Origin of the sequence: Stenotrophomonas maltophilia, from assembly GCF_002799245.1 — a bacterium.
Classification (GTDB): domain Bacteria; phylum Pseudomonadota; class Gammaproteobacteria; order Xanthomonadales; family Xanthomonadaceae; genus Stenotrophomonas; species Stenotrophomonas maltophilia_S.
This window is the reverse complement of record NZ_NEQV01000006.1, coordinates 227,773-284,968: the sequence shown is the minus strand read 5'-3', so window position 1 is coordinate 284,968 and position 57,196 is coordinate 227,773. Positions and strand designations below refer to the sequence as shown.

The following is a 57,196-nucleotide window of genomic DNA, read 5'->3' as shown; positions in this document are numbered from 1 at the left end:
CTCCCTGGTGAAATTAGCGCTGTGGAACCACCCGATCCCATCCCGAACTCGGAAGTGAAACGCAGCTGCGCCGATGGTAGTGTGGCTCAAGCCATGCGAGAGTAGGTCATCGCCAGGGTTTACACCCAAAACCCCGCTGCTCACGCAGCGGGGTTTTTCTTTGTGCGCAGGAAATGCGGGTTCGGTAGTCGCCAACCTTGGTTGGCGACTACCCAGGGCACGCGGACCAGCGCGGGTAGTGCCGGCCGCTGGCCGGCAACCCATGGCCCTGCATCACCCTGGCAGGTCCACGCCGTGCGTGGAAGCGCTCCGTAAGCAACCAGGGCGCCAACCAAGGTTGGCGACTACCGGGGACGGATGGATCAGCACGGGTAGGGCCGGCCGTTGGCGGGCAACCCATGGCCCTGCATCGTCCCGGCAGGTTCACGCCGTGCGTGGGAGCGCTCCGTAAGCGGTCAAGGCGCCAACCAAGGTTGGCGACTACCGAGGGCCGACGGACCAACAGTGGGTCCGCGCGATGCCAACCAAGGTTGGCAGCTACCGACAGCAAGCCTGCGCAACAAAAAACGGCGCCCTGTGGGCGCCGTCTTCATCAGTTCGCGCCGCAGGCTCCGATCAGGCGGCTCGCGAGACCGCGTGCGGGTCCTGCTGGCGGAACACCGACACCGCCTCGGTGAGCGTACCTGCCTGCGATTGCAGCTCGCGTGCTGCGGCGGTCGCTTCCTCCACCAACGCGGCATTCTGCTGCGTGGCCTGGTCCATCTGCACCACGGTCTGGTTGATCTGCTCGATGCCGATCGACTGCTCCTGCGAAGCCGCCGAGATCTCGTGCATCAGGTGGCTGACATTCTCAACGCCGACAACAATGCCCTGCATCCGCTGGCCTGCCTCGGCCACCCGCTGGGCGCCTTCGCCGACCTGGCGCCCGGCTTCGTCGATCAGTTTCTTGATCTCCTGCGCGGCGGAGGCCGAACGCTGTGCCAGCACGCGTACCTCGCTGGCCACCACGGCGAAACCACGGCCCTGCTCACCGGCCCGTGCGGCTTCCACCGCCGCATTGAGCGCGAGGATATTGGTCTGGAAAGCGATGCCGTCGATGACGCCGGTGATGTCGCCGATCCGCTTTGAGGCCCCTTCAATCGCCTGCATGGTGTCGACGACCCGCTGCATGACGATATTGCCGTCGCTGGCGGCGGTCTGCGTGGTGACCGCCAGCCGGCTAGCCTGGCGTGCATGGGCGGCGTTCTGGCGCACGGTGGCGGTCAGCTCTTCCATCGAGGCGGCCGTTTCCTGCAGGTGAGCCGCCTGGCGTTCGCTGCGCTCGGACAGCGCGCCATTGCCTGCAGCGATCTCGCTGGCCGCGGTACTGATCGAGGACGCACACTGCTGGATGCGGCCGACCATGCGCGCCAGTTGGCCGGCGGTGGCGTTGGCATCGCGCTGGATCGCGGCGAAGGCGCCGTGATACTCGCCGTGCATGCGCCGATCGAGATCGCCATTGGCCAGCGCCGAGAGCATCTGCCGCACTTCGTCGACGGTACTGCCCAGCGTATCCAGCAGCTGGTTGATGCCACCGGTCAGGCCATCGAGGAAGCTGGCGCCTTCGGTCGCCTGCAGGCGCTGCGCGAGGTCGCCGGCGGCGGCGGCGGCGACGATGCCGGCGACTGCGTTCTCCAGCGCCAGCTCATGGGTACGGTCATGCCATTCCACGGCGAAGCCCAGCCGCAGGCCCTCTGCGTCGAACACCGGAGTAACCACCTGCGCGAAGTGCACCGGGCCGATCTGCACCTTGCCGTTGTGGGTGACCTGCAGGCCATTGAGGATGGCGCGGATGCGGTCCGGATTGGCGTGGAAGCGATGGATGCTGCTGCCGACCAGACGCTCGGCGTCGAAATCGGGGAAGGCCTGGCGCAGCGTTGCCTGCTGGTTGCGCAGCAGGGCCACCACCGAGCGGTTCACGTAGCGGATCACGTGATCGTTGTCGGCGATCATCATTGCAGTGCGCGAGGCATCCAGTGCCTGGCGGATCTGCGCGTTCTCGGCATGTGCTTCCGCTTCGCGTCCCCGCTGGGCCTGCACATGGCGTGCGGTATCGGCCAGCGCATGGGCTAGCGAACCCGGTGCGTAGGCGGTGGTGTCGGCATGTGCGCCAAGATCGGCGCCGGTGGCGATGTCGCGCGCCAGCGCGGCCAACCGGCGGGGGCCGTGGCCGAGTGCCTCGGTCTGCTGGCGCAGCCGCAGTGCGACCTGGCCAAGCAACAGGGCCAGGCACGCGAGCATCCCGGCCTGCAGCAGCGTTGGCCACACGGCAGCGCCCACCTGCAGCGGTGCCAGCAGCACGAGCATGCCGACGCCACCCGCCAGCCACACCGGCAGGCGATCACGGTGACCCAGCAGCACGCCGAGCAGCACGGCAATCGGCAATGCCGGCGACAGGCCGCTGATTGCGCACAACACGGCCAACTGCAGCGACAACAGGATTGCCAGGCCGTTGCGGGCGACGCCGCGGCCGGCCAGCGGACCTGCCAGCCACATCGCAGGCAGCACCACGGCGGCAACCAGCCCAGCGGCCACCGCCTGAGGGCTGCGCAGGGCCAGCACCAGGCCTGCGATGGCCAGCGCCGCGCTGCCGATCAGCAGACGGCGGTCAGCGCCGCGGGCGATCTGCTGCAGGTGCGACGGGCGGGCGGAATCGGGGGGACGGGCGTATGCAATGGACATCGGAGACTCCTGGATCAGCAGACGACAACGGCCACGCCGCAGCGCACGCAGCAAGGCGTGACCTGGGCATGTGCCGGGAATTCGAGGGATGCGGCGCGATCAGCGACGCGGAGACGGGACACCGTGGCCACATCCTGTGGGTGACGGTGCAGCAGAGCAGGCATGCGGACTTCCTTGCAGAACCAGACACACGCCGCAGGCCCGACCGGGCCCGCGTGCAGCGGGCGCAGGGGCCCGCAACTGGTGTATCGGCCGCAGGCGCGCAGAGTGAAGCGCGCGGACGCCTGCGCTCAGCCGGCGTTGTCGTTGCTGAAGAAGCGCAGGATCACCTCGGCAATGCGTGCCGGGTCTTCCATATGCAGGTGGTGGTTGCCGGGAAACACTGCCAGCCGTCCATCACGCAGGTGCTGCAGGCGATCGCTGCGCATCGGCTCGGGATAGTAGGACTGCGCCGGCGTGGCATAGATCACCTGCGTCGGGCAGGCGATGGCCTGCAGCAGGTTGTCGATCTGGCCCTCGCTGAGGCGGATCGCGGTGGGCAGCATCAGGCGCGGATCACTGCACCAGCGATAGCCACCTTCGACCGGCTCCACGCCGCGCTCGACCAGCAGCCGTGCGCAGTGTTCGCTGAGCTGGTTGGTCATCATCCGCGCGCGGATCGGCGCGGCCAGGTCGGGGAATACGCGAAGCTGCTTGCGCGCCAACGCGCGTGTGGCGTTCACATGCTCGCGCAGGCGATGCGCGGTTTCTTCCTCGGGCCCACGCAGGCCGCCGAGTGCTTCGATCGCCACCAGCCGTTCGACGCGGTCGCTGACCGAGGCGGTGAGGCTGGCGATGCCGGCCCCCATCGAATGGCCGAGCAGGCTGAAGCGGTCCCAGCCCAGTGCGTCGGCGACGTCGAGTACGTGGCAGATCGCGGCCGCCGTGGTGTAGCTGGCACCGGCCGGCAGATGCGCACTGTGGCCATGGCCGGGCAGGTCGATCGCCACCAGCTGCAGCGACGACAGGTGTGGGGCCAGTGGCATGAAGCTGGCGGCGTTGTCGAGCCAGCCATGCAGGGCCAGCACGCGCGGGCCCTCGCCGTGGTTGCGCAGACCGGCCACGCGCGTGCCGCCGACCTCGAGTTCAAAGGGCTGCAGGCTCATGCCAGCGAGGCCACGGCCAGTCGCGCCAGGGCGCGTGCGTGCTCCGGTTCGGCGTTGAGACAGGGGATGTAACGCATCTTAGCGCCGCGTTCGGCCAGCGTTTCGGTGAAGCCCATCGCGACCTCCTCCAGCGTCTCCAGGCAATCGGTGGCGAAGCCGGGGCAGACCACATCGATCTGCTTCACGCCGGACTCGGCCAGCGCCCACAGGCTGGGTTCGGCATACGGCTGCAGCCAGCGCTCGCGGCCGAAGCGCGACTGGTAACCCATCTGCCAGTCGTCCTTGCCCAGGCCGAGCGCCTTGGCGATGGCCTGCGCACTGGCTTCGCAGCGCTGCGGGTACGGATCGCCGGCATCGGCCAGGCGCTGCGGGATGCCGTGGAAGGAGAACATCAGTGTCTGGCCGCGACCGTGCTGTTCCCAGTAGCGGCGGATCGAGCCGGCAACGGCGTCGACCCAGCCCGGGTCGATCGAGTAGTCGCGCACCAGGCTGACGGTCACGCCCGGGTTGCGGCGCTGCCAGGCGTCGACGCGGTCTTCGACCGAGGCGGTGGTGGTGGTCGAGTACTGCGGGTACAGCGGCAGCACCACGATGCGGCGTGCCCCTTCGGCGGCCAGGCGGTCGAGCTCGCGGGTCAGCGCGGGTTCGCCATAGCGCATCGCATGGCGAACCTTCAGGGTCGGCAGCAGGGTCTGCATCGCCTCTGCCAGCTGCCGGGTATGCACCATCAGCGGTGAGCCGTCTGGCAGCCACACCTGGGCGTACTTGGCTGCCGAACGGCTGCTGCGCAGCGGCAAGATCAGCCCGCGCAGCAGCGGCTGCCACAACAGCGCCGGGATCGAGACCACGCGGGGGTCGGACAGGAATTCGGCCAGATAACGGCGTACGGCGGGGGCCGTCGGCGTCTCGGGCGTGCCTAGGTTGACCGCCAGCACGGCGGTATCGGGTGCGTCGAGCATGGTGCGTATTGTCGCCGATCCGGTGCCGCGCCGGGATGCAGGGTTCGGATTGCAGGCATAGGGCGCATCAATGTGAGCAGGGAACGCTCATTGGCGATTCATGACAACACCACTAATTTCAGTCACTTGCTATATCTTCCTATGGACTGACTTCTGGAGCCTGCCATGCGTCGCCCGATCCAAGCCCTGCTGATCGCCGCCAGCCTGCTGTCCAGCCAGGCCATGGCCGGACCGCAGGAAGACCAGCGCGCCCGCAATGCCGTGCGCGTGCTGGCTGAAATCCAGGAAATTCCTGAACAGGGAATTCCGGACAAATTGCTCGACGAAGGCCGCGCGGTCATCGTCATTCCCGACACGATCAAGGCCGGCCTGGTCATTGGTGGTCGCCGCGGCCACGGCCTGATGTCGGTGCGCATGCCCAACGGCGCCTGGTCCAGCCCGGTATTCGTCAAGCTGACCGGTGGCAGCATCGGCTTCCAGGCCGGCGTTCAGTCTTCGGATGTGGTGCTGGTGTTCCGCAACGACCGCAGCCTGGACAACCTGGTCAACGGCAAGTTCACGCTCGGCGCCGATGCGGGCGTTGCCGCCGGTCCGGTCGGCCGCAATGCCGCCGCCGCCACCGACGGCCAGCTGAAGGCCGAGATCTGGTCGTGGTCGCGCGCCCGCGGCCTGTTCGCCGGCGTCGCCCTCGATGGCGCGGTGCTGCAGATCGACGATGCCGCCAACCTTGACGCCTACGGCAGCAACACCACGCCGCGCATGATCTTCGAAGGTCGCGCCGTGGGTACGCCGTCGATGGATGTGGTCGCCTTCCGTGATCGCCTGGAAGAGGCCACCTACGCCGCCCGCAACAACCGCAATGGCAACGGTGGCAGTGCACCGCGTCCGGCGGCGGCCCCGGCGGTTGCTCCGGCGCCTGTTCAGGCAGCACCGGCGGCCCCGGCCGAAGCCACCACCGCACCGCTGCAGAACGTGCCGCAGAACCCGCCGCCGCAGCAGCAGGGCTTCCAGCCGGTCAACGACGGCGAAATCCGCACGGAAACGCTGGGCGGGAACTGACTTTCGTCACGCGCGCCGGCTAACAGCCGGTGCGCTATGCTCGACAGCCTGATCACTAACGTAACGAGCGTCTTTATGGGCAGTTTCAGCATCTGGCATTGGTTGGTCGTGCTGGCAATCGTTCTGCTGGTGTTCGGCACCAAGCGCCTGACCAGTGGCGCCAAGGACCTCGGCTCGGCGGTCAAGGAATTCAAGAAGGGCATGCGCGACGACGACAAGCCGAACGCGCAGCTGGGCGACGAGTCGCGCAGCCAGGACGCCTCGCGCACCGCGCAGGACGAGCACGACCGCACCCCTCGCTGATCCGGAGCGGTCGCGGTGTTTGATATCGGCTTCAGCGAACTGCTGGTGATCGCGGTGGTCGCCTTGGTGGTGCTCGGTCCAGAGCGCCTGCCCAAGGCGGCCCGCTTCGCCGGCCTGTGGGTGCGTCGTGCCCGCAATCAGTGGGACTCGGTGAAACAGGAACTGGAACGCGAACTGCAGGCCGAGGAGATCAAGCGGCAGATGCAGGACGTGCGCCAGGGCATGCAGGACACCGAGAACCAGCTGCGCGCCAGCGGCGAAGCGATCCGTCGCGAAGCGCAGGAGGCGCAGCAGCAGGGCGATACGCTGGCGCAGGAGGTACGCGCACCGGCGCCTGCGGATCTTCCGCCGCATATGAGCGACCTGCCCCATGCCGATGCACCGGTACAGGAGAGCGTTGCTCCCCAGCCGACGCCGGCGACAACCCCTGAAGCCGGTGCGCCGCCGCCGCAGAGCACGGAGCGCCAGCCATGAGTGAACAGGATTTCGGCGAAAGCTCGCTGGTCGAGCATCTGGTGGAACTGCGCGGGCGACTGGTGCGCGCGTTGCTGGGCCTGGGTGTAGCGCTGCTGGCGCTGCTGCCGTTCACCCAGAAGCTGTACAACGCCCTGGCCGAACCGCTGGTCTCGCAGCTGCCCAACGGGCAGACGATGATCGCGACCAATCCTGCCGGTGCCTTCTTCGCGCCGTTGAAGCTGACCTTCTTCGTTGCCTTGTTCGTGGCGGTGCCGTGGCTGCTGTACCAGCTGTGGGCCTTCGTCGCGCCGGGCCTGTATGCGCGTGAGAAGCGCCTGGCGGTGCCGTTGCTGGTGTCGTCGGTGCTGCTGTTCTACACCGGCTGCGCCTTCGCCTACTTCCTGGTGCTGCCGGCGGTGTTTCATTTCCTGACCACCTTCAGCCCGGACGTGATTGCGATCACGCCGGATGCGAATGCCTACCTGGATTTCGTGCTGGCGATCTTCTTCGCCTTCGGCGGCAGTTTCGAACTGCCGGTGGCGATGGTGATCCTGGTGCTGCTGGGCTGGGTGACGCCGCAGCAGTTCAAGGAAGGCCGTGGTTACGCGATCGTCGGCATCTTCGTGCTGGCGGCGGTGCTGACCCCACCGGACGTGGTCTCGCAGCTGATGCTGGCGATCCCGATGTGCCTGCTGTACGAGCTGGGCATCCACGCCGCCCGCTGGCTGGTGCCGTCGTCAGTAGTAAAGAAGCCCGCCGCCTGAAAAAAGGGGACGGAGGGGATTAAGTCGTTTGTGCCACTGTGCCGCTAACGACTTAATCCCCTCCGTCCCCTTTTTCTGTCAGGCGTGGAAGATGTCGCTCGAGGTCGGGGTGGTCGGGATCGGCGGCACTGCGCGGCTGCCGCGATGCACGAACATCTGCTTCCAGGCGGCGTAGACGGCGCCGACATACAGCGGCATCAGCACCGTGGTCAGCACCAGCTGGGCGATGAAGGCCGCGGCCAGCGGGCCACCCATCAGCATCGCGATCTGGATCACGATCACGAACAGGATGTACATGCAGAACGCGGCGATCAGGCCCAGTGCGGCGAACACGATCATGGCGCCGATGTTCTCGATGCAGCCCTGCAGGCTCAGGCGCAGCGCGTGCATGCCGCTCTGCTTGTCGAACACCACCAGCGCCGGCTGGGTGAACATCGCCAGCGACAGCGCGACCGCACTGAGGAACACCAGCAGCATCCACAGCGCGATGCGCTTGGCCGGCAGGTTGGCGACCAGCGCCGCCGCGTCGTCCGGCTTGATCTGCTGGCCACTGCGGCTGATCTCTTCCATCTTGGTCATGACCTCGCTGAAGGCGGTGAAGCCCTCGCGGCCGATCATCAGGAACAGCAGCGCGCCCAGCAGCAGCACCGCGAGCACCTGGATCGCCAGCGGCACCAGCAGGTGGCTGACGCGGTGGTCGCGGATCGGCTGCAGCAGGTGCGAGGCCAGGCCCGGGCGGCCTTCGTCGATCTCGCCCACGGCATACAGCATGCCGCCGAACATGATCGGCGAGATGGCCAGGGTCATCAGCTGCACGGCCATGCCGGCGGCGCCGGGAATCAGCGTCGACAACAGCGTGACCACCCAGCTCACCAGCAGCCAGACCAGGCCGATCCGGGCCAGCTGCAGCGGCGCACGCCGGTACAGGGAGAACGTATCCAGCAACCACTGGGCGCCCGCCGAAGCCGGCAGCTTGCGAATCTCTTTCATGGACATCCGGGAAGGACAGGAGGGGCCGGGCGGCTGCCCGTGCCGCCGATTATCCCTGTTTTGCCGCCGGCTGGGCTGAAGACAACCGCGCCTGGCGGACGAAGCGCCGCAACAGCTGGCGGGCCAGCGGCGCGGCGCTGACCGCGCGCTCGATGCTGCGGGCGCAGCCGCCGTGGCGGCCGATGCAGTCGGCGCGGGCGCGGACGTAGCCACGCATGTGGTGGGTGGCGAACTCCGGATGGAACTGCACGCCCCAGGCCTGGCGGCCCCAGCGGAAGGCGTGGCAGCCGTCCAGCGGCGAACGGGCCAGTACCTCGGCCCCGTCGGGCGCGCGCAGCACGGTCTGCAGATGGGTGGCGTGGGCGGCGAAATGCTGCGGCAGGCCCTGGAACAGCGGGTCCTGCGCGGCCTGCGGCTGCAGCTCCAGTTCGATCGTGCCGGACTCGCGCCCGGCCGGGTTGTAGGCCACCTCACCGCCCAGCGCATGGGCCAGCAGCTGGTGGCCGTAGCAGATGCCGAACACCGGCACGCCATCGTGGGCGACCTGGCGCAGCCATGCCGCGCTGCGTTCGCTCCATTCGGCGTGGTCGGTGACGAAGGCGGCCGAGCCGGTCACCAGCACTCCGGCGTAGTCGCCCGCGTCGGGCAGGAGGCCGCCGTGCTCGACGTCCACCACCACCGTTTCGTGTTCTTCCAGCCCGGCGGCAACCCGGATCCAGTGCGGGAAGCGCCCGTAGCGGCGCAGTGATGGCACCGGGCGACCGGTTTCAAGGATCAGGAAGGGCGCTGGGTTCATCCGGGGGCGGCAGGACTGACAGGACTTCCTCGATTGTAGTCAGCCCCTGCGCCACCTTTTCAAGCCCGGCCTGGCGCAGGGTTCGCAATCCTTCAGCACGTGCGGCACGGGTGAAGCCGGCCAGATCCATGTCGGCGCGGATCTGCCCGCGCAGCCGCGAGCCCAATGGCAGCAACTCATACAGGCCGATGCGGCCGAAGAATCCGGTGCGCCGGCACTCCAGGCAACCGACCGGCCGACAGGGCGTGGCGGCATCTGGATATGCAGCCTGGCTATCAGCCAGCACCGCCCAATCGGCCGCGCCGAGGCTGTGCGGCTGCTTGCAGTGCGGGCACAGCGTGCGCACCAGGCGCTGGGCGAGGATGCCGTTGAGGGTGCTGGCCAGCAGGTAATGCGGTACGCCCAGGTCGAGCAGGCGGGTGACCGCCGACGGCGCGTCGTTGGTATGCAGGGTGGACAGCACCAGGTGCCCGGTCAGCGAGGCCTGCACCGCCATCTGCGCGGTTTCCAGATCGCGGATCTCACCGATCATGATGATGTCCGGGTCCTGCCGCAGCAGGGTGCGCACGCCGCTGGCGAAGTCCAGGTCGATATTGGTCTGCACCTGCATCTGGTTGAACTCGGGCGCGATCATCTCGATCGGGTCCTCCACCGTGCACACGTTCACGTCCGGCGTCGCCAGTCGCTTCAGCGTCGAATACAGGGTGGTGGTCTTGCCAGAGCCGGTCGGGCCGGTAACCAGCACGATGCCGTGCGGGCGTTCGACCAGCGCATTCCAGCCGGCGGCCTCCTGCGGGCTGAAACCGAGCTGGTCGATGCTCTTGAAGGCGGCATCGGGGTCGAAGATGCGCATCACGCACTTCTCGCCGAAGGCGGTGGGCATGGTCGACAGGCGCATCTCGACTTCGCGGCCGCCCGGCGAGCGGGTCTTGATGCGGCCGTCCTGCGGGCGCCGGCGTTCGGCCAGGTCCATGCGGCCAAGCACCTTGATGCGGCTGACCACGGCGGTCATCACCGCCGGTGGCACCTCGAACACCTTGTGCAGCACGCCGTCGATGCGGAAGCGCATGCGCCCCATCTCGCGGCGGGGTTCCAGGTGGATGTCCGAGGCGCGCTGTTCGTAGGCGTACTGCAGCAGCCAATCGACGATGTGCACGATGTGCTGATCATCGGCATTGACGTCGCCGGTGCGGCCCAGCTCGACCAGCTGTTCGAAGCTGGGCAGGGTGGTGCTGGCTTCGCCGCGGACGTCGCCGCGCGCGCCACGCACCGAGCGGGTCACCCCGTAGAACTCCATGGTGTAGCGGTGCAGGTCCAGCGGATTGACCACCGCCAGCTCGATGCTGCGGCGGGTCAGGTGTTGCAGGTCGCGGCGCCACTCCTGCACCAGCGGCTCGCTGGTGGCCACCAGCACCCGTTCGGCATCCACCGCCAGCGGCAGGAAGCGGTGGCGACGGGCATAGGCGTGGGAGACCAGCGCGGTGACGGCAGCGACGTCGACCCGGGTCGGATCGATGCGCAGGTAGCGGCTGCCGGTACGCCGCGCCAACCACTCGGTCAGGCGTTCCAGGGTCAGTTCGCCCCCGTCGCGGGCGGCCAGCTTGAGGTTGGACAGCAGCACCAGCGGGTGCACTTCACTGGCATTGCGCGCGCCCTGTGCGGAAAACCGCATGCGCTCGCCTTCATGCTCGGCGACCAGGCCGTCGGCCAGCAGCGCCGCACCCACCTGTTCGAAATGCAGGCGGCCCCACGGCAGCGGGACCCCGCCTGGCTCGCCGGGCGTGCCCACCGGCAGCCGATGTTCCATCTGCCTGCTCCTCGCGGGTACGGAATGCCCCGCAGGTCGGCCGTTATACTAGCGCACCCCCTTGCCGGCCAAGACTCGTACGCATGTCCGCGACCCCGACCGTTCCGATCACTTTCCAGGGCCTGATCCAGACCCTGAACCAGTTCTGGGCCCAGCAGGGCTGCGTGCTCATCCAGCCGCTCGACCTGGAGGTGGGCGCCGGTACCTTCCATCCGGCCACCTTCCTGCGTGCGATCGGTCCGGAAAGCTGGAACGCGGCCTACGTGCAGCCCTCGCGCCGCCCGACCGATGGCCGCTACGGCGAAAACCCGAACCGCCTGCAGCGCTACTACCAGTACCAGGTAGCGATGAAGCCGGCGCCGGACAACATCCAGCAGCTGTACCTGGACTCGCTGAAGGCACTGGGCATTGATCCGCTGGTGCACGACCTGCGCTTCGTCGAGGACAACTGGGAATCGCCGACGCTGGGCGCCTGGGGCCTGGGCTGGGAAGTCTGGCTCAACGGCATGGAAGTGACCCAGTTCACCTACTTCCAGCAGGCCGGTGGCCTGGAGTGCCGCCCGGTGCTGGGCGAGATCACCTATGGTCTCGAGCGCCTGTGCATGTACCTGCAGAACTGCGACAACGTCTATGACCTGGTCTGGACCTATGGCCCGGACGGCCAGCCGGTGACCTATGGCGACGTCTACCACCAGAACGAGGTGGAGCAGAGCACCTACAACTTCGAATACGCCGACGTGGAAGAAATGTTCCACCGCTTCGACGCCTGCGAGCGTGAAGCGCAGAAGCTGGTGGAAGTGAACCTGCCGCTGCCGGCCTACGAGCAGGTGATGAAGGCCAGCCACACCTTCAACCTGCTCGATGCGCGCCGCGCGATCAGCGTGACCGAGCGCCAGCGCTACATCCTGCGCGTGCGCGCGCTGGCCCAGGCAGTGGCCAAGGCGTACTACGAGCAGCGCGAGAAGCTGGGCTTCCCGGGTGCGAAGAAGGCCTGAGCGCCCTCCGCACCGACCCGCTTTTCATCAACTACCCGGGGCGCCGGACGCGTTGCGCGCTGCGCCCCCACCACAGGATCGAACCGATGAGCCAATTGTCCCCCCTGCTGATCGAACTGGGCACCGAGGAACTGCCGGTCAAGGCGCTGCCGGGCCTGGCCCAGGCGTTCTTCGACGGTGTTGTCGAAGGCCTGCGCAAGCGCGGCGTCGCCCTGGACCTGGGCGATGCGCGCCCGCTGTCGACCCCGCGCCGCCTGGCCGTGCTGCTGCCGGGCGTCGGCCTGGAGCAGCCCGAACAGCACAGCGAAGTGCTGGGCCCGTACCTGAACATCGCGCTGGACGCCGAAGGCCAGCCGACCAAGGCCCTGCAGGGCTTCGCCGCCAAGGCCGGGATCGACTGGACCACGCTGGAGAAGACCACCGACAACAAGGGTGAGCGTTTCGTGCACCGCGCGGTGACGCCGGGCGCGAGCATCGCCAGCCTGCTGCCGGAGATCCTGCGCGAGGCGATTGCGGCGATGCCGATTCCCAAGCCGATGCGCTGGGGTGACCACGCCTGGGGCTTTGCCCGCCCGGCGCACTGGCTGGTGCTGCTGCACGGCGCCAATGTGGTCGAGGCCGAGCTGTTCGGCCTGCAGGCCGGCCGTGTCAGCCGCGGCCATCGTTTCCACTACGACCAGGCTGTGTCGCTGGCACAGCCGCAGGACTACGTTGAAGCCCTGCGCGCCGCGTTCGTGCTGGTCGACCCGAGCGAGCGCCGCGCCCGCATCGTCACCGAGGTCGAGGCCGCTGCGGCCAAGGCTGCCGGCAGCGCCCGCATCACCGAGGACAACCTGGAGCAGGTGGTCAACCTGGTTGAGTGGCCGTCGGCGGTGCTGTGCAGCTTCGAGCGGGCGTTCCTGGCGGTACCGCAGGAAGCGCTGATCGAGACGATGGAAATCAACCAGAAGTTCTTCCCGGTGCTGGATGACAGCGGCAAGCTGACCGAGAAGTTCATCGGCATCGCCAACATCGAATCGAAGGACGTGGCCGAAGTGGCCAAGGGCTACGAGCGCGTGATCCGCCCGCGCTTCGCCGATGCCAAGTTCTTCTTCGACGAAGACCTGAAGCAGGGCCTGGCGTCGATGGGCGAGGGCCTGAAGACGGTGACCTACCAGGCCAAGCTGGGCAGCGTGGCCGACAAGGTGGCACGCGTGGTGGCACTGGCCGAGGTGATCGCGCCGCAGGTCGGTGCGGACCCGGCGCTGGCCAGGCGCGCCGCGCAGCTGGCCAAGAACGACCTGCAGTCGCGCATGGTCAACGAGTTCCCGGAACTGCAGGGCATCGCCGGCCGCCATTACGCCGTGACCGGTGGCGAACCGGAAGAGGTGGCGCTGGCCATCGACGAGGCCTACCAGCCGCGCTTCGGTGGTGACGACATCGCGCTGTCGCCGCTGGGCAAGGTGCTGGCGATCGCCGAGCGCGTGGACACGCTGGCCGGTGGTTTCGCCGCTGGCCTGAAGCCGACCGGCAACAAGGACCCGTTCGCCCTGCGCCGCAATGCGCTGGGCCTGGCCCGCACGATCATCGAAAGCGGCTTCGAGCTGGACCTGCGCGCGCTGCTGGCCAGCGCCAACGCCGGCCTGGCCACGCGCAATGTGCAGGCCGATGTGGCCGAGCTGTACGACTTCATCCTCGACCGCCTGAAGGGCTACTACAGCGACAAGGGCGTGCCGGCCACGCACTTCAACGCCGTGGCCGAGCTGAAACCGGCCTCGCTGCATGACTTCGACCGTCGCCTGGATGCGATCGGCACCTTCGCCGCGCTGCCGGAAGCCGAAGCACTGGCTGCGGCCAACAAGCGCATCCGCAACATCCTGCGCAAGGCCGAAGGCGACATTCCGGGCCAGATCGACCCGGCGCTGCTGCAGGAGGATGCCGAACGCGCGCTGGCCGAAGCGGTCACCGCGGCCATCGATGACACCGGCGCCAGCCTGCACCAGAAGGACTACGTGGCCGTGCTGGCACGCCTGGCGCGCCTGCGTCCGCAGGTCGATGCGTTCTTCGACGGGGTGATGGTCAATGCGGAGGATCCGGCGCTGCGTGGCAACCGCCTTGCGCTGCTGACGATGCTGGGCGAGCGCCTGGGCAAGGTGGCGGCGATCGAGCATCTGTCGAGCTGATGCCGGTATCGGTCGTGCCGGCCAGCGGCCGGCACCACCGGGTCAGCGCCGGCGGATGTCCATCGGGGTCATTGCCGGCATCGCGCACGATGCCGGCATCCTCGCCTGCGATCACGATGATCGCCACAAGGGCGCGTATTTTGACCGCAACTTAACAACCGATCCCCAATGACGTGATGCATTTCGCATCGTCACCTCCGGTCGGTATGCTGTGCCGCATGCAGCCAAAGAAATACGCCCTGCCGCTGATGGTCCTGTCGCTGGCCGCCACCACCGTGGCCCACGCGCGCGGCACCATCGACAAGGTGGACATCAAGGGATTGGACAAGGGCGACGACGCCGCAATCATCGAGAACATCCAGGAATCGCTGTCGCTGTACGACACGATCGGCAAGGAACAGGGCGAATCGCGCCTGGAATACCTGCTGTCACAGGCCGAGCGGCAGACCCGCCAGGCACTGGAACCGTTCGGGTACTACAACCCGGTGATCAAGGTCGAGGCGCCGCGCGAGGATGAACACGTGCGCGTCCTGATCCATGTCGACAAGGGCAGCCCGGTGACCGTGCGCCGCGAGCACATCGACATCACCGGCCCTGCGATGTACGACCAGTATCTTCAGGACGACCTGGCGGCCTTCAAGCCGCGCAAGGGCCAGCGCTTCGAGCACACCCAGTACGAAGCCAGCAAGATCACCATCACCCGGCGCCTGGCCGAGCGTGGCTACTTCGATGCCGACTACACCCAGCGCCAGGTGCAGATCACCCGCGCCGACAATGCCGCCGACATCGATCTGACCTGGGACAGCGGCCGCCGCTACAACATGGGCCCGGTGCGCTTCGAGCAGGACTATTTCGTCGACAAGCTGTTCGATCCGCTGGTGTACTGGGACCAGGGCAGCTACTACCACGAAGGCAAGCTGGACCGCCTGCGGCAGTCGTTGACCAAGCTGGACTACTTCAGCGTGATCGACATCCAGCCGCGCCCGGACGAGGCCGACGAGAACGGCGATGTGCCGGTGGACGTGAAGCTGACCCGAGCCAAGCGCACCATCTACACCGCCGGCCTGAGCTACGGCAGCGAGAGCGGCCCGGGTGTGCGCGGCGGCATCGAGCGGCGGTTCCTGAACAACCGCGGCCACAAGATGAACACGCAGCTGGACTATGCGCAGAAGCGCAAGAGCCTGGTCACCAGCTACCGCATCCCGGCCTTCAACTGGCTCGATGGCTGGTACACCTTCGCCGCCAGCGCGTACGACGAACAGACCGACTACATCGACCTGCGCAACTTCAAGCTGATTGCCAGCCGCAGCGGTGAGATCAACGAGCACTGGACCGCGATCGCCTCGGTCAACGCGCTGCGCGAGCGCTGGCGCTATGCCTCCGGCACTGAATTCACCGACGCCGTCTACAACACCTCGACGCTGGTGTACCCGCAGATGGTTGCCGACTACGTCAACGTCGACGACGAGTTGTTCCCGCGCAAGGGCATCAGCGGCACCGCAACGATGCGTGCCGGCGTCGAAGGCGCCGGCTCGGACACCAGCTTCGTGCAGGCCAATGCCGTGTTGCGCTGGTACATCCCGGTGGGTCAGAGCAATCGCCTGATCCTGCGCGGCGAAGGTGGTACCACCTGGACCAGCGACCTGGTGGCGATGCCACCGAGCCTGCGCTACTTCGCCGGCGGCGACCGCAGCATTCGTGGCTACGCCTATCGTGAGGTCGGCCCGCGGACGCCTGCGCCGGACAAGTACGCACTGGGCGCCAAGAACCTGGTGATCGGCTCAGCCGAGTACGAGCACTACTTCAATGGCGGCCCCTGGGGCGCGGCGGTGTTCGTCGATACCGGCAGTGCCTTCGACAACACCATCGACCTGCATACCGGCGTCGGCTTCGGCGTGCGCTGGAAATCGCCGGTGGGCCCGGTGCGCATCGACGTGGCGCACGGCCTGAACAACCCGGATTCGCAGTTCCAGCTGTACCTGAACATTGGAGCGGACCTGTGAGCACGCCCGCACCGACCCCCAACACGCCGCCGCCGCGCGTGCGCTTCTATCGCCGTCGCCGATTCTGGGCGTGGTCCGGCATCGGCGTGATCGGGCTGGTGCTGCTGGCCCTGCTGGCCCTGCTGGCGGTGTACTGGCTGCTGCAGACCGTGGCCGGCCGCGATGTGCTGCTGGCACAGGTGGTGGCGCGCCTGCCGGTGGGCGCCAGCTTCACCTGGGACAAAGTGGAAGGCCCGGTGGCCGGTCCGCTGACCCTGTACAACGTCGACTTCCGCTATGACGACATCCATTTCCACGCCGAGCGTGCGCACCTGGAGCCGGACCTGCGCCCGCTGCTGGGCCGCAAGCTGCTGCTGGACAAGCTTGAGCTGACCAACGCGACGTTGAACCTGGCCAAGAGTGACGAGCCGTTCAAGCTGCCGTCATGGCCGGATTCACTGCCGCAGATCGAGATGCCGCTGGCGATCCAGGCCGATGCCATCGCCATCGACGGCTTCCGCATCAGCCAGGCCAACGAACCGGTGATCGACATCAGCCGCGTGCGTGGCGGCATCGAGATCGCCAATGGCGAATTCCAGGCGCACAAGCTGGTCGTGGACAGCGACATGGGCAATTTCACTGCCCAGGGCCGCTATATTCCGGGCAAGGACTACGACACCGACGTGACGGTGACGGCGGTGCTGCCGGCACCGCGTGGGCGCACGGCCGCCACGCTGGGCCTGGTCGCCCGTGGTGACCTTTCGCACATGGAAGTGGCGGTGGCCGGGCGTGCACCGAAGCCGCTGCACGCCATGCTGGTGTTCGACGGCCGCACCGACCCCAGCTGGAGCGCCAGCGTGCGCAGCGACGAGCTGGATCTGGCGCTGCTGTCACCGGCACTGGCCAGCTCGGCAATCGCTCCGCTGGCGCTGGATTTCACCGCCGCTGGCAAGGGCGGCAACGCCAACCTGCGTGGCAAGGTGAAGCAGGGCGATCAGGAACTGGAACTGGCACCGTCGGTGGTGTCACTGCAGGACCAGGTACTGAAAGTCTCGCCGCTGCTGCTGAAGGGCCTCGGTGGCGAAGCCCGCCTGGAGGGCACCGCCGATTTCAGCCAGGAAGACCAGCAGAAGCTCAACTTCTCGGTGGTCGCGCGTGATCTGACCTATGTGCCGGCGCCCGATCCGAACACCGCCGGCAGCGCACCGGTGCCGGTGACTTTGAAGGAAGCACGCTTCGGCCTGGCCGGTACCCTGAAGGCCTGGGCGGCGATCGGCCGCGCCGAGGTCGAGCGCGACGCGCAGAAGGCGCAGCTGCACTTCGACGTGCGCGGCAACGACCAGGCGGCGTCGATCCACCAGCTGCAGGCGCAGACGCCGGGTGGCCAGCTGCAGGTGGAAGGCCAGGTGGCCTGGGCGCCGCAGCTGGACTGGGACGCCAAGGCCACACTGAAGGACTTCGACCCCGGCTATTTCGTGCCGGGCTGGAACGGCCGCCTGTCCGGCAACCTGGCGTCCAAGGGCCGTCAGGTGCCGCCGCCGGCCAATGCCGCACCGGGCACTGCCGGTACGCTGGAAGCCACGGTGGACCTGCCATCGCTGAAGGGCATGCTGCGCCAGCGCAATCTCGACGCACAGGGCAAGTTCGCGCTGCAGGGCGCGCAGGGCCAGGGTGACCTGAAGCTGTCGCTGGGCAGCAGCCGGGTGACCGCTTCGGGCAAGGTCGGTGATCGCCTCGACATCGATGCGCGCTTCGAGCCGCTGCAGTTGAGCGACCTGCTGCCGGGCGCCGACGGCGGCCTGCGCGGCCAGGTGCAGGTGAAGGGTCCGCGCGACGCGCCGGACATCACCGCCGACCTGGTCGGCAACAACCTCAACTGGGATGGCTACGGTGCCGAGAGCGTGAGCATCAAGGGCAACCTGCCCTGGCGCGGCGACAGCGGCACGCTGGCGGTGCAGGGCCAGCAGGTCAACGCCGGCATGCTGCTGGAACGCTTGAATGTGGATGCACAGGGCAGCGTGTCCAATCTGCGCCTGTCTGCGCAGACCCGCAACGAGATGGGCGCGGTCGAGCTGCAGGGCAGCGTGCGCCAGCAGGGCGCACAGTGGCGTGGCGAGCTGGCATCGCTGCGCATCGCGCCGGTGAAGGGCGATGCCTGGTCGCTGCGTGCACCGGCCGCGTTCGCGATCAACGGCAGCACCTACACCCTGTCCGAAGCCTGCCTGGCCGCCGCCAGCAGCGGCGCGCTGTGCGCACAGGCCAACTGGCCGCGCGAGGGCCTGGTGGTGCGCAGTGACGCGCTGCCGCTGGCGCTGGTGCAGCCGTGGCTGCCTCCGCAGTCCGGCCGCCGCATCTACCTGCGCGGCGATGTCAGCCTGGACGCGCAGATCCGCCCGCGTGGCAACGCCTGGGAAGGCCATGTGGAAGTGCGCTCGAAGGAAGGCGGCGTACGCCTGGGCGAAAGCCGCAACACGGTGGGCGATGCCACCCGCGGTGAGCTGGTGCGCTATGACCAGTTCTCGCTGAAGCTCGACATGACCCCGGCCAGCATCAAGGGCTACCTGGGCATGGGCTTCCAGGGCAACGGCTTCGTCGACGCGAAGATGCAGACCGGCTGGGAAGCCAGTGCGCCACTGAACGGCGAGCTCTACCTCAACATGTCGCGGCTGTACTGGCTGGAGCTTTTCTCGCCGGACATCGTGCGCCCGACCGGCCTGATCGAAGGCCACGTCAGCCTGCGCGGCACACGTGGCCAGCCGTCGCTGGGTGGCGACGCGCAGCTGAGCAACTTCAAGGGCGAATTCCCGGCGCTGGGCCTGACCTTCGACCAGGGCAAGGGCAGCTTCGTGGCCCAGCCCGATGGTTCGGCCAAGATCACCGCGCAGGCCAACTCCGGCCAGGGCACGCTGTACGTGGATGGTGGCCTGTCCTGGTTCGGCGACGCACAGCCGCTGCAGCTGAAGATCCACGGCGAGAACGTGCTGCTGTCCAACACCAGCGAGCTGCGCATCGTCGCCAATCCCAATCTCGACTTCACCCTGGCCAAGGCAGCGATGGAGCTGCGCGGCACCGTGCACGTGCCCGAGGCCGACATCGACCTCGAGCGCCTGGACCGCGGCACCTCGGTGTCCGAAGACGTGGTGGTGCTCGACCCTGCCGATCCGGAAGAGTCGCGCACCTCGCCGCTGGACATGGACCTGACGGTCAGCCTCGGTGACAAGGTGAAGATGACCGGTTTCGGCCTGAAGGGCGCACTGACCGGCAAGATGCAGGTCTGGGCCAAGCCCGGCCGCGAGATGACCGCCAATGGCGGGCTGGAAGTGAGCGGCCGCTACAAGGCGTACGGACAGGACCTCACCATCACCCGTGGCAACCTCACCTGGAACTACAACGCGGTGTCCGACCCGCGCATCAACATCCGTGCCGAGCGCCGGATCGGTGATGTCACCGCCGGCATCGACGTGACCGGGCGTGCGCAGCAGCCCCGTGCGGACGTGTGGTCCGATCCGGCGATGTCGCAGTCCGAAGCACTGGCCTACCTGGTGCTCGGCCGCAGCCTGACCGGTGCCAGCAGCGACCAGACCCAGCAGGTCAATGCAGCTTCGGCGGCACTGTCGGCCGGCAGCGGCCTGCTTGCCTCGCAGCTGGGTGCCAAGCTGGGCCTGGACGATGCCGGCGTGAGCCAGTCGCGCGCGCTGGGTGGCTCGGTGATCGGCGTCGGCAAGTACATCTCGCCCAAGCTGTACGTTGGTTACGGCGTATCGCTGGTCGGTGCCGGTTCGGTGATCACGCTGAAGTACCTGCTGCGCCGCGGCTTCGACGTGGAAGTGGAGTCGAGCACGGTGGAAAACCGTGGTTCGATCAACTGGAGAAGGGAGAAGTAGGCGGCGCCTCGTGCTCGCCGGGCATGGCGTGCAGGCGCCGAGGCGATGCATGGGGAGCCGCGGGGGGCTATGCCCTCCGTTGACCCTGCCTTGTCGCAATTAACGCCTGCGGCCGGTATGGGCCGGGTATGCCCGACAGGCGTTCGGCGATCGATCGCGGCGGCGATCCGCGATGTTCTGTGCATTCAGTCCTGAAAAAACCGTGGCGGACATCCGGAAAATTCGGGCATTCCGCGATGGATTGATCGTCAGTATCGAATTGATCGGATCAATCTATTTCTTTGATGGCGGCGGAGGTCACATGGTTGAGTCTCACTTGTGACGAAGGATGACGATGCGTACTGCATGGTGTTTGATCACGGCGGCGCTGCTGGCCGTGCATGCCCCCCCTGTTCCCGCCCAGTCAACATTGACCCAGGACAATGGCGCGCCGGTAGGCGACAACCAGAATTCGCAGACGGCCGGCGCGCAGGGGCCGACGCTGCTGCAGGATGTGCAGCTGGTGCAGAAACTGCAGCGTTTTGACCGTGAACGGATTCCCGAGCGCGTGGTGCACGCACGTGGCACCGGCGCCCGCGGCGAATTCACCGCGACCGCGGACATTTCCGGGCTCAGCCGTGCCCGTGTTTTCAGCATGGGGGAAACAACGCCTGTCTTCGTCCGCTTCTCCTCCGTGGTCCATGGCACCCATTCACCGGAAACACTTCGTGACCCGCGCGGGTTCGCGACCAAGTTCTATACGCAGGAAGGAAACTGGGATCTGGTGGGCAACAATTTCCCGACGTTCTTCATCCGCGATGCGATGAAGTTCCCGGACATGGTGCACGCCTTCAAGCCGGATCCGCGCAGCAATCTTGGCAACGACGCGCGCCATTTTGATTTCTTCTCGCATGTACCTGAGGCTACCCGTACGCTGACCCTGCTGTATTCCAATGAGGGCACGCCGGCCACCTATCGACACATGAACGGCAGTAGCGTGCATGCCTACAAACTGGTCAACGCCGCAGGCGACGTGCACTACGTCAAGTTCGCCTGGAAGAGCCGTCAGGGCACCAGGAATCTCGATGCCACACAGGCAATGGAGATCCAGCGCAGCGACTTCAGCCACATGACCCGTGACCTGGTGGCGGCGATCGAGCGCGGTGAATATCCGCGCTGGGATCTGTACATCCAGGTACTGGCGCCGGAGCAGCTGGCCAGCTTCGATTTTGATCCACTGGACGCCACCAAGATCTGGCCTGATGTCCCCGAGCGCAAGATCGGCGAGATGGTGCTGACGCAGAATGTGGGCAATTTCTTCCAGGAGACCGAGCAGGTTGCCATGGCGCCCTCCAACCTGGTGCCCGGCATCGAGCCGTCCGAGGACAGGTTGCTGCAGGGGCGGTTGTTCTCCTATGCCGATACCCAGCTGCACCGGATCGGCAGCAACGGCGCCAGCCTGCCGGTCAACCGCCCGCGTGTGGCGGTGAACAACGGCAATCAGGATGGGGCGATGAACCCCGGACAGAGCACCAGCATGGTCAATTACGAGCCCAGTCGTCTGGCGCCGCGCCAGTCGCCGCCGCATGCGCGCCGAAGCACGCTGGCGCTGTCGGGCAGCACCCAGCAGCTACCGATAGCGCGCCAGCAGAATTTCCGCCAGGCCGGTGAGCTGTACCGCTCTTACAGCCGCAAGGAACGTGCCGATCTGGCCCGCAACTTCGGCAGTGCATTGGCCAATGCGGACGATGTGAGCAAGCACCTCATCCTGTCCTATCTGTACAAAGCCGACCCGGAATACGGCGGCGCCGTGGCCCGCATTGCCGGCGGCAACCTGCAGCGGGTCAGTGCTCTGGCGCAGTCGTTGACGGACTGAGCGAGGTCGACAGGGCAGCAACGGCCGATGGACCCCCAACCATCGGCCGTTGCCCCATCCGGCCCCAGCGGCTATGGTCCCGGGCTGTTCTGTCGTACCGGATTGCCTCATGTCACCACGCAAAGCCCTTCCCACCGCCCTGGCCCTGGGCCTGACCCTTGCCGCCGGTGCCCACGCCGATGAAGGCATGTGGATGCCGACGCAGCTGCCGGAACTGGCCAAGCCGCTGCAGGCCGCAGGATTCAAGGGCAATCCGGCCGACCTGGCCAACGTCACCGCGCCGCCGCTGAGCGCCGTGGTGCGTGCCGGTGGCGGCACCGGCTCGTTCGTGTCCGCCGACGGCCTGCTGCTGACCAACCACCATGTGGCGATGGGCGTGATCCAGTACAACAGCTCGCCCGAGCACGACCTGATCAATGGCGGCTTCATCGCCAGGGACCGTGCCGACGAGCGTCCGGCCAACCCGGACTTCCGCGTGCTGGTCACCGTCGGCTTCGACAAGGTGACCGACCAGGTGCTGGCGCAGGCCCGTGGCAAGACCGGCCGTGCCTACTTCGATGCCGTGGATGCGGCCAGCAAGCAGATCGTGGCCGAGTGCGAGAAGGACGGCAGCGTGCGCTGCTCGGTGGCCAACATGTACTACGGCACCGACTTCTACCGCATCGCACAGCTGGAACTGAGCGACGTGCGCCTGGTGTACGCGCCGCCGCGCGCGATCGGCAATTACGGCGATGAGATCGACAACTTCATGTGGCCGCGCCACACCGGTGACTTCACTCTGCTGCGCGCCTATGTGGGCAAGGACGGCAAGCCGGCTGCCTACAGCAAGGACAACGTCCCCTACCAGGCACCGGCACACCTGCAGATGTCGGTGGAAGGCCCGAAGGAAGGCGACTACGCGATGCTGGCCGGCTACCCGGGCATCACCTACCGCCACCGCACCGCGGCCGAGTTCGCCGGCCAGATCGATAGCGTGCTGCCGCGCCGCGTGTCGGTGTTCCAGCAGATGATCGATACCATCGAGGCCGCCAGCGCCAAGGACGCGCAGGCGCGCACCCGCTACGCCTCGCAGCTGCAGTCGTTGAAGAACAACCGCAAGCGCGCCGCCGGCGAGCTGGAAGGCCTGCTGCGCAGCGATGCCAAGGCCCAGCGTGCCGCCGACGAGACGGCCATGCTGGCCGCCACCGACCGCAGGTACCAGGGCGACATCAAGGCGCTGCTGGCCAACCTGTCGCAGGGTGCGGCGGTGGGCGAGCGTGACCTGCTGCTGGAGCAGATGGCCGCACAGAGCCAGCTGCTGCGCTCGGCGCTGCTGCTGGAACGCCTGCGCATCGAATCGGCCAAGCCGGACGCGCAGCGCGAGAGCGGCTACCAGCAGCGCGACCAGGCGATGATCGAAGGCGTGCTCAAGCAGGTCCAGCGCCGCTACGCACCGGAGGTCGAGAAGGCCCTGCTGACCACCCTGCTGACGCGCTACCAGCAGCTGCCGGACGCGCAGCGCGTGGCCGAGTTCGATGCGGCCTTCGGCCGTACCCCGGAACAGCTGGCAAAGGCGCTGGATACCCTGTATGCCGGTACCCAGCTGGGTGACGAGGCGCAGCGCCTGTCGCGCTTTGCTGCTGCCCGCGAAGGCAAGGCCCTGGCCGCCGATCCGCTGATCGCCGTGGCCGGCCCGCTGGTGGCCGCGCAGCTGCGCATCGAGAACGAAAGCAAGACCCGCGAAGGCGAGCAGCTGCGCCTGCGCCCGGCGTACATGCAGGCGCTGTTCGCCTGGCGTGCCAAGCAGGGCCGCGCGGTATACCCGGATGCCAACCGCACCCTGCGCATCAGCTACGGCAAGGTAGAGGCGCTGCACCCGCGCGATGGCGTGACCTACTCGCCGGTGACCACCGTGGCCGGCATCGTCGAGAAGAACACCAACGCCTATCCGTTCGATGCCCCCAAGCCATTGCTGGCAGCGATCGCCAAGGGTGACTTCGGCAGCACCGCCGACCCGGCGCTGAAGACCCAGACGGTCAACTTCCTGACCAACCTGGATACCACCGGCGGCAACTCCGGCTCGCCGGTGCTCAACGCCAAGGGTGAACTGATCGGCCTGAACTTCGACAGCAACTGGGAGTCGGTCAGCGCCAGCTGGTGGTTCGACCCGCGCTACAAGCGCGCCGTGCACGTGGACATGCGCTACCTGCGCTGGCTGCTGGCCAAGGTCTACCCGGCGCCCGAGCTGCTGAAGGAAATGGGCGTGCCGGCAGAATAAGGCCGGTTCCTGGCAGGTACCCACCGCTTCCTGGTGGGTGCCGATTCCTCTGGTGGGTGCCCACCGTTGGTGGGCACGAACACGACCCAGGGTCATGACCTACCATCACGACCAACGGTCGTGATCTACTGGCCCCTGTCCTGACGGAAACGCACGCGTGGTCTCCAGCTGGATCCTGCTGCTGGTCTCGGTTGCCTATGCCGCGCTGCTGTTCGGCGTGGCGTGGTGGGGTGACCGCCGGCCGATGTATCCCGACCGGCCGTGGCTGCGGCCGGTGGTCTACAGCCTGGCGTTGGCGGTGTACTGCTCGTCGTGGACGTTCTACGGCGCGGTCGGCACCGCCGTGCGCAACGGCGTGGGCTACCTGCCGATCTACATCGGCCCGCTGCTGCTGCTGCTGTTCGGCTGGCGCATCATCGAGCGCCTGGCGCTGATCGCGCGCAGCCAGAACGTGGTTTCCATCGCCGATTTCATCTCCTCGCGCTTCGGCCGCTCGCGGCGGCTGGCGGCACTGGTGGCGATCATCGCGCTGATCGGCATCATTCCCTACCTCGCCCTGCAGTACAAAGCGGTGGCGATGAGCCTGCAGGTGCTGACCGGCAATACCGGCCCGACCGGTTTCTTCACCGACCCGGCACTGTACGTGGCGCTGCTGATGGCGCTGTTCGCGACCCTGTTCGGCACCCGCCAGGTCGATGCCACCGAGCACCACCACGGCATGATGCTGGCGATCGCCTTCGAATCGGTGATCAAGCTGCTGGCGATGGTGGCGGTGGGCGTGTTCGCCTACCTGTGGCTGAGCAACCGCACCGATGCGGTGGTTGAATCGGTGCATACGCTGTTCACCGGCCTGCCACCGGTAGGATTCATCTCGCAGACACTGCTCAGTTTCCTCGCCATCATCTGCCTGCCGCGCCAGTTCCATGTGGCCGTGGTCGAGTGCGGTGACGTGCGCGACGTGCGCCGGGCGCGCTGGATGTTCGGCGGCTACCTGGTGCTGATTTCGGGCATGGTGCTGCCGATCGCTACCGCCGGCGTGACCCTGTTCGGCACCGGCGGCAGCGTCGCCGACGACTCGATGGTGCTGGCCCTGCCACTGGCCGAAGGCCGCAATGCGCTGGCGCTGATCGCCTATGTGGGCGGTTTCTCGGCAGCCACCGGCATGGTCATCGTCTCGTCCATCGCGCTGGCCACCATGGTCAGCAACGACCTGGTGATGCCAGTGCTGCTGCGCCGCAGTGGCGACCATCAGGAAGCTGCAGACGTCGCCTCGCGCGTGCTGTGGATCCGCCGCCTGGCGATCCTGCTGCTGGCGTTGATGGCCTATAGCTACTACCGCACCAGCAGCAACGACAGCACGCTGGCCTCGTATGGCCTGATGGCATTCGCCGCGGTGGCGCAGTTCGCACCGGGCCTGATCGGCGGCCTGTACTGGCGTGGCGCCAGCCGCCGCGGTGTCGAGATGGGCATGCTGCTCGGCTTCGCCACCTGGCTTTACACGCTGCTGCTGCCGGCGATGACGATGGCCGGCTGGGTCGACGCCGCGTGGGTGCAGCATGGGCCTTTCGGCATCGAGTGGCTGCGTCCGCAACAGTTGTTCGGCATGACCGGCTGGGATCCGCTGACCCACGGCACGTTCTGGTCGCTGCTGGTCAATGCGGCGACGATGATGCTGGTGTCCGCACGCTGGCGCCCCGGTGTGGACGAGCGGCTGCGTGCGGCGCCGTTCCTCGACCCGTATGCGGAGCGCCCGTCGGTGGCCGGTGGCTGGCCTGGCCATGTGCACGTGGGTGATCTGCTGGCACTGGCCTCGCGCGTGGTCGGCGAGCGTCATGCGCGGCGTTCGTTCTTCGAGCAGGCACAGTCGCTGGGGCGCGAGCTGCAATCCTCCGCACCGGCCGACCGTCCGTGGGTGCAGTTCACCGAGCGCCTGCTGGCCGCCTCGATCGGCGCAGCGTCGGCACGCCTGCTGCTGACCAGCCTGCTGCGCGGGTCGGGCATGGACCTGGGCGAAGTGGTGGCCGTGCTGGACGAAGCCGGGCAGGAGCTGCGCTTCAACCGGGAGATCCTGTCGACCACGCTGGAGAACATCAGCGCCGGGGTCAGCGTGGTCGACCCGGACATGCGCCTGACTGCATGGAATCGTCGCTACCAGGACATGTTCGGCTACCCCGATGGCATGCTCTACGTGGGCCGCCCGGTGGCCGACCTGATCCGCTACAACGCCGAGCGCGGCGAGCTGGGCGAGGGCGACATCGAAGTGCAGATCAACCGCCGCATCGGCTACATGCGTGCCGGTTCACCGCACGTGTTCGAGCGCACCCGCAGCGACGGCAAGGTGATCGAGATGCGCGGCCAGGCGCTGCCCGGCGGCGGTTACGTGACCAGCTACAACGACATCACCGACTACAAGCACGCGGAAAAGGCACTGCTGGAAGCCAACGAGACGCTGGAACAGCGCGTGGCCGAGCGCTCGCACGAGGCCGAGGTTGCGCAGCAGTCGAAGACGCGTTTCCTGGCGGCGATCAGCCATGACGTGCTGCAGCCGCTGAACGCCGCGCGCCTGTTCGCCTCCGCGCTGCGTGACAGCGACCACGTGAGCGATGAGCAGAAGCACCTGGCCGAGCGTGTGGATGCGTCGCTGCGTGCGGCGGAAGAACTGCTCGATGGCCTGCTGGACGTATCGCGACTGGATGCCGGCGGCCTGCACCCGGTGATCGGCGAGTTCGACGTGAGCGCGCTGATGCGCGAACTGGCCGCGCAGTACACCCCGGTCGCCGCCGGCCGTGGCCTGCGCCTGGACCTGTTTGCACGCCCGGCATGGGTACGCAGTGACCGCCGCCTGCTGCGTCGCGTGCTGCAGAACTTCCTGGCCAATGCGCTGCGCTACACCCGCCAGGGTCGCATCGTGTTGGCCGTGCGCCAACGCGGTGACGAAGTGGAGCTGCAGGTGTGGGATACCGGTCCTGGCATTCCCGAGCACCACATGCGGCAGATCTTCGATGAGTTCCACCGCTACCAGCAGCCGTTCGACTGGGGTGAGCAGGGCTTGGGCCTGGGCCTGTCGATCTGCCAGCGCATCTCGCGCCTGCTTGATCATCGCCTCAATGCGCGCAGCCGGGTTGGCAAGGGGTCGATGTTCTCGATCATCCTGCCGCGGGTGGCACCGTTGCCGGGCTACACCGAGCTGGCCGCGCCGGTGCCGGCCATCGCCGCGCCGGTGCGCAGTGATTCGCTGGCGGGCCTGCGTGTGCTGTGCGTGGACAACGACGAAGAGATCCTCGACGGCATGCGCGCGCTGCTCGGCCGCTGGCAGGTGCAGGTGATCACCGCTGCCACTGTCGATCAGGCGCTGGAGAAGATCGCCGAGCGCCCGCAGGTGATGCTGGTGGACTACCACCTGCACGACCGCATGGATGGCCTGGATGCGCTGGTGGCGTTGCGCGAAGCAGCCGGCTACCCGCTGCCGGGCGCGCTGCTGACCGCTGATGGCCGTGATGAGCTGAAGCGGATGGCGCGCGAACGTGGCTACCGCGTGCTGACCAAGCCGATCAAGCCGGCCTCGCTGCGCGCATTCCTGGGCGCGCTGCGCGACGCCGGCAGCAACGATGCCTGATGGGCGACTGCCGTCTGGCAGGAAATCAGCCGAGCGTCGGCTCGGCTCTACAGAATCCGACTGCGCGAACCCCGTGTAGAGCCGAGCCCATGCTCGGCTCCCGCGCGCCGCGCGGCGCGGCGCTGTCTGGCTGGAAAGCGGCCGAGCGTCGGCTCGTCTCTACAGAATCCGACAGCGCGAACCCCGTGTAGAGCCGAGCCCATGCTCGGCTTCCGCGCGCCGCGCGGCGCGGCGCTGTCTGGCTGGAAAGCGGCCGAGCGTCGGCTCGGCTCTACAGAATCCGACTGCGCGAACCCCCGGTAGAGCCGAGCCCATGCTCGGCTCCCGCGCGCCGTGCGGCGCTGATATAGCCATCGCTATACAAACCAGCCCTGCCTGCGCGTTTCGCTGGAAATGCGCTACGCGCGAATCGCGGTGATAAGCTTCGCGTCCCCTTGGGGAGTAGCCGGATTCCTTCGCAGGAATCGTCCACGTCAACATACTCGGCCAGTGCGCCGTGGCGTGGACAACCATGATGGTTGGCGAGACCAGCGGCCCGCGCGCGCAACGTCAGGTTGGGCGCGAGCGCAGGCCGTGCGTCCGTCCTAGCCCGACCTCAGCAGCTGCCCATGTCCCCCATTTCGATCCTCCTGATCGGCTTTGCCATGTCCACCGATGCCTTCGCCGCTGCTATCGGCAAGGGTGCGGCCATGCGCAAGCCGGTGTTCCGCGATGCACTGCGTGCCGGCATCATCTTCGGCGTCATCGAAGCGATCACGCCCATCATCGGCTGGCTGCTTGGCCGCGCCGCCCTGCAGTATGTCGAAGCCTTCGACCACTGGATCGCCTTTGGCCTGCTCGGTGCGCTGGGCATCCACATGATCTACAACGGCCTGCGCCCGGACAGCGGCGAGGAAGAGGAAGACCCCTCACAGCACCACGGCTTCTGGAAGCTGGCGCTGACCGGCTTCGCCACCAGCATCGACGCGATGGCGGTGGGTATCGGCCTGGCCTTCATGGACGTGCATATCGGCGTGATGGCTGCGGTCATCGGCCTGTGCACGCTGACCATGGTCACCGCCGGCATCATGCTCGGCCGCGTGCTGGGCAGCATGGTCGGCAAGCGTGCCGAGATCATCGGCGGCGTGATCCTGGTGATCATCGGCGCGACGATCCTGTACGAGCACCTGCACGGCGTGGGGTAAGCAGGGGTACTTGTAGAGCCGAGCCCACGCTCGGCTCACGCGAGTAGCAGCCGAGCATGGGCTCGGCTCTACATTGGATGTTGGCTGACAAGCATTGCAGTGTTGCACTGATGGAGAGGCTGTCATGCATGCCATAGCCTCTTCGTATGGCCAGTCCCGCACTCCGTTTTGGTCGTTGGTCGCAGACCGGCAATGTCTATGCGATCACGGCTGTGACACATTCGCGTCGGCGCTGGTTCCACGATGACGCCAACGCCGATCTGCTGGTCGAGGCACTACGCACGGTAGAGCGTACAGGCCGGACATGCTCATTGGCCTGGGTGATCATGCCGGATCACCTGCACTGGTTGATCGAGTTGCGTACCGGCACGCTCGCCGGTTGCGTGCAGATCCTGAAGTCCAGGAGTGGAAGATCCATCGCCAGGTGCGTTGATGCGAATGCACCGATCTGGCAGCCGGGGTACTACGACCACGCGTTGCGCAGTGACGAGTGCCTGCGCACGCAGGCGATGTACATTGCGGCCAATCCGGCGCGTGCAGGGCTGGCCACGTGCATCGGGGAGTACCCCTATGCGTGGAGTCGATGGCCGCTTGAGGCGTGATCTGGTGCCGGGCCAAGAGCAGCCGAGCATGGGCTCGGCTCTACAAGGGCATCATGAGATGCCCATGCTGGGCTCCGCAGTTCGTCAAGATCAATCCTCTTCCGGTGGCAGCACGATGGCGTCGTCGTCGATCGCCAGCTTGCCGGCCATCAGCACGGCCTGGGTGCGGTTGGTCACGCCCAGCTTGCGCAGGATGGCGGTGACGTGGGCCTTGATCGTCGCTTCGGAGACGTTGAGGTCGTAGGCGATCTGCTTGTTCAAGCGGCCGGCGCCCAGCATCTGCAGGACACGGAACTGCTGCGGGGTCAGCTCGCGCAGGCGCTGTCCCACCTCGCGTTCCTCGCTGCCGGTGGGCGGCACGTTGTGCGCTTCCGGCGGTGCCCAGGTCTCGCCATCGAGGATGGTGCCCAGCGCATGGCCGATGGTGTCTGAATCCGCAGACTTCGGAATGAAGCCCAGCGCACCGTGGTCAAGTGCGCGCCGCATCACCGTGGCCTCTTCGCGGGCGGATACCACCACCACGGGCAGGTGCGGGTGCAGCGAGCGCATGTGCACCAGCGCGTTGAAACCCTGCGCACCGGGCATGTTGAGATCCATCAGGACCAGGTCGGCGTCGTTGTGCTGGTCGGCCAGTGCGTACAGCGCTTCCACGCTGTCGGCCTCGAACAGCTGCACGCCGGGGATGACCCGTTGCACCGCCCCACGCAGGGCTTCGCGGAACAGCGGGTGGTCATCGGCAATCAGGAGGGTGGTCATGGTCGGGGGGAACCGTGGGGGAAAACTGTCCGGGGTCAGATCCCTTTCCGTCAGGAAAGGGATCTGACCCCTTGGCGGCCGGAATCTCTGGGGGTCAGAGCCCTTTCCTTGCGGAAAGGGATCCGACCCCTGGATCCGACCCCGGGGTGATGCATCAGCGCACCTTGCGCTCGTCCACCAGCGACGCCACCACCGACGGGTCGGCCAGGGTCGAGGTGTCGCCGAGCTGGTCCGGCGCGTTCTCGGCGATCTTGCGCAGGATGCGGCGCATGATCTTGCCCGAACGTGTCTTCGGCAGGCCCGGCGCCCACTGCAGGTGGTCCGGTGTGGCGATCGGGCCGATCTCCTTGCGCACCCAGGCGATCAGCTCCTTGTGCAGCTCATCGCTCGGTGCCTCTTCGGCCACCAGGGTGACATAGGCGTAGATGCCCTGGCCCTTCACGTCGTGCGGGAAGCCGACCACGGCCGCTTCGGCCACCTTCGGGTGCGAGACCAGCGCGCTTTCCACTTCGGCAGTGCCGATGCGGTGGCCGGACACGTTGATCACATCGTCGACGCGGCCGGTGATCCAGTAGTAGCCGTCCTCGTCGCGGCGGCAACCGTCGCCGGTGAAGTAGCTGCCCGGGTAGGTGCGGAAATAGGTGTCGATGAAACGCTGGTGGTCGCCGTATACCGTGCGCATCTGGCCCGGCCAGGAATCGCGGATGATCAGGTTGCCCTCGGTCGGGCCGTCCTTGATCTCGCCATCGGCATTGACCAGCGCCGGCTGCACGCCGAAGAAGGGCAGGGTGGCCGAACCCGGCTTCAGGTCCATCGCACCGGCCAGCGGCGAGATCAGGATGCCGCCGGTCTCGGTCTGCCACCAGGTATCGACGATCGGGCAGCGGCTGTCGCCGACCACCTCGTAGTACCAGCGCCAGGCTTCGGGATTGATCGGCTCGCCGACGCTGCCGAGCAGGCGCAGCGACGCGCGCGAGGTCTTCTTCACCGGCTCCTCGCCCTCGCGCATCAGTGCACGGATGGCGGTCGGGGCGGTGTAGAAGATCGTCACCTTGTGCTTGTCGATCACGTTCCAGAAGCGCGAGGTGTCCGGATAGTTCGGCACGCCTTCGAACATCAGCGAGGTCGCGCCGTTGGCCAGCGGGCCATACACGATGTAGCTGTGGCCGGTGACCCAGCCGACATCGGCGGTGCACCAGTAGACATCGTCCTCGCGCAGGTCGAACACCGCTTCGTGGGTGTAGGCCGCGTACAGCAGGTAGCCGCCGGTGGTATGCAGCACGCCCTTCGGCTTGCCGGTGGAACCGGAGGTGTAGAGGATGAACAGCGGGTCTTCCGCGTTCATGCGCTCCGGCTCGCAGGTGGCCGGCTGGCTGTCCACCACGTCGTGGAACCAGCGGTCGCGCGGGGCCTGCATGTCCACCGCGCCGCCGGTGTGGCGCACCACCAGCACGGTTTCCACGGTGTTGGTACCCGGCAGCTTCAGCGCGGCATCGACGTTGGCCTTCAGCGGAATCCTGCGACCGCCGCGCAGGCCTTCGTCGGCGGTGATGATCAGCTTGCTCTGGCAGTCGCTGACGCGGTCGGCGATCGAGTTCGGCGCGAAACCACCGAACACCACCGAGTGGATCGCACCGATGCGCGCGCAGGCCAGCATGGCCACCGCGGCGTCGACGATCATCGGCAGATAGATGGTGACGCGATCGCCCTTCTTGACGCCAAGATTGCGCAGCGCGTTGCCGAGGCGGCAGGTACGCTCGTACAGCTCGCGATAGGTCACGTGCTGGGCCGGTGCATCCGGGCCGTCCGGCTCGAACAGCAGGGCGGTCTTGTCGCCGCGCGTTTCCAGCTGGCGGTCCAGGCAGTTCACGCTGGCATTGAGCTCGCCATCCTCGAACCACTTGATGTGGAAGTCGGACAGGTCGTAGTTGACGTTCTTGATCTTCGTCGGCTTGCGCATCCATTGCAGGCGCTCGGCGGCCTTGCCCCAGAAACCCTCCGGGTCGGTCACCGAAGCCTGGTACTGCTGTTGGTAGGACGTCTTGTCGATGCGTGCCTTGGCGGCGAACTGCGGATCGACGGGGTAGATATCAGCCATGGCACCCTCACTTGCACGTTGACTTTGTATGTGCGGTCGCAGCATCGCGGCGACCGATCCCCCTCAGTTTGCCCCATCCACCCCCGGCCGCGTCACCACCTTGGTTAGACCATGGTCGAAAGTGAGCGTCCAGCAGGCCCGGGTTCGACCAATGGCCAATAGCCGCTGTGCGCGAACGCCCCGCAGTCTCGGCTCGACCGTGCCCCACGCGCGGCATCACCTTGCCACTTGGGAGAGAGGGCAACATGAGCCACCGTACGTTGAAAGCCGTGCGCAAACCTTTGGCGGCCTGCCTGTTGGTCGCCCTGGTCGCACCGGGCATGGCGTTCGCAGAGACCGCCAAAGAGAAAGCGCTTGAAGCACGCGTTGCCGAACTGGAACGCCAGGTCCAGCTGCTGCTGTCTTCGCAGCAACAACAGCAGACCCAGATCAGCCAGACCCAGCAGGCCGTGACCGAAGTCCGCACGGTGCAGGCTGAGCAGAAGCCGGTTGCGGCGGTGCCGGCCGGCAAGCAGCCGATCCAGGTCACCACCATCACCCCCGGTGCTGCACCGGGTACCACGGTCAAGATCGGCGGCTTCATCAAGGCCGACTTCCTGGCCACCCAGACCAGCGATGGCCAGCTGGCCGACGATGCCACCGGCCGCGCGCTGTACCTGCCGGGCCAGACCCCGGTGGAAGGCGCCGGCGGCAGCGGCAAGCGTTCGGGCACCGACCTCAACGCCCACGCCAAGTTCTCGCGCTTCAACCTGGGCATCGACAACGTGAGCGAATCGGGCAACAAGGCCGGTGCGTTCTTCGAGATGGACTTCTTCGGCAACTCGCTGGGCAACCAGACCGCCACCAACACCTATGGCGTAACCCTGCGCCACGCCTACATGTACTGGAACAACTGGCTGGCCGGCCAGACCTGGTCCAACTTCATGGACGCGGCGTCGCTGCCGGAAGCGGTCGACTTCGTCGGCCCCACCGATGGCGTGATCTTCGTGCGCCAGGCCCAGGTGCGCTACACCCAGGGCGGCTTCAGCGTTGCGCTGGAGAACCCGGAAACCACCACCCTCACTGGCGTCCGCAATCCGGTCACCGGTGCCTGGACCAACACCAGTGGCAACTCTGACCGTGGCAGCCTGCCTGACCTGACGCTGCGCTATGGCTGGAAGGGTGACTGGGGCACCTTCGGTGTCGGCGGCATCGTCCGTCAGCTGAAGGTCGACAACCAGGCCACCGGTGCCAAGGCCGACAAGGTGGCCGGCGGCCTGACCCTCGGCGGCAAGTGGGTGATGGGTGACAGCGATTCGCTGCACTACCAGCTGACCGGCGGCGAAGGCATCGCCCGCTACATCGGCCTGGGCATCACGGCCGACAGCGCCTACGACATCGCCCGCGACGAGCTCAATCCGACCGGCGTGCTGGCCGGCTACGTGGGCTGGCGGCATGCGTTCTCGCCGAAGCTGCGCACCAACCTGATCTACGCGCGCAGTGACTACGACAACGACAGCGTGCTCGGCCCGCTGGTGACCAAGAGCGTGCAGAGCATCCGCGGCAACATCTTCTATTCGCCGCTGCCCAAGGTTGATATCGGCGCCGAGCTGATGTACGGCCGCCGCGAGATCGAGAACGGCAACAAGGGTGACATCACCCGGCTGCAGTTCACCACGAAATACAGCTTCTAGATGCGTGCCGACCAACGGTCGGCACCCACCAAGATCGGTGCCGGCCAACGGTTGGCACCTACCAAGATCGGGTACGACCAATGGTCGGCACCTACCGAGATCGGGTCCGGCCAACGGTCGGCACCCACCTAAGACGGCGTGCCGACCGGTGGTCGGCATCTACAGAGGGAAACACGTCCCATGTCCAGCACACCCAGCTCCGCACACAAAGCGGGCACCCTGACCCAGGGCCACAAGAAGGTCATCTTCGCGTCGAGCCTCGGCACGGTGTTCGAGTGGTATGACTTCTTCCTGTATGGCTCGCTTGCCGCCATCATCGCCAAGCAGTTCTTCAGTGGCGTCAATGAAACCACGGGCATGATCTTCGCCCTGCTGGCGTTCGCCGCCGGCTTCTTCGTGCGTCCGTTCGGCGCGGCCTTCTTCGGCAGCCTCGGCGACCGCATCGGCCGCAAGTACACCTTCCTGGTCACCATCCTGATCATGGGCATCTCGACCTTCCTGGTCGGCGTACTGCCCAACTACGCCTCGATCGGCTTTGCCGCCCCGGTGATCCTGATCATCCTGCGCCTGGCCCAGGGCCTGGCGATGGGCGGCGAGTACGGCGGTGCTGCCACCTACGTGGCCGAGCACGCGCCGGACGACAAGCGCGGCCTGTACACCAGCTTCATCCAGTGCACCGCCACGCTCGGCCTGTTCATGTCGCTGCTGATCATCCTGGCCTGCCGTTACTTCCTCGGCAACGAAGCTTTCGAAGCCTGGGGCTGGCGCATTCCGTTCCTGGTCTCGATCCTGCTGCTGGGCGTGTCCGTGTGGATCCGCCTGCAGCTGAGCGAGTCGCCGCTGTTCCAGCAGATGAAGTCCGAGGGCAAGGGCTCCAAGACGCCGTTCCGTGACAGCCTGAAGGGCGGCAACCTGAAGCTGATGTTGCTGGTCCTGCTCGGCGCTGCGGCCGGCCAGGCGGTGGTCTGGTACGGCGGCCAGTTCTACGCGTTGTTCTTCCTCAGCAGCATGCTGAAGGTCGATGCCACCACCTCCTACCTGTTGATCGCGGCCGCGCTGGCGCTGGGCGTGCCGTTCTTCATCTTCTTCGGCTGGCTGTCCGACCGTATCGGCCGCAAGAAGATCATCCTGGCCGGCTGCCTGCTGGCTGCCGTCACCTACATCCCGATCTTCAAGGGCCTGACCCACTTCGCCAACCCGGCCATCGAAGAGGCCCGCAGCAGCTCGCCGGCCCTGGTCGTGGCCGATCCGAACACCTGCTCGTTCCAGTTCGATCCGGTCGGCCTGCGCAAGTTCACCAGCTCCTGTGACGTGGCCACCGCCGCGCTGACCAAGGCGGGTGTGCCGTACGACGTGCAGCCCGCCGCCGCCGGTTCGCTGGCGATGGTGAACGTGGGCAGCGCCAGCGTCACCTCGTATGAGGCCGCCGGCCTGACCAAGGAAGACGGCAAGGCCAAGGCCGATGCGTTCGGTGCGGAACTGAAGGCCGCCCTGACCACCGCCGGCTACCCGGCCAAGGCCGATGGCGCACGCATCAACATTGCCGGCACCATCTTCATGCTGTGGCTGCTGGTGTTGTACGTGACCATGGTCTACGGACCGATCGCCGCCTACCTGGTCGAACTGTTCCCGACCCGCATCCGCTACACCTCGATGTCGCTGCCGTACCACATCGGCAACGGTTGGTTCGGTGGCTTCCTGCCGGCGATCTCGTTCGCGCTGGTGGCCGGTACCGGCAACCTGTACTACGGCCTGTGGTACCCCATCATCATCGCGCTGATGTCGGTGGTGATCGGCGGCCTGTTCCTGCGCGAGACCAAGGACGTGGATATCACCAAGTAACCGGTGTGCCGACCAATGGTCGGCACCCGCCGGGTTCCAGGGGCCGCGGTGCAGACCGCGGCCTTTTCGTTTCCCTGTCGCGCCGAGCCATGCCCGGTGACCGCGCACCGCGCGGCACAAACCTCCGCAGGCGTGAATAGACGGTGCTCACGCCCGGGGTCAGATCCCTTTCGCGCGCGAAAGGGATCTGACCCCATCCAAACGCGCAGCACGCCGTATAGTCGGCCCATGACCACCACCATGCCGGCCGGGCTCCCCGCCATCGTGCACACCCTGCGCAGCGCCTGGCAGTCGCAGCGCCCATCGCTGGACCAGCGCGAGAATGACCTGCGCCGACTGCGCGAGGCCCTGAAGCCGCGCCTGGATGAAATGGCCCGGGCCATCGCCGAGGACTTCGGCCATCGCGCCCACATCGAATCGAAACTCGCCGACGGCATGAGCGTGCTCTCGGCCATCGACCATCTGCGCCGGCACCTGCGGCGCTGGTCGAAGACGCAGCAGGTGGGCGCCGGCTGGCGGCTATGGCCGGCCCGCGCGCAGCTGCGGCCGACGCCGCTGGGCGTGGTCGGGGTGATCTCACCCTGGAACTACCCGGTCACGCTGGCACTGGTCCCGCTGGCCACGGCGATTGCCGCTGGCAACCATGTGCTGCTCAAGCCCTCCGAACACACGCCGCGCACCAGCGCGTTCCTGGCCGATCTGCTGGCCAACGTGTTCCCGCCCGATCGCGTGGCGGTGGTGCAGGGCGGGGCGGACGTGGCCGCGGCGGTGTCCTCGCTGCCGCTGGACCATCTGCTGTTCACCGGCTCCACGGCGGTGGGTCGTAAGGTGATGGCCGCCGCCGCCGAGCATCTGGTGCCGGTCACGCTGGAACTGGGTGGCAAGTCGCCGGCCATCGTCTGCCGCGATTTCCCGCTGGACAAGGCCGCCGCACGATTGGCCACCGGCAAGTGGTTCAACGCCGGGCAGACCTGCATCGCCCCGGATTACGTACTGATCGACACCGCGCGCCAGCGTGAGTTCGTGCAGGCACTGCAGCAGCAGGTACGCGATCGTTACGGCGATTTCGGCGATGCCGACGACTACACGCGCATCATCAACGAAGGCCAGTACCAGCGCCTGCTGGGGTATCTGGCGCAGGCGCGCGAGCGCGGCGTGCCGGTGATTCCGTTGGCGCAGGTGGATACCGCACGTGCCGACCGCGAGCGCCTGCTGGTGCCGACCGTGGTACTGGACCCGCCGGACGACCTGGACCTGATGCGCGAGGAGATCTTCGGCCCGATCCTGCCGGTGCGGGCCTACCCGGACCTGGAAGCGGCGCTGGCCGACGTGCTGTCGCGTGACCGGCCGCTGGCGCTGTACCCCTTCAGCCACGACAAGGCGACGGTGGAGCGCATCCTCGGCCAGGTGGTGGCCGGCGGGGTGACGGTCAACGACACCCTGCTGCATTTCGCCGCCGACGGCCTGCCGTTTGGCGGGGTGGGGGCCAGCGGCATGGGCGCGTACCACGGCCGGGCCGGGTTCGATGCGATGAGCAAGCGGCTGCCGGTGCTGTGGCAATCGCGGTGGGCGGCCAGCGACCGGCTGCGGCCGCCGTACTCGAGGATTGCCGGGTTGTTGCGATTCCTGCTGCGGTGAAGCCACGCATGGCGTGGCTCTACTGACCGTACCGGGTTCCGGTAGGCGCCAACCAAGGTTGGCGTCCACCGGGGTGCATGGGCGCCCAGCCCCGCCCACCCGGGTAGAATGCCCCCATGAAGATCGCCTCGTGGAACGTCAATTCGCTCAATGTCCGCCTGCCGCACCTGGAGCAGTGGCTCAAGGACTTCGGCCCGGACATCGTCGGCATCCAGGAAACCAAGCTGGAGGACCACAAGTTCCCCGACTCGGCGCTGATCGGTGCCGGTTACCGCAGCGTGTTCGCCGGCCAGAAGACCTACAACGGCGTGGCCCTGCTGTCGCGTGAGCCGGCGCAGGACGTGCAGATCGGTATCCCCGGCTTCGAGGATGAACAGAAGCGTGTCATCGCCGGCACCTTTGGCGACCTGCGGGTGATCAACCTGTACGTGGTCAACGGCCAGGACATCGGCACCGACAAGTACGAGTACAAGCTGCGCTGGCTGGAAGCGGTGCACGGCTGGATCGCGCAGGAGCTGCAGCGCCACCCGAAGCTGATCGTGATGGGCGACTTCAACATCGCCCCGGACGCGCGCGACGTGCACGACCCGGAAGTGTGGAACGAGAACCACATCCTGACCTCCACCGCCGAGCGCGGCGCGCTCGACAAGCTGCTGCAGCTGGGCCTGCACGATGGCTTCCGCCTGCACAACGACGAGGCCGGTGTGTTCAGCTGGTGGGATTACCGCGCTGCCGGCTTCCGCCGCAATCTGGGCCTGCGCATCGACCTGACCCTGGTCTCCGATGCGCTCAAGGGCAGTGCGGTGGCCTCGGGCATCGATCGCGAGCCGCGTACCTGGGAACGCCCGAGCGATCACGCGCCGGCGTGGGTGCAGCTCGGTTGAACGAACCGGGCCCGACGATTGCCGGGCCCGTTGCGATGCGTCTGCCGGCCAGCGGCCGGCACGACCGCCGCGTCAGCGTATGCTCTTGCGGGTGAACAGGTTGACGATCGCCAGCAGGATCACCGCACCGATCAGCGAGAACAGGAAGGTGCGGATGGTGATCGCTTCGTTGATGCCGCCGCCGAACAGCCAGCCGGAAATCAGCGCGCCGACGATGCCGACCACGATGTTGAGGATGATGCCCTGCTGCGCATCGCGCTTCATGATGATGCTGGCCAGCCAGCCCACGATGCCGCCGACGATCAGCCAGATGATGATGCCCATGATCGATACTCCGGTGGGGAACTGTGACCAGTTGACGCGCAGGGCTGTGAACCCGTCGTGGAATTGCGTGATGGGCGCGTGCGGATGAGCCTGCCAGTCACCCTCGACGGCCCTTGGCGCTTCGGTCCGGTGACGGTCTGGCGGCGCCCGCACGTGCCGGGCCAGCGTGGTGAACCGCAGGCGCGGCAGGTGCTGGCGCAGGCATTGGGCGCCGACCCGGAGACGCTGCCGCTGGTCCGCGATGACAAGGGCCGGCCGGAGCTGAGCGGCGCGCTGGCCCACTACGGCACCGGCTGGAGCCACAGCGGCGAGGTGCTGCTGGTGGCACTGGGCGAAGGCGTGCGGCTGGGCGTGGACCTGGAGCTGCTGCGGCCGCGGGCCCGTCTGCTGGAGATCGTGCAGCGCTTCTTCCACCCCGAGGAGGTGGCCTGGCTGGAAAGCCTGGACGAGACCGGTCGCGAGCACTGGTTCTTCCGTGTCTGGTGCATCAAGGAGGCCATTCTGAAGGCGCACGGGCAGGGCATCTCGTTCGGCCTGCACCGCCTGCAGCTGGCGCCGGGGGCCGATGGCGCCCTGCACCTGCGCTGGTGCGACCCGGAACTGGGCGAGGCCGCGCGCTGGCACCTGCACGAATGGCAGGCCACGGGCCAGTTCCGCGCCGCATTGGCCTGGTATCCACACTGAAGCGGCGAATCAGTGCGCAAAACCGGCGATAATGTCGGCATGAGCGAACACCCACTTCCCGCCAGCGTGGCTGCCACGCTGGAACAGGGCCTGGCCAGCATGGGCCTGGACGCCGCGCTGGCGCCGCCGCTGCTGCGCTATCTGGCCCTGCTGCACCGCTGGAACGGCACCTACAACCTCACCGCCATCCGCGACCCGCAGGAGATGGTCACCCGCCACCTGCTCGACTCGCTGGCGATGCAGCCGTTCGTGGCCGATGGCAGCCTGGCCGATCTTGGCACTGGCCCCGGGCTGCCCGGCATCCCGCTGGCGATCGCCTGCCCGGGCCTGCGGGTCACCCTGGTCGAGAGCAACGGCAAGAAGGCGCGCTTCATGCGCGAGGCCGTGCGCCAGCTCGGCCTGGACAATGCCCGCGTGGCCGAATCGCGCGCCGAGGCGCTGGACGAGGCCGGCCGCTACGACCAGCTGACCGCGCGCGCGATGGACACCCTGGCCGGCATCGTCCGCGTCGGTGGCCACCTGCTGCGCCCCGGTGGCGTGTTGCTGGCCATGAAGGGCGTCTACCCGCATGAAGAGATCGCGGACCTGCCGGCTGGCTGGCAGGTGCGTGAGGTGACCCCGCTGAGCGTGCCCGGCCTGGCCGGCGAACGCCATCTGGTCACTGTTACAGGTCCCTGATTCCCGCCGCCAGCCCTTTGTGGAACAACGGGTTGGCGATTCACGATTTCCGCAAGGGGCCGGTTGTACGCATAATGACCGGTCCCAGCACACGTCGACGAGGCACACCCGCATGGCCCGCATCATCGCCATCGCCAACCAGAAGGGTGGCGTCGGCAAGACCACGACCGCCGTCAACCTGGCCGCTTCCCTGGCCAACGCACCCAAGCGCGTGCTGTTGGTCGACCTGGATTCGCAGGGCAACGCGACCATGGGCAGTGGCGTGGACAAGCGTGAGCTGGTCTCCTCCACCTATGATCTGCTGCTGGGCGAGTCCAGCGCCGCCGATGTGCGCGTGCAGACCGCCGAAGGCTACGACCTGCTGCCCGGCAACATCGATCTGACCGCAGCCGAGATCCAGCTGATGGCGCAGAGCGAGCGCGAGCAGCGGCTGAAGCGTGCGCTGGCACCGATCCGCGACGAGTACGACTACATCCTGATCGACTGCCCGCCGGCGTTGTCGCTGCTGACGCTCAACGCGCTGGCCGCCGCCGATTCGGTGATCGTGCCGATGCAGTGCGAGTACTACGCGCTGGAAGGCCTGAGCGCGCTGGTGGAGACCATCGAAGCGCTGCGTGCCAACCTCAACCCGGCGCTGGAGATCGAAGGCGTGCTGCGCACCATGTTCGACGTGCGCAACAACCTGGCCAACGCGGTGTCGGCCGAGCTCACCGAGCACTTCGGCGACCGCGTGTTCCGCACCATCGTGCCGCGCAACGTGCGCCTGGCCGAGGCGCCGAGCCATGGCCAGAGCATCGTCGGCTACGACCGTGCCTCGCGCGGTGGCGTGGCCTACCTGGGCCTGGCGGGCGAGATCATCCGCCGCAACAACGAACGCAACAAGGCCGCCAAGGCCGTGGAGACCGTCTGATGACCAGCAGCAAGCCGGCAGCCAAGAAGCGGGGCCTCGGCCGTGGCCTGGATGCGCTGCTGGGCCCGAAGGGGGCGGCCAGCCAGGTGCAGGCCACCACCGCGGTGATCGAGCCGCTGCCGGGTGAAGTGCTGCGCAAGCTGGCCGTGGGCCAGCTGCAGCCGGGCAAGTACCAGCCGCGCCGCGAGATGGACGAGGGCAAGCTCTCCGAGCTGGCCGACTCGATCAGGTCGCAGGGCGTGATCCAGCCGATCCTGGTGCGCCAGCTGCCGGCGGGCAACTACGAAATCGTCGCCGGTGAGCGCCGCTGGCGCGCATCGCAGCTGGCCGGCCTGGACGAAGTGCCGGTGGTGGTGCGCGAGCTGGAAGACCGCACCGTCATCGCGATGGCGCTGATCGAGAACATCCAGCGCGAAGACCTCAACCCGCTGGAAGAGGCCGAGGCGCTGCAGCGCCTGATCAGCGAGTTCACCCTGACCCATGCCGAGGCTGCCGAGGCCGTCGGCCGCTCGCGCGCGGCGGTGTCCAACCTGCTGCGCCTGCTGGAGCTGCCGGTGGCGATCCGCCTGCTGCTGGAAACCCGCCGCCTGGAAATGGGCCACGCCCGCGCGCTGCTGACCCTGGCCCCTGAACTGGCCGGCAAGCTGGCGCAGGAAGCGGCCGATGAAGGCTGGTCGGTGCGCGAGGTCGAGCGCCGTGCGCAGGCCTTCGCTGCCGGCAAGGTGCCGAGCAACCGCCCGGTGGCCACGCCGAAGGTGCAGCAGGCCGACATCGCCTCGCTGGAAACCGAACTGTCCGAAGCGCTGGGTGCCAAGGTGGCGATCAGCCACGGCCGGGGCGGCAAGGGCAAGCTGATCATCCATTACACCGACCTGGATACCCTGGACGGCGTGCTGGAAAAACTGCGTACGCGCCAGGGCTGAGCCCGGCGCAGCGCCAGGGGGGTGTGGCCTGTTCCTGCCGCGTCCCTTCAATGCCAGGGAACGCACCGCCGCGCGCGCCGGGGGATGCACTGCTCTCCGGTCCGTGGCCTCATCCAGGGAGCAGGACATGAGCAACGAACACGACGACGTCAGCCCGGGCGGCAGCCCGATCCTGGTCCATCGCCGCGAAAAGGACTTTGTGCTCGCCATCGGCGAAGAGCAGCATATCGAGGCGATCAGCGCCCATATCACGCGTCATCTCGGGCCGGTCGAGACCGTCCTGCACGAGCTCATCTCCGACCTGGTGCACATCGACGTGCACGTGGTGCCGGCCAATGACGCGTTCCCGTATCTGCGGCTGGTGACCTCCGGCATGAGCGACCTGCCGATGACCCTGCCCGCCGAGGTGGATGCGGACGTGCCGCGCTACATGGAGCTGATGGTGACCCTGCCGGCCGACTGGCCGATCTCGCAGGATGCCTTCGAGGACGAGCGCAACTACTGGCCGGTGCGCCTGCTGAAGAGCATGGCGCGGTTGCCGCACGAATACGACACCTGGCTGGGCTTCGGCCACACCGTTCCCAACGGCCATCCCAGCGAGCCCTACGCGCCGGGCGTGGGCTTCGACGGCGCCATCGTGCTGCCGCCGGTGACCGCCCCGGAAGCGTTCGCCACGCTGGACCTGGACGACGGCAAGACCATCAGCTTCATGACCCTGGTTCCGCTGTACCCGGAAGAGATGGACCTGAAGCTGAAGAAGGGCGCCGAGGCACTGCTCGACCGCTTCGATGCGAAGAAGATCCAGGATGTGATCGAACCCGGCCGCACCAACGTGGCCAGGAAGCGTTTCGGGCTGTTCTGAGCCTCAGCGTATCCTCTGCACCTGTACTCATTGATCTCCAGGCAACTGCAATGACCATCCTGCTTACCGGCGCTGCCGGCTTCATCGGTGCCTACACCGCCCGCGCGCTGCTGGAGGCAGGCCAGCGCGTGGTCGGCCTGGACAACTTCAACGACTACTACGACCCGCAGATCAAGCGCGACCGCGTGGCCGCGCTGTGCCCGGCGCTGGACCTGCGCACGCTCGACCTGACCGACCGCGAAGGCCTGGCGGCACTGTTCGACGAAGTGAAGCCGAGCGCGGTGATCCATCTGGCCGCACAGGCCGGCGTGCGCTATTCGCTGGAAAACCCGCACGCCTACGTCGACAGCAACCTGGTCGGCTTCGTCAACATGCTCGAGCTGTGCCGCCACCGTGGCGTGCAGCACCTGGTGTATGCCTCCAGCAGTTCGGTCTACGGCGATTCGGCCACGCCGCCGTTCTCCGAGGACCAGCGCGTGGACCAGCCGCGCTCGCTGTACGCGGCGACCAAGGCGGCCAATGAGCTGATGGCCTACACCTACGCCCAGCTGTACGGCCTGCACGCCACCGGCCTGCGTTTCTTCACCGTGTACGGCCCGTGGGGCCGGCCGGATATGGCACCGCTGCTGTTTTCCCGCGCGGTGCTGGCCGGGCGGCCGATCGAGGTGTTCAACGAAGGCCGCATGCAGCGCGATTTCACACATGTCTCCGACATCGTGTCGGGTATCCTCGGCGCGCTCGCGCATCCGGCCGACGGCCCGGTGCCGCACCGGGTGTTCAACCTCGGCAACCATACGCCGGTCGAGCTGGAGCGCTTCATCGGCGTGATCGAGCAGGCCGCCGGCCGCCCCGCGCAGAAGGTCTACAAGCCCATGCAGCCCGGCGACATGGTGCGCACGATGGCCGACACCCGGCGCGCGCATGATGCCTTCGGCTTCGATGCGGTGACCCCGATCGAGGAGGGGCTGCCCCCCGTCGTGGAATGGTGCCGCGAGTATTTTGGTGACCGCGCTTGAGCAGTGATCCTCACGCGGCCGGGTTCATCTTCGGATAACCTCGGCTGCGGAGAATGCGCGGTCTTTGTCCCCCTTGGCCGAGTCCCCCATGAGCCAACCCGAGCTTTCCGTTGTCGTCCCCGTATTCAACGAGCGCGACAACGTCGCCCCGCTGGTCGCCGAAATCACCGCTGCGCTGCGCGGCCGGCTGCCGTTCGAAATCGTCTACATCGACGATCACTCGCGCGATGACACCCTGGCCGTGCTGCAGGGCCTGAAGGCCACCACGCCGGAACTGCGCGTGCTGCACCATGTAAACCAGAGCGGGCAGAGCACCGCCGTGCGCACCGGCGTCAAGCATGCGCGGGCGCCGTGGATCGCCACCCTGGATGGCGATGGCCAGAACGATCCGGCCGATATCCCCAAGCTGCTCGCCGCACGCGACGCGGCCGAGGCACAGGTGAAGCTGTTCGCCGGCTGGCGCGTCAACCGCCAGGACAGCGGCAGCAAGCGCTGGGCCAGCCGCTGGGCCAACCGCATCCGTGCGCGCATGCTGCGCGATGACACGCCCGACACCGGCTGCGGCATCAAGCTGTTCGAACGCAGCGCGTTCCTGGACCTGCCGTACTTCGACCACATGCACCGCTACCTGCCGGCGCTGATGCAGCGTGCCGGCTGGAAGACCACCAGCGTGCCGGTCAACCACCGCCACCGTACCGCCGGCGTGTCCAAGTACAACAACCTCGGCCGCGCGCTGGTCGGCATCCGCGATCTGCGCGGCGTGGCCTGGCTGATCACCCGCAGCAAGCGCACCACGGTGGAAGAGCGGTGATGGGCCTGGAACTGCACTGGCTCGATCAGCCACTGACCTGGCTGTACTGGACCGGCCTGCACGTGACCGGCTGGAAGCTGATCGGCTACACCGGCGCGCTGATGTTCGGTGGCCGCTGGCTGGTCCAGTTCATCGCCTCCAAGCGCGCCGGCAAGCCGGTCATCCCGCGCCTGTTCTGGTACATGAGCGTGGTCGGCAGCCTGATGACGCTGAGCTATTTCCTGTTCTCGGCCAAGCAGGACTCGGTGGGCGTGCTGCAGAACCTGTTCCCGGCGTTCACCGCGCTGTACAGCCTGCACCTGGACATCAAGCACCGCGGCTGGAATCGCGACAGGGCCAGCCACTGAGGCCCCCGGGGTCGGATCCCTTTCCGCAGGAAAGGGCTCCGACCTACGTCAGGATCCCCGACGCATCCACGCATGGCGTGGATCTACTGCATGTCCAGCGGCGGTGCCCTGGGCCCCCCGGGGTCGGATCCCTTTCCGCAGGAAAAGGCTCTGACCCCCGTCAGGATCCCCGGCGCATCCACGCATGGCGTGGATCCACTGCATGTCCGGCGGCGGCGCCCTGGGCCCCCGGGGTCGGATCCCTTTCCGCAGGAAAGGGCTCTGGCCCCCGTCAGGATCCCCGGCGCATCCACGCATGGCGTGGATCTACTGCATGTCCAGCGGCGGTGCCCTGGGCCCCCCGGGGTCGGATCCCTTTCCGCAGGAAAGGGCTCTGGCCCCCGTCAGGATCCCCGGCGCATCCACGCATGGCGTGGATCCACTGCATGTCCGGCGGCGGCGCCCTGGGCCCCCGGGGTCGGATCCCTTTCCGCAGGAAAGGGCTCTGACCCCCGTCAGGATCCCCGGCGCATCCACGCATGGCGTGGATCTACTGCATGTCCAGCGGCGGTGCCTTGGTAGATGCCGACCTTGGTCGGCGCTGGGTTTCCCCTGTGCCAACCAAGGTTGGCTGCTACCGGGGGCCCGGCCTGTGGCCGGTTCCCGGCCCAGACAGGCATGGCGGCGTCCTGGCATGTGGATAGGAAAAATCCGAATGCCTGTCGTTAACAGCAAAACAGCGGCGTCGTAATCACCATGGCTGGCGAATCTTTCGCCTACCTCATCGCATAGCGATTGCAAACGCTGTCACGCATCGAGGCAAGTCGAGGAAGGAAAGCACCCACGGACGTCAGTCTCGCACTTGAGTCATCGCACTCATGCCGAAGGCTCATTCAACTCCGTAGTCCATCCAAGACCTTGAGGGAGTATTGCCATGAACATCCGCACTTCGCGCCGTCTGCTTGCTTTCATGATTTCCGTTGGTTTCTGCATTGGCTCAGCCCCGGCATTTGCCAACACAGTCTGCGCCAACAACGTGACAATCAAGCAGATCCATGCGGGTTGGGTCGTTGCCAAAAAGGGACCCGACGGTGGAAATTCGGTAATGGTCAGCTATATCGACAGCAATCACCGTACGGGAGAGCTCATGCTCAACCACAGTTATAACTTGAACGATTCGCCCGGCCCTTCCCTGTTGTCGCTGTTGATGCTGGCGCAGACCACGGGGCAGAGAGTGACCCTGGTGGATCATTTTGGAACACCGTGCGACGACTTTGATGAAGTCCGGCTCATGGGCTACTGAGGTGCACCCATGAAACCAACGCATGCATTGCGGAAATCCCTGTTTCCATCACGGCTACGAGGGATCGCGCGCTACAGCGCCTTGATGTTGCTGTTTCCAGCAGCCGGTGGAATGGCGTCGGAGGGCACCTCGTTGAGGCAGGTCGTCTATCAGGGAAAGCAGATCGTCGCCGAAGTGAGCGATGGTGTGGTCTTTCTGCAGGATGATGTGCTCGCATTCCCAGGGGAGGTCACCAGCATTGGGGATGTTGTCACACACGCTCATTCAGATCATGCCATCGATGAGCCCCAGGTCGGCACCGCACGCCTGTGGAGAAAATCCAACCTGACCTATGCTTTCCAATCGGCGGTTCCGTCAAGTGTACGGAATCTCCTGCGGCAGGGTGCCGGAATCTGGAATGAGGCCACAAGCTGGCAGTTCACGGAAACAGCGAATGTCAATTCGGCCGATATTGTCGTCGCCAACTCCGCAAGCCGCTGCGCAGCATCGGTAGGCGCCCCGGCCGACGGGGACCAGGCAACAATGACGTTGAGCACCGATTGCACGCTTCGCTCGATGGTTCACGAGCTGGGGCACGTGGTCGGCATGATACATGAGCATCAACGGCCCGGTCGGGACAGGTGGGTAAGGGTAAGGCAGGATACGCTCGATTACATCAAGCAGAACTATCCGGCCAGTACCTATAACTTGGTCATCGCGGCACTCAGGCCTGAGCATTTTTCTCCCGGCCAACCGTATGCCATGGATACCGGCTCGATCATGATGTATGGCTCGTATCCGCAGCGAAGTCCGATGAAAGAGGACCTGATGGAAAGGAATCTGCCGTTCTTCACCGCGCCGGATGGGTCGCTCTACGAGGCCAGTCCCGCGCGCCTGAGCAATAAGGACATTGCCACAGCGGAGTATCTGGCCACGCTCATCACCCGTGTGAATTCGCTGTTGTTGCATTATTGACGGGGAAGTCTTCCCATCATTGACAAGGGGCCCGGCGGCAGGCCGGGCCCCATTCTGTCCGCCGTCGTCAGAGGTGACGGGGTAGGGTCGACGGCCAGTCGACTACCGCGTGCAGTGCGGGGGATTCATCCGTTCTGCGAAGAGCAGCCGACCAGCGGTCGGCTCTACCTCGCGCCTTGGGCGCTGGGGTCCCGGCCCTGCCTGCGGCGCAGGCAGGACCTTCGTCCCATGCCATGCGCTGTGGGCGGTGCCATCATCGGGGTCTGCCTTCCCGGGAACCTGTGCTCGTGAAAACCCGTCTTGCCGTTGCCCTGTTGATCGCCCTGTCCGCCCCCGCCGTGGCCCTGGCCGTGCCGCCCGCCGCCGCCGCGCCCGCCAGCGTGGCTACCGAATCGCCCGCCGATGCCGCCTTCCGCGCGCTGTACGAGAAGGAATGGAAGTGGCGCCAGCAGGGTGGCGGCGAGGCCAGCGAGGACGAAGACGCCCCGGCCAACGCCACCCGCATGCCCGACATCGGCCCGGCCGCGCAGCAGGCACGCCTGAAGGTGTGGGACGAGACCCTGGCCGCGCTGAAGAAGATCGACCCGAAGACCCTCTCGCCCGACAACCAGGTCAACTACGCGATCTACCACGACCAGGTGTTCAACCTGGCCGAAGAGACGCGCCTGCGCGGCTACGAGATGCCGTTCAACGCCGATTCCTCGTTCTGGTCCAACCTGTCCTTCATGGCCCGGCGCGAGATGAAGACCGCGCAGGACTACCAGAACTACATCGCACGCCTGAACGATGTGCCGCGCTACTTCGACCAGCAGACCGAAAACATGCGGGCCGGCCTGAAGCGTGGCTTCAGCGTGCCGCGCGCCGTGCTCGATGGTCGCGAAGTGTCCATCGCCACCGTTGCCGAACTGAAGGACCCGACCGAGTCGCCGCTGTACGCGCCGTTCAAGAAGCTGCCCAACAGCATCCCGGCCGCCGAACAGGCCAAGCTGCAGGCGCAGGCGCGCGCGGCGATCAGCGGCAAGGTGGTGCCGGCGTTCCAGCAGCTGCGCAGCTTCTTCGTCAACGAGTACGTGCCGCAGGCGCGCACCACCCTGGCCGCCGAAGCAATGCCGGACGGCAAGGCGTACTACAGGCAGCAGATCCACGAATACACCACGCTGGACCTGTCGCCGGACGAGATCCACCGCATCGGCCTGGGTGAGGTCGAGCGTATCCAGAAGGAAATGAACGACATCATCAAGCAGGTGAAGTTCAAGGGCAGCTTCGCCGAGTTCCTGACCTTCCTGCGCACCGACCCGCAGTTCTATGCCAAGACGCCGGAGGAACTGCTGTCGCGTGCCGCGTGGATCTCCAAGCGGGCGGACGGCCAGCTCGGCAAGTACATGACGTTGCCGCGCGCCCGCTTCACCATCGTGCCGGTGCCGCCGGACATCGCACCGTTCTGGACCGCCGGCCGTGGTGGCATGGGCACCTACTGGCTCAACACCTACAACCTGCCGTCGCGCCCGCTGTACAACCTGCCGGCGCTGACCCTGCATGAATCCGATCCGGGCCATTCGCTGCAGGGCGCCATCGCCGCCGAACAGAAGAACCTGCCCGAGTTCCGCCGCAACGCCTACATCTCTGCCTATGGCGAAGGCTGGGCGCTGTACTGCGAGAAGCTGGGCGTGGAGATGGGCATCTATGAAACCCCGTACGAGGATTTCGGCCGCCTGACCTACGAGATGTGGCGTGCCGCGCGCCTGGTGATCGACACCGGCGTGCACAGCAAGGGCTGGACCCGCGAGCAGGCGCTGGCCTACCTGCGTGACCACACCGCGCTGAGCGAGCATGAAGTGACCACTGAAGTGGACCGCTACATTTCCTGGCCGGGCCAGGCGCTGAGCTACAAGCTCGGCGAGATCGCCATCGTGCGCCTGCGTGCGCAGGCCGAGAAGGAACTGGGCGACAAGTTCGACATCAAGGGCTTCCATGACACCCTGCTGAAGCAGGGCTCGGTGCCGCTGCCGGTGCTGGAACAGCAGATCCAGGCCTACATCGCCGAGCGCAAGAAGGCCTGACCGTCGTGTGATCGGGTCAGAGCCCCGCCCGATGGGCGGGGATCCGACCCGGTCATGGGGTCGGATCCCTTTCCTGTGGAAAGGGCTCCGACCCCCAACCTCATCCCACCGCCCTCGGCTTGGCCACCCGTGCAGCGAAGGTCGGCAGCACCAGCAGGGTCAGTACGGTCGCGGTGATCAGGCCGCCGATCACCACCGTCGCCAGCGGCTTCTGCACCTCCGCGCCGGAACCGCTGGCGATGGCCATCGGAATGAAGCCGACAATCGCCACCAGCGCCGTGGTCAGCACCGCGCGGATGCGGCTGGACGCACCGTTGATCGCTGCCTGCAACGGCAGGTCACCGGCGTCCAGGCGTTCGCGGATCGCTTGCATCAGTACCAGGCCATTCAAGGTCGCCACGCCGGAGACAGCGATGAAGCCGACCGCCGCCGACACCGAGAACGGCATGCCACGCAGCAGCAGCGCGAGGATGCCGCCGACCAGTGCCAATGGCACGCAGCTGAACACCAGAATGGCTTCCTTGCCGCTGCGCAGGGCCATGAACAGCAGGCTGCCGATCAGCAGGAACACCACCGGTACCACCGTCGCCAGCCGCTTCTCGGCACGCTGCAGGTTCTCGAACTGGCCACCCCAGGTCAGGTAGGCACCCGGCGGTAGTGCCACGTCGGCCACCGCCGCCTGCGCCTCGCCGACGAAACCGCCCAGGTCACGACCACGCACGTTGGCCTGCACCACCACGCGACGGCTGCCGTTGTTGCGGCTGATCTGGTTCGGCCCCTCGCTGACCGTGATGCGCGCCACCGACGACAACGGGATCACCAACCCGGACGGTGTGGCGATCGGCAGCGAGGCCAGCTGGTCCGGATCGTTGCGCGAGGCATCGTCCAGGCGCACCACCACGTTGAAGCGGCGATCACCTTCGAAGATCTTGCCGGCAGCCGTGCCGCCGATGCCGGTGGACAGCGCATCACTCACATCCGCAGCGGTCAGCCCGTACTGCGCTGCCGCTACGTGGTCGATCGCCACGTTGAGCGTGGGCAGGCCGGAGATCTGTTCCACCCGCACGTCGGCCGCGCCGTTCACCGCACGCAGCTTCAGTGCCACCTGGTCGGCGACCTTCTGCAGCTGGCTGAAGTCATCGCCGAAGATCATCACTGCCAGGTCGGTACGCACGCCGGAAATCAGCTCGTTGAAGCGCAGCTCGATCGGCTGGCTGAACTCGAAGCTGTTGCCCAGCTGCTGCCCGGCCAGCTTCTCGAAGCGCGCAACCAGAGCGTCCTTGCCCAGCTTCGGATCGGGCCAGTCCTTGCGCGGCTTCAGCACGATCACGCTGTCGGAGATGTTGGTCGGCATCGGGTCGATCGCCGCCTCGGCGGTACCGGTACGCGAGAACACGGTTTCCACTTCCGGCTGTTTGGCGATCGCCTTCTCAAGTGCCAGCTGCATCGCCAGTGACTGCTCCAGCGAGGTCGACGGTACGCGCAGGGCCTGCATCGCCACGTTGCCTTCGTCCAGCGTCGGCATGAACTCGCGGCCCAGCAGCGAGAACGAGCCGATGCCCACCACCACCATCATCACCGCACCAGCCAGCACCGTGCGCGGATGCGCCACGGCCTTGCGGACCACCGGCTCGATGCGCGCACGCAGCACGCGGATCAGTTTCGTCTCGTGCTCGCCATCGTCCGCATGCGCCTCACCGTCCTTCACCTTGGGCTCGCGCACCAGCAGTGCAGCCATCGCCGGCACGAAGGTGAAGGAGAAGATGAAGGCACCGACCAGGGCCAGCATGAAGGTCGCTGCCATCGGGTGGAACGTCTTGCCCTCCACACCTTCCAGGGTGAGGATCGGCGCGAACACCAGCAGGATGATCAGCTGGCCGAACGCCGCCGGTCGCGCCATCTTGAGTGCCGAATCGGCGGCTACGCGCAGGCGTTCCATGGCGGTCAATGCACGGCCCAGCTCGGCGCGGCGCTGGCCCAGCATCAGCAGGGTCGATTCGACCACGATCACCGCACCGTCCACCAGGATGCCGAAGTCCAGCGCACCCAGGCTCATCAGGTTGCCGCTGATGCCGAAGCGGTTCATGCCGATCACTGCAAACAGGAACGACAGCGGAATCACCAGCGCGGTGATCGTCGCTGCACGCAGGTTGCCCAGCAGCAGGAACAGCACCACCACCACCAGCAGCGCGCCCTCGGTGAGGTTCTTGGCCACGGTCTTGATGGTGGAATTGACCAGCACGCTGCGGTCCAGCACCGGCGCGGCCACGATGTCGGCCGGCAGCGACTTGTTCACCTGTTCCAGGCGCGCAGCGGCGGCCTGGGCCACGGTGCGGCTGTTGCCACCGGCGATCATCAGCGCGGTACCCAGCACGGCTTCATGGCCATTGCGGCTGGCCGCACCCAGGCGCGGCGCGCGGCTGAGTTCGACCTCGGCCACATCGGCAACGCGCACCACCACGCCATTGCGGGTGGCCACCGGGGCCTGTGCCAGATCGTCGGTGGTCAGCGCCAGGCCATCGGCTCGCACCACCAGGCCTTCACCGGCACGCTGTACGAAACCGGCACCGGCCTGCACGTTGGAACGCTGCAGGGCGGTGACCAGGTCGGCCAGGCCGAGGCCGTGCGCGGCCAGCCGGGCGCTGTCCGGATGCACGCCGTACTCCTTCACGTAGCCGCCGACCGTATCGACGCCGGCCAGCCCCGGGCTGGAACGCATCTGCGGCGCGATGATCCAGTCCTGCACGGTGCGCAGGTAGGTCGCACGCTCTTCGGGTGTACGCAGCAGGTTGCCTTCCGGCGTGCGGTAGACCTCGCCGGCCTGCCAGCCCGCTTCACCGGGCTTGGCCAGCTTGGCCGGATCGAAGGTGGTGAAGTCCACCGTCCACATCAGCACCTCGCCGAGGCCGGTGGTGACCGGCGACAGCATCGGTGACGCACCATCGGGCAGGTCTTCGGAGGCTTCGCGCATGCGCTCGGCCACCTGCTGGCGCGCGAAGTAGATGTCGGTCGCATCGGTGAAGATCGCGGTGACCTGCGAGAAGCCATTGCGCGACAACGAACGCGTGGTGGTCAGGCCGGGAATGCCGGCCAGCGCGGTTTCCAGCGGATAGGTCACCTGCCGCTCGATCTGCTCCGGTGTCAGCGCCGGTGCCACCGTGTTGATCTGCACCTGGCGGTTGGTGATGTCCGGCACCGCGTCGATCGGCAGCTTGCCCAGCTGGAACAGGCCCACCGCGGCGATCAGCGCCGCCATGAACACCACCAGCCAGCGGTGGCGCACCGCTGTTTCAATGATCAGCTTGAACATGGTCGCCTCCTCAGTGGCCGTGCTCGGCTTCGCCCTTGGCCAGTTCGGCCTTGAGCAGGAAGGCATTGGCACCGACGATGCGCTCGCTGCCGGTCAGCCCACCGAGGATCTCGATGCGGTCACCGGCACGGCGCCCGGCCAGGACTGGCTGCGCCTTGAAGCCGCCTTCGACGGCGACGAACACCGCACTGCTGCCATCGACGTTCTGCACTGCATCGGCGGGCACACTGAGCGAGCCCTCCTGGCCTTCGGTGACCACCACGGCCGAGACCGGCGAACCGGCCGGCGGCAACGCGGCATTCACCGGCGTGGCACGGATCACCGCGACGCCGCCCTGCTGGCGCACATCGGCGGCCGAACCGGTGACGGTGGCGGTGAAGCTGCCGCCCGGTACGCTCACCTCCAGCTTCATGCCCGGCGTGACCTGCGCGGCCAGCGCCGGCGGCGCGGTGAACACCAGCTCGTTCATTGCCGGGTCGGCGACATCGGCTACTGCGCTGCCGGCGGCGACCACACCACCCGGAGTGACCTGCACGTTGCCGACGATGCCGGCCACCGGACTGGTGATGCGCACGCGGCCACTGGCATCGGGCGCACCGTTGGCGGCGGCCTGGGCCTGCGCGGCCGCGGCCTGGGCCTGTGCCGCCAGCGAACGTGCGCGCGAGGCTTCCATTTCCTGGCGGGCGACCACGCCCTGGTCGACCAGCGCCTTGTCACGGCCATAGGCCAGGCGTGCGGCCTCGGCCTCGGCCGATGCGGCCAGCGCATTGGCACGGAACACCGCAGCCTCACCACTGACCACGATGGCCAATGCCTGGTTCTGCTTCACCGCCGTGCCCGGCGCGACCAGCACGCGCTCGACGCGGCCGGTCACGGTCGAAGCCACCGAGGCGCGTGCACCGACCGACGGTTCGACCCGGCCGGACAGGCGCGTGGAGCCGCCGCCACCGCGACCGATCGCGACGACTTCAATTCCGGATGCCTTGATCTGCTCAGGCGTCAACTGCACGACACCCTCATCAGCGTCGGCGGGCGCTTTCGCGGATTCGGCCTTGGCCTCCTTGCTGTCGGTCGCATGGCCATGGCCGTCGTCCGTGCCGGCCTTGGCCGCAGCGGGGTCTTCATTTGCAGGCGTCTGCGCATTGCCAGCGCAGCCGGCCAGCAGGACGGTCAGCAGCACGCCGCCGATCAGCGGGAAAGTACGGGAGAGAGTCATTTGGCCTCCACAAAAGGTGCGCGCCCTTCAAGGCGGGCAAGATCGATTTCCGCGCCGACGCGCGACAGGCGCGCATCCACGGCGGTGCCGCGGGCGGCGATGAGGGCGCTGCGCGTGCTGCGCAGTTCCAGCTGCGAGATGCGTCCGGCGTCGAAGCCGACGCGGGCCAGGCGATACGCCTCTTCGGCGGCGACCACGCTTTCATCGGCGGCCCGGGTACGGCTGCCGGCCGCTTTCAGTCCGGCCACGGCGGAGAGGCGTGCGGCCTCGCTGTCGCGGCGCTGCTGGTCCAGGCGTGCCTCGGCCGCGCGCTGGTCGGCATTGGCGGCGCGGATGCCACCGCGGTTGCGGTCGAACAGCGGGATGCTGAGGCTGACCCCGAGGTTGTAGGCACGCTCGCCGCCTTCGCGGAAGCGGGTCTGCGCGGCGGTGACGCTGAGGTCGGGCAGGGCGCGCTTGCGCTCCACGTCGACCAGCTTGCCGGCCGCATCGGCTTCGGCCTCGGCGATGCGCACCGCCAGCGCCACATCGGTCGCACCACGAGGCAGCGGCGGGGCACGGTCGAGCAGGCTGTTGTCGATCGACTGCACCGGCGCATCCAGCAGCGCGGCACCGGCCAGGCGGGCCAGCGCGGCGTCGCGGAAGGCCTGCGCCTCATCCAGCGAGGCGCTGGCATTGGCCACCTCGCTCTGCGCCTGCACCGCGCGCAGCTGCGGTTCGCGCCCTTGCCTGACCATCGCGTTGACAGCGTCGGCGTCATCGCGGGTGAGGCTCAGTGCCTCTTCGGCCAGGGCGTAGCGGCGCAGTGCACTTTCCGCCTGTGCGTAGACCACCGCCAGCTGGCTGGCCACGTCGCTGCGGCTCTGGGTGCCACGCAGGTTGGCCGCCTGTGCCTCGGCGCGGGCGGCACGGACGCGCGCGCCGCGCTGCCCCCAGACCTCCAGCGGCTGGGACAGGGTAAGCACACTGTCGGCCTTGCCCATGCCGCCATAGGAGCCGGTGCCCCAGGCATTTTCGGCAGACCAGGACAGGGAAGGGTTGGGCAATGCGCGGGCCTGGTCGGCGCGCGCATCGGCGGCCTCGGCCAGCGCCGTGCCGACGCGGGTGCCGGGCAGCTGGTCCAGGCGTTCAAGCAGGGTGTCGTAGGAAGGAGCGGCTTGCGCCATCACCGATGCTGCCGGGGCCAGGCCCAGCAACACAGCGACGACCAGCCCGGCCGCACGCAGCGGCCGACGTGTCAGGGTCGACATGAAAAATTTCCGGAGGTGAGGGGAACCGAAGCCCGCGAATGCGGGACGCGCTCAACTCACGCCCGGGGAGGACGCGTCAATTCATCCTGGGCAACCGCATAGGTCGCCGCGTCGCCGGCATTCATCCAGCGCGCCGGCAGTGGCGCACCGAAGGCGGCGAGGGTACTGGCCGGCAGGCTCAGATTGGAGTGGTGGCAGTGGTTGTGGCCACAGGCGCCGACATGCTTGCCGTCGGTATCGCCATCGGAATCCGGTGTGGATTCCACATGCACCGTGCTGGCGTGCGGTTCCACCGTGCATGCCAGCGCGTCGGCCACCGGCACGACCACGAACGCCGCCATCAGCAGCATCAGCAGGGTCGAACGGAGGTGGCGGGTGATCCAGCGCATGAAGGGGAGGCTAGCAAGCGGTTTTCGCCGGATACAATATCAATGGCCGCTTCGGGAATCCGTCGGAATCTCCCGTTCAGGTGGGTGGCGTGGGGTCGGATCCCTTTCCTCGGGAAAGGGCTCTGACCCCAACCCGCCGTTCGGGTGCGCCGCGCACATGTGCTCTGGTAGGTGTCGACCTTGGTCGACACGCCTTCCGGCCAGTGGGGTCGGACACCGGGATGCCGTCTGTAGAGCCGAGCCCACGCTCGGCTGCTTTCGTACGACCAGCCGAGCATGGGCTCGGCTCTACAGTAATGGTCACGGCAGCTTCGCGATCACCTTGATCTCGAACTGGAACCCATACAGCCAGGTCACGCCGATGCCGGTCAGGGTCGGGTGCGGCGCCTCGCCCCAATACTCGGGCACGATTGCCCAGGCCTTCTCGAAGTTCTTCTCCGGATCGACCAGGAACACGGTCACGTCGACCACGTCATCGAACGTGCAGCCCGCAGCGGCCAGCACCGCATTGAGATTCCCGAAGGCGCGGCGCACCTGCGCTTCGAAGTCCGGCTCGGGCGAACCGTCCTCGCGGCTACCGACCTGGCCGGAAACGAACAGGAAGCCATTGGAACGGATCGCCGGCGAGTAACGGTTGCGTTCGTACAGGGCCTGGCGCCCGGCGGGGAAAACGACATCACGCTGTGACATGGGGAAGATCCCGTGGGAGAGAACGCCATCCTCTCCGCCATCGCTGTCTGGATAAACCGCGATGATCGGCCTAGATTGATTGCCAATCCCAAACAATCACGGCCAGCCATGGACCGTTTCGAGGCGATGCGGGCGTTTGCCCGGGTAGTGGAGACCGGCAGCTTCACCCGCGCCGCGCATACCCTGCAGGTCAGCCGCACCACGGTCACCCAGCTGGTGCAGCAGCTGGAGGCGCACTTGCGGCTGCGTCTGCTCAACCGCACCACCCGGCGGGTCAGCGTCACCGCCGATGGCGCGGCCTACTACCCGCGCATCGCCCGGCTGCTGGCCGAACTGGACGAGGTGGAAGCAGGCCTTGGCGACGCGGCCGCCCAACCACGCGGCCGCCTGCGCGTGGATGTGCCCGGGCCCTACGCACGGCTGCGGCTGGTGCCGGCGCTGGCGGATTTCCAGGCGCGCTATCCGGAGATCCAGCTGGATATCGGCGTGAGTGACCGCGAGGTCGATGTCATCGCTGACAACGTCGATTGCGTGATCCGCGGCGGCACCCCGGCCGACCCGTCGCTGGTGGCGCGGCCGCTGGCTGCACTGCCGATCGGCTTCCACGCCAGCCCAGGCTATGTGCAGCGTTTCGGCCTGCCGACCGACCCGCGCGCGCTGGAAGGGCCCGACCATCACATGGTCGGCTTCCTCAGCCCGCGCAGTGGTCGCGCCCGTGTGTTCACTGCACAGCGTGGCGATGAGCGCATCGAGGTGCAGGGCCGCTACACGGTCGGCTTCGACGACGGCAACGCCTATCTGGCGGCGGCGCTGGCGGGTCTGGGCGTGGTGGCGCTGCCCGGCTACATGGCCGCGCCGCACGTGGCGCGCGGCGAGCTGCTGCCGGTACTGGAGGACTGGCAGCTGCCGCCGATGCCGATGCACGTGATGTTCCCGCCGAACCGGCACATGAGCCAGCGGCTGCGGGTGTTCATTGATTGGGTGGTGGCAGCACTGTAGCGCCGAGCCCACGCTCGGCTGTTTCTGGCTCCAACGCTCAAGGGCCGCGCTTCGCGCGCGAGC

At 67.2% G+C, this 57,196-nt stretch carries 43 protein-coding genes, 1 rRNA gene and 1 riboswitch; of the genes, 30 read left to right on the top strand and 14 right to left on the bottom strand.

Annotation, left to right across the window (positions count from 1 at the left end; translation table 11 throughout):
* Positions 1–3 precede the first annotated feature (3 nt).
* Positions 4–118 (top strand): 5S ribosomal RNA (gene rrf, locus B9Y64_RS18415).
* A 497-nt stretch (positions 119–615) separates the two neighbouring features.
* On the opposite strand, the gene B9Y64_RS18410 is transcribed toward rrf, so the two are convergent.
* The 3 genes from B9Y64_RS18410 to hemH all read right to left on the bottom strand — a co-directional run bounded on the left by B9Y64_RS18410 (position 616) and on the right by hemH (position 4,825).
* Positions 616–2,721: a methyl-accepting chemotaxis protein gene (locus tag B9Y64_RS18410; protein ID WP_100441944.1), complete on the bottom strand. Its 2,106-nt coding sequence runs from the start codon at positions 2,719–2,721 to the stop codon at positions 616–618.
* A gap of 290 nt (positions 2,722–3,011) precedes the next feature.
* Positions 3,012–3,866, bottom strand: a complete 855-nt coding sequence (locus tag B9Y64_RS18405) for an alpha/beta fold hydrolase (RefSeq protein ID WP_100441943.1) — start codon at positions 3,864–3,866, stop codon at positions 3,012–3,014.
* A complete protein-coding gene (gene hemH / locus B9Y64_RS18400; RefSeq protein WP_100441942.1) occupies positions 3,863–4,825 on the bottom strand; it encodes a ferrochelatase in 963 nt (320 codons plus the stop codon). Before hemH ends, B9Y64_RS18405 begins: the two co-directional genes overlap by 4 nt.
* 165 nt (positions 4,826–4,990) lie before the next feature.
* Here hemH and B9Y64_RS18395 point away from each other — a divergent pair, with 165 nt between their 5' ends.
* The 4 genes from B9Y64_RS18395 (at position 4,991) to tatC (ending at position 7,407) form a co-directional block, all read left to right on the top strand.
* On the top strand, positions 4,991–5,884 hold the full coding sequence (locus B9Y64_RS18395) for a lipid-binding SYLF domain-containing protein (RefSeq protein WP_100441941.1): 894 nt from the start codon (positions 4,991–4,993) through the stop codon (positions 5,882–5,884).
* 75 nt (positions 5,885–5,959) lie between these two features.
* Positions 5,960–6,187, top strand: coding sequence for a Sec-independent protein translocase subunit TatA (tatA, locus tag B9Y64_RS18390; RefSeq protein WP_014648907.1), 228 nt, complete (start codon positions 5,960–5,962; stop codon positions 6,185–6,187).
* Between the two features lie 15 nt (positions 6,188–6,202).
* Entirely contained in the window at positions 6,203–6,661 is a 459-nt protein-coding gene (tatB, locus tag B9Y64_RS18385; protein ID WP_100441940.1) for a Sec-independent protein translocase protein TatB, read from the top strand.
* Positions 6,658–7,407, top strand: a complete 750-nt coding sequence (gene tatC / locus B9Y64_RS18380; protein ID WP_014038991.1) for a twin-arginine translocase subunit TatC — start codon at positions 6,658–6,660, stop codon at positions 7,405–7,407. The genes tatB and tatC overlap by 4 nt, the downstream gene beginning before the upstream one ends.
* Before the next feature lie 78 nt (positions 7,408–7,485).
* Here the strand turns inward: tatC and B9Y64_RS18375 are convergent, their stop codons facing one another.
* From B9Y64_RS18375 to B9Y64_RS18365, 3 genes are read right to left on the bottom strand one after another with little or no spacing between them, the layout of a single operon-like run.
* The gene (locus B9Y64_RS18375) at positions 7,486–8,397 is read right to left on the bottom strand and encodes a BPSS1780 family membrane protein (RefSeq protein WP_100441939.1); all 912 of its coding nucleotides are present in this window, start codon (positions 8,395–8,397) and stop codon (positions 7,486–7,488) included.
* Between the two features lie 49 nt (positions 8,398–8,446).
* A complete protein-coding gene (locus B9Y64_RS18370; protein WP_100441938.1) occupies positions 8,447–9,193 on the bottom strand; it encodes a glutamine amidotransferase in 747 nt (248 codons plus the stop codon).
* Positions 9,165–11,000 (bottom strand): GspE/PulE family protein, encoded by a 1,836-nt coding sequence (locus tag B9Y64_RS18365; protein ID WP_100441937.1) that lies wholly within the window; start codon positions 10,998–11,000, stop codon positions 9,165–9,167. The genes B9Y64_RS18370 and B9Y64_RS18365 overlap by 29 nt, the downstream gene beginning before the upstream one ends.
* Before the next feature lie 83 nt (positions 11,001–11,083).
* Here B9Y64_RS18365 and glyQ point away from each other — a divergent pair, with 83 nt between their 5' ends.
* The 9 genes from glyQ to B9Y64_RS18320 all read left to right on the top strand — a co-directional run bounded on the left by glyQ (position 11,084) and on the right by B9Y64_RS18320 (position 29,537).
* Positions 11,084–11,995, top strand: a complete 912-nt coding sequence (glyQ, locus tag B9Y64_RS18360) for a glycine--tRNA ligase subunit alpha (protein ID WP_006403404.1) — start codon at positions 11,084–11,086, stop codon at positions 11,993–11,995.
* Positions 11,996–12,081: 86 nt separating this feature from the next.
* Positions 12,082–14,157, top strand: coding sequence for a glycine--tRNA ligase subunit beta (gene glyS / locus B9Y64_RS18355; RefSeq protein ID WP_100441936.1), 2,076 nt, complete (start codon positions 12,082–12,084; stop codon positions 14,155–14,157).
* A 206-nt stretch (positions 14,158–14,363) separates the two neighbouring features.
* Positions 14,364–16,160, top strand: coding sequence for an autotransporter assembly complex protein TamA (locus tag B9Y64_RS18350; RefSeq protein WP_100441935.1), 1,797 nt, complete (start codon positions 14,364–14,366; stop codon positions 16,158–16,160).
* Complete coding sequence (locus tag B9Y64_RS18345; protein ID WP_100441934.1) at positions 16,157–20,023, top strand: translocation/assembly module TamB domain-containing protein; 3,867 nt, start codon at positions 16,157–16,159, stop codon at positions 20,021–20,023. Before B9Y64_RS18350 ends, B9Y64_RS18345 begins: the two co-directional genes overlap by 4 nt.
* Before the next feature lie 334 nt (positions 20,024–20,357).
* A complete protein-coding gene (locus B9Y64_RS18340) occupies positions 20,358–21,878 on the top strand; it encodes a catalase (protein WP_100441933.1) in 1,521 nt (506 codons plus the stop codon).
* Positions 21,879–21,987: 109 nt separating this feature from the next.
* Positions 21,988–24,135: a S46 family peptidase gene (locus tag B9Y64_RS18335; RefSeq protein WP_100441932.1), complete on the top strand. Its 2,148-nt coding sequence runs from the start codon at positions 21,988–21,990 to the stop codon at positions 24,133–24,135.
* A gap of 157 nt (positions 24,136–24,292) precedes the next feature.
* Entirely contained in the window at positions 24,293–27,751 is a 3,459-nt protein-coding gene (locus B9Y64_RS18330) for a hybrid sensor histidine kinase/response regulator (RefSeq protein WP_100441931.1), read from the top strand.
* 430 nt (positions 27,752–28,181) lie between these two features.
* Positions 28,182–28,271, top strand: a riboswitch (yybP-ykoY riboswitch).
* Positions 28,272–28,359: 88 nt separating this feature from the next.
* Positions 28,360–28,935 carry a manganese efflux pump MntP family protein gene (locus tag B9Y64_RS18325; protein ID WP_100441930.1) on the top strand — a complete coding sequence of 192 codons (576 nt, stop codon included), beginning with the start codon at positions 28,360–28,362 and terminating at the stop codon, positions 28,933–28,935.
* Positions 28,936–29,081: 146 nt separating this feature from the next.
* Positions 29,082–29,537, top strand: a complete 456-nt coding sequence (locus B9Y64_RS18320; RefSeq protein ID WP_100441929.1) for an REP-associated tyrosine transposase — start codon at positions 29,082–29,084, stop codon at positions 29,535–29,537.
* 90 nt (positions 29,538–29,627) lie between these two features.
* Here the strand turns inward: B9Y64_RS18320 and B9Y64_RS18315 are convergent, their stop codons facing one another.
* Together B9Y64_RS18315 and acs are read right to left on the bottom strand one after the other, a co-directional pair.
* Positions 29,628–30,293, bottom strand: coding sequence for a response regulator transcription factor (locus B9Y64_RS18315; RefSeq protein ID WP_006477308.1), 666 nt, complete (start codon positions 30,291–30,293; stop codon positions 29,628–29,630).
* Positions 30,294–30,447: 154 nt separating this feature from the next.
* The gene (gene acs / locus B9Y64_RS18310; RefSeq protein ID WP_100441928.1) at positions 30,448–32,391 is read right to left on the bottom strand and encodes an acetate--CoA ligase; all 1,944 of its coding nucleotides are present in this window, start codon (positions 32,389–32,391) and stop codon (positions 30,448–30,450) included.
* Positions 32,392–32,636: 245 nt separating this feature from the next.
* On the opposite strand from acs, the gene B9Y64_RS18305 reads away from it, so the two are divergent.
* From B9Y64_RS18305 to xth, 4 genes are all read left to right on the top strand, one after another.
* A complete protein-coding gene (locus tag B9Y64_RS18305) occupies positions 32,637–34,064 on the top strand; it encodes a DcaP family trimeric outer membrane transporter (RefSeq protein ID WP_100441927.1) in 1,428 nt (475 codons plus the stop codon).
* A gap of 180 nt (positions 34,065–34,244) precedes the next feature.
* A complete protein-coding gene (locus tag B9Y64_RS18300; RefSeq protein ID WP_100441926.1) occupies positions 34,245–35,906 on the top strand; it encodes an MFS transporter in 1,662 nt (553 codons plus the stop codon).
* Between the two features lie 228 nt (positions 35,907–36,134).
* Positions 36,135–37,544, top strand: a complete 1,410-nt coding sequence (locus tag B9Y64_RS18295) for a coniferyl aldehyde dehydrogenase (protein ID WP_100441925.1) — start codon at positions 36,135–36,137, stop codon at positions 37,542–37,544.
* A gap of 116 nt (positions 37,545–37,660) precedes the next feature.
* The gene (gene xth / locus B9Y64_RS18290) at positions 37,661–38,428 is read left to right on the top strand and encodes an exodeoxyribonuclease III (RefSeq protein WP_100441924.1); all 768 of its coding nucleotides are present in this window, start codon (positions 37,661–37,663) and stop codon (positions 38,426–38,428) included.
* A gap of 72 nt (positions 38,429–38,500) precedes the next feature.
* On the opposite strand, the gene B9Y64_RS18285 is transcribed toward xth, so the two are convergent.
* Positions 38,501–38,752: a GlsB/YeaQ/YmgE family stress response membrane protein gene (locus B9Y64_RS18285; protein WP_005411656.1), complete on the bottom strand. Its 252-nt coding sequence runs from the start codon at positions 38,750–38,752 to the stop codon at positions 38,501–38,503.
* Between the two features lie 84 nt (positions 38,753–38,836).
* On the opposite strand from B9Y64_RS18285, the gene B9Y64_RS18280 reads away from it, so the two are divergent.
* The 11 genes from B9Y64_RS18280 (at position 38,837) to B9Y64_RS18230 (ending at position 49,279) form a co-directional block, all read left to right on the top strand.
* Complete coding sequence (locus tag B9Y64_RS18280) at positions 38,837–39,436, top strand: 4'-phosphopantetheinyl transferase family protein (RefSeq protein WP_100441923.1); 600 nt, start codon at positions 38,837–38,839, stop codon at positions 39,434–39,436.
* A 39-nt stretch (positions 39,437–39,475) separates the two neighbouring features.
* A complete protein-coding gene (gene rsmG / locus B9Y64_RS18275; RefSeq protein ID WP_100441922.1) occupies positions 39,476–40,114 on the top strand; it encodes a 16S rRNA (guanine(527)-N(7))-methyltransferase RsmG in 639 nt (212 codons plus the stop codon).
* 112 nt (positions 40,115–40,226) lie between these two features.
* Positions 40,227–41,024: a ParA family protein gene (locus B9Y64_RS18270; RefSeq protein ID WP_032128472.1), complete on the top strand. Its 798-nt coding sequence runs from the start codon at positions 40,227–40,229 to the stop codon at positions 41,022–41,024.
* On the top strand, positions 41,024–41,947 hold the full coding sequence (locus B9Y64_RS18265; RefSeq protein WP_100441921.1) for a ParB/RepB/Spo0J family partition protein: 924 nt from the start codon (positions 41,024–41,026) through the stop codon (positions 41,945–41,947). Before B9Y64_RS18270 ends, B9Y64_RS18265 begins: the two co-directional genes overlap by 1 nt.
* A gap of 127 nt (positions 41,948–42,074) precedes the next feature.
* Positions 42,075–42,809 carry a suppressor of fused domain protein gene (locus B9Y64_RS18260; RefSeq protein WP_100441920.1) on the top strand — a complete coding sequence of 245 codons (735 nt, stop codon included), beginning with the start codon at positions 42,075–42,077 and terminating at the stop codon, positions 42,807–42,809.
* 50 nt (positions 42,810–42,859) lie between these two features.
* A complete protein-coding gene (locus B9Y64_RS18255) occupies positions 42,860–43,825 on the top strand; it encodes an NAD-dependent epimerase/dehydratase family protein (protein ID WP_100441919.1) in 966 nt (321 codons plus the stop codon).
* Between the two features lie 88 nt (positions 43,826–43,913).
* Positions 43,914–44,636, top strand: a complete 723-nt coding sequence (locus B9Y64_RS18250; RefSeq protein WP_100441918.1) for a glycosyltransferase family 2 protein — start codon at positions 43,914–43,916, stop codon at positions 44,634–44,636.
* Positions 44,636–44,983 carry a lipid-A-disaccharide synthase N-terminal domain-containing protein gene (locus B9Y64_RS18245; protein ID WP_162292384.1) on the top strand — a complete coding sequence of 116 codons (348 nt, stop codon included), beginning with the start codon at positions 44,636–44,638 and terminating at the stop codon, positions 44,981–44,983. The genes B9Y64_RS18250 and B9Y64_RS18245 overlap by 1 nt, the downstream gene beginning before the upstream one ends.
* A 913-nt stretch (positions 44,984–45,896) precedes the next feature.
* Positions 45,897–46,265: a hypothetical protein gene (locus B9Y64_RS22050; RefSeq protein ID WP_157804538.1), complete on the top strand. Its 369-nt coding sequence runs from the start codon at positions 45,897–45,899 to the stop codon at positions 46,263–46,265.
* Positions 46,266–46,274: 9 nt separating this feature from the next.
* Positions 46,275–47,219, top strand: coding sequence for a M12 family metallopeptidase (locus B9Y64_RS18235; protein WP_100441916.1), 945 nt, complete (start codon positions 46,275–46,277; stop codon positions 47,217–47,219).
* A 287-nt stretch (positions 47,220–47,506) separates the two neighbouring features.
* Complete coding sequence (locus B9Y64_RS18230; RefSeq protein WP_100441915.1) at positions 47,507–49,279, top strand: DUF885 domain-containing protein; 1,773 nt, start codon at positions 47,507–47,509, stop codon at positions 49,277–49,279.
* Positions 49,280–49,379: 100 nt separating this feature from the next.
* Here B9Y64_RS18230 and B9Y64_RS18225 read toward each other — a convergent pair whose 3' ends face one another.
* From B9Y64_RS18225 to B9Y64_RS18205, 5 genes are all read right to left on the bottom strand, one after another.
* Positions 49,380–52,589, bottom strand: a complete 3,210-nt coding sequence (locus B9Y64_RS18225) for an efflux RND transporter permease subunit (RefSeq protein ID WP_100441914.1) — start codon at positions 52,587–52,589, stop codon at positions 49,380–49,382.
* 10 nt (positions 52,590–52,599) lie between these two features.
* On the bottom strand, positions 52,600–53,805 hold the full coding sequence (locus B9Y64_RS18220; protein ID WP_100441913.1) for an efflux RND transporter periplasmic adaptor subunit: 1,206 nt from the start codon (positions 53,803–53,805) through the stop codon (positions 52,600–52,602).
* The gene (locus B9Y64_RS18215) at positions 53,802–55,055 is read right to left on the bottom strand and encodes a TolC family protein (protein WP_100441912.1); all 1,254 of its coding nucleotides are present in this window, start codon (positions 55,053–55,055) and stop codon (positions 53,802–53,804) included. The genes B9Y64_RS18220 and B9Y64_RS18215 overlap by 4 nt, the downstream gene beginning before the upstream one ends.
* A gap of 56 nt (positions 55,056–55,111) precedes the next feature.
* Positions 55,112–55,444 carry a hypothetical protein gene (locus B9Y64_RS18210; protein ID WP_100441911.1) on the bottom strand — a complete coding sequence of 111 codons (333 nt, stop codon included), beginning with the start codon at positions 55,442–55,444 and terminating at the stop codon, positions 55,112–55,114.
* A 300-nt stretch (positions 55,445–55,744) separates the two neighbouring features.
* Positions 55,745–56,134 carry a RidA family protein gene (locus tag B9Y64_RS18205; protein ID WP_100441910.1) on the bottom strand — a complete coding sequence of 130 codons (390 nt, stop codon included), beginning with the start codon at positions 56,132–56,134 and terminating at the stop codon, positions 55,745–55,747.
* Between the two features lie 108 nt (positions 56,135–56,242).
* Between B9Y64_RS18205 and B9Y64_RS18200 the strand changes: the two genes are divergently transcribed.
* The gene (locus B9Y64_RS18200; protein ID WP_100441909.1) at positions 56,243–57,133 is read left to right on the top strand and encodes a LysR family transcriptional regulator; all 891 of its coding nucleotides are present in this window, start codon (positions 56,243–56,245) and stop codon (positions 57,131–57,133) included.
* Positions 57,134–57,196: the final 63 nt, after the last annotated feature.

Bases quoted from the DNA above. Each gene is read 5' to 3' on its own strand.
- B9Y64_RS18370 (WP_100441938.1), bottom strand. From the start codon at position 9,193: ATGAACCCAGCGCCCTTCCTGATCCTTGAAACCGGTCGCCCGGTGCCA.
- B9Y64_RS18245 (WP_162292384.1), top strand. From the start codon at position 44,636: ATGGGCCTGGAACTGCACTGGCTCGATCAGCCACTGACCTGGCTGTAC.
- B9Y64_RS18335 (WP_100441932.1), top strand. From the start codon at position 21,988: ATGTCACCACGCAAAGCCCTTCCCACCGCCCTGGCCCTGGGCCTGACC.
- B9Y64_RS18235 (WP_100441916.1), top strand. From the start codon at position 46,275: ATGAAACCAACGCATGCATTGCGGAAATCCCTGTTTCCATCACGGCTA.
- B9Y64_RS18255 (WP_100441919.1), top strand. From the start codon at position 42,860: ATGACCATCCTGCTTACCGGCGCTGCCGGCTTCATCGGTGCCTACACC.
- rsmG (WP_100441922.1), top strand. From the start codon at position 39,476: ATGAGCGAACACCCACTTCCCGCCAGCGTGGCTGCCACGCTGGAACAG.
- B9Y64_RS18215 (WP_100441912.1), bottom strand. From the start codon at position 55,055: ATGTCGACCCTGACACGTCGGCCGCTGCGTGCGGCCGGGCTGGTCGTC.
- B9Y64_RS18220 (WP_100441913.1), bottom strand. From the start codon at position 53,805: ATGACTCTCTCCCGTACTTTCCCGCTGATCGGCGGCGTGCTGCTGACC.
- B9Y64_RS18210 (WP_100441911.1), bottom strand. From the start codon at position 55,444: ATGCGCTGGATCACCCGCCACCTCCGTTCGACCCTGCTGATGCTGCTG.
- acs (WP_100441928.1), bottom strand. From the start codon at position 32,391: ATGGCTGATATCTACCCCGTCGATCCGCAGTTCGCCGCCAAGGCACGC.
- tatC (WP_014038991.1), top strand. From the start codon at position 6,658: ATGAGTGAACAGGATTTCGGCGAAAGCTCGCTGGTCGAGCATCTGGTG.
- xth (WP_100441924.1), top strand. From the start codon at position 37,661: ATGAAGATCGCCTCGTGGAACGTCAATTCGCTCAATGTCCGCCTGCCG.
- B9Y64_RS18350 (WP_100441935.1), top strand. From the start codon at position 14,364: ATGCTGTGCCGCATGCAGCCAAAGAAATACGCCCTGCCGCTGATGGTC.
- B9Y64_RS18410 (WP_100441944.1), bottom strand. From the start codon at position 2,721: ATGTCCATTGCATACGCCCGTCCCCCCGATTCCGCCCGCCCGTCGCAC.
- glyS (WP_100441936.1), top strand. From the start codon at position 12,082: ATGAGCCAATTGTCCCCCCTGCTGATCGAACTGGGCACCGAGGAACTG.
- B9Y64_RS18340 (WP_100441933.1), top strand. From the start codon at position 20,358: ATGCGTACTGCATGGTGTTTGATCACGGCGGCGCTGCTGGCCGTGCAT.
- B9Y64_RS18305 (WP_100441927.1), top strand. From the start codon at position 32,637: ATGAGCCACCGTACGTTGAAAGCCGTGCGCAAACCTTTGGCGGCCTGC.
- B9Y64_RS18285 (WP_005411656.1), bottom strand. From the start codon at position 38,752: ATGGGCATCATCATCTGGCTGATCGTCGGCGGCATCGTGGGCTGGCTG.
- B9Y64_RS18225 (WP_100441914.1), bottom strand. From the start codon at position 52,589: ATGTTCAAGCTGATCATTGAAACAGCGGTGCGCCACCGCTGGCTGGTG.
- B9Y64_RS18265 (WP_100441921.1), top strand. From the start codon at position 41,024: ATGACCAGCAGCAAGCCGGCAGCCAAGAAGCGGGGCCTCGGCCGTGGC.
- hemH (WP_100441942.1), bottom strand. From the start codon at position 4,825: ATGCTCGACGCACCCGATACCGCCGTGCTGGCGGTCAACCTAGGCACG.
- B9Y64_RS18325 (WP_100441930.1), top strand. From the start codon at position 28,360: ATGTCCCCCATTTCGATCCTCCTGATCGGCTTTGCCATGTCCACCGAT.
- B9Y64_RS18270 (WP_032128472.1), top strand. From the start codon at position 40,227: ATGGCCCGCATCATCGCCATCGCCAACCAGAAGGGTGGCGTCGGCAAG.
- B9Y64_RS18280 (WP_100441923.1), top strand. From the start codon at position 38,837: ATGAGCCTGCCAGTCACCCTCGACGGCCCTTGGCGCTTCGGTCCGGTG.
- B9Y64_RS18315 (WP_006477308.1), bottom strand. From the start codon at position 30,293: ATGACCACCCTCCTGATTGCCGATGACCACCCGCTGTTCCGCGAAGCC.
- B9Y64_RS18295 (WP_100441925.1), top strand. From the start codon at position 36,135: ATGACCACCACCATGCCGGCCGGGCTCCCCGCCATCGTGCACACCCTG.
- tatA (WP_014648907.1), top strand. From the start codon at position 5,960: ATGGGCAGTTTCAGCATCTGGCATTGGTTGGTCGTGCTGGCAATCGTT.
- B9Y64_RS18205 (WP_100441910.1), bottom strand. From the start codon at position 56,134: ATGTCACAGCGTGATGTCGTTTTCCCCGCCGGGCGCCAGGCCCTGTAC.
- B9Y64_RS18300 (WP_100441926.1), top strand. From the start codon at position 34,245: ATGTCCAGCACACCCAGCTCCGCACACAAAGCGGGCACCCTGACCCAG.
- B9Y64_RS18395 (WP_100441941.1), top strand. From the start codon at position 4,991: ATGCGTCGCCCGATCCAAGCCCTGCTGATCGCCGCCAGCCTGCTGTCC.
- B9Y64_RS18405 (WP_100441943.1), bottom strand. From the start codon at position 3,866: ATGAGCCTGCAGCCCTTTGAACTCGAGGTCGGCGGCACGCGCGTGGCC.
- B9Y64_RS18365 (WP_100441937.1), bottom strand. From the start codon at position 11,000: ATGGAACATCGGCTGCCGGTGGGCACGCCCGGCGAGCCAGGCGGGGTC.
- B9Y64_RS18375 (WP_100441939.1), bottom strand. From the start codon at position 8,397: ATGAAAGAGATTCGCAAGCTGCCGGCTTCGGCGGGCGCCCAGTGGTTG.
- B9Y64_RS18320 (WP_100441929.1), top strand. From the start codon at position 29,082: ATGGCCAGTCCCGCACTCCGTTTTGGTCGTTGGTCGCAGACCGGCAAT.
- glyQ (WP_006403404.1), top strand. From the start codon at position 11,084: ATGTCCGCGACCCCGACCGTTCCGATCACTTTCCAGGGCCTGATCCAG.
- B9Y64_RS18260 (WP_100441920.1), top strand. From the start codon at position 42,075: ATGAGCAACGAACACGACGACGTCAGCCCGGGCGGCAGCCCGATCCTG.
- B9Y64_RS22050 (WP_157804538.1), top strand. From the start codon at position 45,897: ATGAACATCCGCACTTCGCGCCGTCTGCTTGCTTTCATGATTTCCGTT.
- B9Y64_RS18200 (WP_100441909.1), top strand. From the start codon at position 56,243: ATGGACCGTTTCGAGGCGATGCGGGCGTTTGCCCGGGTAGTGGAGACC.
- B9Y64_RS18250 (WP_100441918.1), top strand. From the start codon at position 43,914: ATGAGCCAACCCGAGCTTTCCGTTGTCGTCCCCGTATTCAACGAGCGC.